Here is a 57,671-nt window from a genome sequence, read left to right as displayed (position 1 = left end):
AACGATGTTTTAAGTCCGTTTTTCACGCCTCAAGAGACAGCACCCAATATTGTTATTATTCTAGTTGAAGGTCTGGGTAGGGCATTTACGAACGATGGCGCATATCTTGGGAATTTTACACCATTCTTAAGCGATCTTGCCGAAGACAGTATGTACTGGAAAAACTTCCTGAGTCAAGGCGGACGGACTTTTGCCGTATTACCTTCGTTACTTGGTTCTTTGCCCTTTGCAGAAAACGGATATTTAGGGATGGGAAATAACATGCCCAAGCAATTATCTTTACTAAACTCGCTGAAATTCAATGGGTATAACACTTCGTTCTATTATGGAGGCGATGCCGATTTTGATAATATGGCGCTATATCTAAATGCAAATAAAATAGATGAATTGCACGATGAAAACACCTTCCCTTCAGGTTATAAAAAAATACCACCAACTAATGGATTTACTTGGGGGTATAATGATAAGGAACTTTATAGATACTTTCTCAATTCAAGAAAGGAGATTGAAGACAAACCTCAATTAAGTGTGCTATTAACAGTTACAACCCATGATCCTTTTATTATTGACGAAACTGAAAAATACAATGTTAGGTTTGAAGAGCGTATGGATTTTTTAAAGTTCAATGAGTCTGAAAAAGATGCCCATAGGAATTTCACCAAGCAATATCTTACTATTTTATATGCCGATGATGCTTTAAAAACTTTTTTCACGGAATACAAAAAAAGGGCAGATTATGATAATACCATCTTTCTTATAACAGGAGACCACAGGATTCCTGAGATTCCAATGAGCACAAAAATAGATAGATATCATGTGCCTTTAATAATTTATTCCCCGCTCTTAAAGAGAACGGCAGAAATTGAGTCTATTTCTGCCCATTTTAATATTGCGCCCAGTATTTTGGCATATCTAAAAACCAATCATGGTATAAAACTACCAAAATATACAAGTTGGGTAGGGCAGGGGTTGGATACTACAAGAAGTTTTCAGAATATTCACTATGTGCCCTTGATGCAAACAAAAACGAATTTAGATGATTTCATCATGGGGGAATATCATTTAAATGGTACCGATCTATTTAAACTGAATAGCGAACTTGGAGAGAATTTAGTTGAAGATGAAACCGAAAAGAATCGTTTAAGAGGTGCCTTCGAGCAATTTAAGCAACGTAACTCACAAATAATTAAGGGAAAACAAATTATTCCAGATTCTATTTATTCCAAGTATACACCGAAATAGAGCTTTTCCTATTCCTCAATATAATCCTCAAGAATAGTGTTTATTAACGGGCGGTAATACTTCCAGAAAAAACTGGTTCTTTCTGCAATATCGTCTTCATCGTAGAACATGCCTTTAAAATAACCTATTCCTTTAAAGTAAGAAGAGTTGATTTCGATAGGATTATCACTAAAATCCCCAGATAGGTAAAAGAAGCTATAGTCTTTATCCTTGTGCATGGTAATTGCCGGGAAGGCATTGGGGATACCATATTTATTAAGTTCTTTTAAGCCCTCTTTATTGGCACTTATGGTAAAGGATGATATTACTTGATTAACGCTGGTATCGGGCTTCATCACATCGAACCAAAAGGAGTATTTAATTTCCTCTGGCAAGCCATAATGATCTTGCGCAACCTTAGTGCTAACAATGTGGGGCATAGGATTGGTGAGGTGGCTATCATCTTCCAAGATCACCACTTGATCTTTATCATTTACAAATGCAATTCCCGATTTTTTAAAAGGCCATTTCCCGTTGTGCGCCTTTTTATAATTGTTGATCAACCATTTAGGCAATTCTTTGTTGATTTCCAGATCGAGGTTATCAAAATAACGAGCTGTCCAACCTGTCCATTTTAAGGCAAACATTTCTTCGAACAATGTCCTATTCCTAGACTGAGTGGGAGAGCCTATGGTATTGAATTCTGTAATTATCAGCTTTTTTTTCTCTTTCATTAAGGCGAGCAGTTCCAGATCTTTATCACTTAATCCTCCATATAACATTCCAGAACGTTCACTAAGATTGGTATGCTGAAACCATTCATTGTTATAAATTCCATAGGTGTCCGTAAAATACACCATATCTGCATCTTCACTAAGTTGGTTTAACTGTTTAGAAGTAAATCGCTCTAGCCCCTTAAGTTGGTATTCTTCATCTTCCAACGGAAAAAAGCCGAAATAATCATGGTCTATTTCATAAGGATCTTTAGAGGTTTTTGTGTACCTATTATAATTAAGGACCCAGTTAAAAGATATGTGTTCCTGGCCTTGTTTTGTTAATACTGTTTTATCGATAATAGCTGCCACAAATTTGGTTTTAGGCGTGAAAAGCCATGCAAGCCACATAAAAAAAGGTAAAAATAACAGTAGTAAGAGTATAGTGAAAATTATATTTTTTTTCATTCTTAAAACCTTTTGGTAAACCCTGCGCCTATAGTGAATTGGTAGCCTTTTTTGTCCAGGGCGTATTCTTGATTTTCGGCCCCTACCTCCATAAAAAAGATATTAGACTGTTTTATAGATTTTCTATACCCTAAAAAAATATTAGTCGATTTTAAATCCTCCTGGTCAAGAGACCCAATTATTTCATCGTCAATATTATAGAGGTAATAGTTTTCTGGCCTGTCTGGAGAAAGTCCTGTTCCTATCCTCAAACTTAAATAATCATCTGCCCCAGCTAAATAGTACCTCACCGTGAGCGAAATAGATTTAGAAAGTGAATTATTGGATGGCGTTAAATAAGTCCTTAAATTAAACCAGTAGTTGCTGTAATATTTACCTATAGAGGCTGTGTAGATCCATGTAGAGCTACTAAAGCTTAGAAATCTAAAACCTACATCGGCTTCAAAGGATTTTGGAAGGTTGGCATACAAGGAAAAACCAGCACGATATCTAGGGAAAATCCCTCCGTTTTCTGAAATCCCTCCACTTACATACGCATAGAACGTATCAGAAATTCTAGGATAGGCGTCTATTTCAAATTGTACCCCATTTGTTGTAAACCTATTCGCGTAATTAAGCCTTCCGGTAACGGAACCGAGAGGGGTTCGTCTTCCGTAACTTATACTTCCCAAATGCCATGGGTCACTAAAGCGTTCATCGAAATAGACAAAATCATAATCTACCCCAATTTGATTTTTTGAGGAAAGGTCCTTGATCGTCTGGCTAAAAGCTCTAGCTTCAGAATAATTGGGGTGAAAAACCAATAATTCTCCTAGCGTGGTATTTGCTTCTGTAAATTGTCCCAGGTTATTTTGAATTTTAGCCTTCAACATTAATAATCCTTTAGAGGCCGGATTTTTTTCGATTCCAGGCTGAATGACTTCCAATGCCTTTTCGGGGTTATCGTTCCAATATTCTAAATAACCATAAGCTAAATGGGCATCTTCATATCCAGGATTCGTCTTGATTACCCTGTCGAATTCTTTTCTTGCCAATTCCACTTCATCGGTCCACGTATAAAGTCTTCCAAGAAAGATCCTAATATCAGAGTAATCTGGGCTTATCTCCAGCGCTTGTTTGGTAATTCGTATAGCTTTAGGGTAATCATCTTCATCGAAGGCCGCAGTTCTTGCATTTATAAACAATTCATCGGACGATAAAGTTTCTTGAGCCATACTATTGGTAATGGATAGCACAAAAAACAAAAGAAAACTATAAAATTGAAATGATTTTAGGGTCGGGAATTTCAGGTTAAGTAGGGGTTTTATCACAAAATGGGTTTTAGGGCATTAAAATATAAAGGTAATAACTATCGCAATATATTACTAGATTGCTTATTGTCAATAAAAAACTAAAGATATATAATTAATAATCTTTCGAAAATTAGCAATGCATTATTTAAAATAAAAAATGCTTCAACCTCCATTTCAAAAATAGATTAAAATCGCAATTGTATATCCTTAAATAGTCATACTCCAAAATTTGGGAGTCACCCTGTCCCGACCGTTCGGGAGTTTCAGGGTCCAAGTTGAGTATATAGTACTATTCATGTTAGATGCTGAAACCAGTTCAGCATGACGATTTATTCATAATTTTGATTCTATGGGGAAAAACAAACATACATAAATGGCATTATCATAAAGAGGCATACAAAGTTGATAAATATGTAGAAAAAAGTGTAACTCATTATTATCTAGGCTACTGCTTTGACTTTGGTTATGTTTTTTTATATTTTTGGGAATTATTGAAACCTACCGGTATTTACTTCGAATATGTAAAGTGGACAAAATTTATATAATTTACTTATTTTTATAAAGGTCTAATAACAAAAGCTTTACATTTACCTTTAATTATAATTATTGCTTATAAAGAAAAAATACTGATTGCCCCATTAAAAGCCCTACGATGCCCCTATTAAATGACTTTAATTATTTAATAACCAAGCTTTCCTAATGCGAAAGGCGCTGGTTATACAAGAGGATATTATTATCCTTAAAATTTTAGAACGATTGGTAATGTTAAATCATTATGAGTGCAAGGCTATAGGCTCCATTAATGATTTAAACATCGAAGATCAATCTGAAAATTTTGATATTATAATATCTGATATTCTCTTTGATGGTATTGCACCACTGGATTTTGTTTTTCAAATTCAAGAAATTATCCTTCACCAATCCTTGATTATTGTTACGAATATGGGGCAAAAAAAGATCAAGAAAGAAATAATGGCTTCAGAAAATGTTAGCGGTTTTTTTGCCATTCCCCTGGATATGGACCATATTCAAACATTAATAGCATAATGGAGGCCGAGATTTTAAAATTACTGATAAAATTATTGTTGATAGTTCTCGTGATCGTTCATGGTTCTATTGCTTACACCATGTTTTATAGAAAATGGCGAACAAGGAGGTTGAAAATAATTGAAAATACTTTTGCCACGATCTGCTCCTTATATCTTTATCCTAAATCCAACCAGAAGCCCAATCTTATTGAGATCCAAAGAGAAATAAAAGGGGTGGGGATTAAAAAATCCAAAGCAAGAAATGTTCAGTATTTAATAGACCTCATGATTAGGACACAACGTTCCCTTCTTGGCCTGAACTATATTAAATTAAAAACGCTCTTTACTCAAATCCCGCCCTATGGTGCTTCTGCAAATAAATTGCAGAGCAGAAAATGGTATATCAAAGCGCGGGGTATAAGGGAGATTTATGAAATGGATCAAAGTCAATATACTGGAGAGCTAATTAAATTAAGAAACAACAAGAATATTTATGTGAGAAGGGAAGCTCAAATAGGTATTGTGATATTCCTTGGCTGGAAAAGTTTAAGATTTCTCCCTTACCTTAAGAGACAAATGACGCTTTGGCAACAAATAAAGATTGTAGAAAAGTTGAATGATCTTTACCCTGTGCCAGATCTAAAGCATTTGAGAAGGGCATATAACAGTGACAGGCCCTATGCAAATGAATTGATAATGAGAATAATAAGAAAATTCAATCTTACGGAAGATATAGCATATATAATTCGATTTATTGATAGTCCTAAATTTGAAATAAGGGAAGCGGCCATTTACTGTATTTCTTCTTTTATATTAAGCGAAACACAAATAAGGGAAATAAAGGAAAAATTTTATAATATCAACAATACAGAACAACAACTGTTGCTTCTTAAATACATCCAAAGAATATCCATGGAAATTGATCTCCGGTTTTATAAAGACCTTTTGTATAATGGCAATGATATTATAAAACTTAGTACTGCAGATATTTTATGGAATAATGGCTACAAAGAAGAAGTGCAAGCATACTACTACCACCAGTACACACAAAAAGCGGATAGTGAACCTATTTCTGTCTAAATGATTTTTTAATGGAGATCGATCTTTATTATTACATATACTGGATACTGAACTACTTTTTTTTGATCTATGGTTTGTGCTTAATAGCTCTCTATTTTTTTGCAATTCTACTTTCCAACAGGTCCATAACTAGAAATAAGAGAAAAGCAAGGTTTCTACAGGTCAATGATATTGTTAGTGCTAGCGATATTCCTTCCATAACGCTAATTGCCCCTGCCTATAACGAAAGCCAAACAATTGTTGAAAATGTAAAATCTTTATTGGCGTTGCAATACCCGTACTATGAATTGATAATAGTTAATGATGGCAGCACAGATAATACCCTAGACCTCTTAATAGCCAAATATGATCTCGAAGCATTCGATTCTACATTTATAACCCAACCAATTCCTACCTCTACGGTAAATAAGATCTACCGAAGTAGAAAACTACAATACAAACAGCTTACGGTAATAGATAAAAATAACGGTGGAAAATCTGATGCAAATAATGCGGGGATCAATTTTGCGGCTACAGAATTGGTGCTTTGTACAGATGCCGATTGTATTATAGAGCAGAATGCGCTACTTAAAATGGTAAGACCTTATCTAGAGGAATCAGAACAAGAGGTCATAGCTTGTGGTGGGGCAATTGGAATTATAAACGATTCTATAGTGAAAAATGGGGTTATTGAAAAATTGAGACTGCCAGAGAGGCTAATTCCAATGATTCAGGTTGTAGAGTATATTAGGGCTTTTCTACTGGGAAGAATGGCATGGAGCGAAATAAACGGTGTGATGCTGGTGTCTGGAGCCTTTGGGCTTTATGCAAGAAACAGGGTAATAGAGGTTAATGGATTCAATATAAATACCGTTGGAGAAGACCTTGAACTTGGCATCCGATTAAGGAAGCACATGGAGGAGATTAGAGTTCCGTACAAAATGGTCTATTTGCCCGAAACCCTTTGTTGGACCGAGGCACCAAACAATATAGAAATTCTTATTAAGCAAAGGGACAGATGGGCACGTGGTCTTTGGGAAACCATGGGGCTGCATAAAGATTTGTTCTTTAATAGAAAGTATGGAGATATGGGACTGTTCTATTATCCATATTGGATGTTCTTTGAATTAGGTGCTCCCATTGTAGAATTTATTGGATTATTAAGTCTTATAATATTTACAATTCTCGGGCTTATTAATCTAAATATTGCAATCCTTCTATTTACAAGTGTGTACCTATTGGGATGTATATTTTCAACTATTTCCATTTTTATTTATGTTAAGAATTTTAAACATTACAATACTGGTAAAGAAGTAGTAGAATTGCTACTTGCAGCCTATTTGGAACCTTTCGTTTACCATCCAGTTTTGGTTCTCGGACAGATTCAAGGATATTATAAAAAAATCTTTGGAGTAAAGTCTGGATGGGGGAATATGAATAGAAAAGGATTTAAAACCCTTTCAAAAGAAAAGGTGTAGTTAGGAAATTTTTTATTTCTAGAAATGCTTGCTTATTTTTGGAGAAACTTATTTTCTTAAAAATGCCATGATATTTAAGGGGTTTTAATATAATCGGGATGTGGTGCAGTCCGGTAGCATGCACGGCTGGGGGCCGTGTGGTCGCAGGTTCAAATCCTGTCATCCCGACGAACCACTTTTTAAGTGGTATCAAAACCCTGCCAATCTACTTATTGGCAGGGTTTCTCATTTTTATTGGTATCATCTGATATCATATAAAATCAGGTCAAATGTGTGCAAAGCGGTGTGCAACTTTTTGCATATTGAAGTAACATTTAGGTGATCTGGATGTGGTCTTTTAAGCAATTTTTGTTTAACCAAAAGACACATAACATGAGGACAGATGGTACATTCGAGGTCACATTCTACACTGTACTAAAAGGAACGACCGAGAAAGATTGGACCTCTATTGCCGTCTCACGGTCAATAAAAAGTGGGCAGAATTCAGTGTAAAACGCGACGTAGCGGTACGCGATTGGGATATTTTTAAATAAGGGCCAACGAAACGCATCCAAATCTCATTCTACTGAATACTTATCTGGATGATGTTTATGCCGAAGTCCTCAACGCCCATAAACAATTACACTCGGAACGCAAGACCCTCACCACAAAGGCAATCAAGCTACGATATCTTGGAGAGGACGAAGAACATATGCCCCTTATGGACCTGGTGCAATACCACAATACCCATATGGCACTTTCCCTAAAGCCCAGTACATAAAACTATTATTCCACCGGGGCCATAGTTTTTCAGATATAGCATATATGCTTGGTTGTAGCGGTATCAACCATTTGTCCCGTCAATTTAAAAAAGTAGCGGGATCAAGAATGACCGATTATAAAAATGCCGATGAATGGGTGTGGAATTTCTATGATGAGATTGTATAAAAGGAGAAATTGTATAAAAGGAAAAGAATATTATGTAGATAAAATACCCGAAAAACAGATAACTTTAGTAATAATAAATCATCTATGAATGAGTGAATTATACTTTTATCAGAATGGATTTTTATTTTCTTGTAAAGAAAGGAATTTGTCAAAGATAGTTTGTCGAGTCAGATGGAGCTCCTCGAAATCTTATTGAAATCCAAGATTTTAATAATTTCGATCTCCGTTTAAATACAGGCTCAGTTTGACTTTCAGAAATAAGAAAAATAAACATTTTCAAGATGGTAGCAATAATTCTATAAACAAACCTAAATAAACAAATATTATGAAAAATCATTGGTTATGGATGGTAGTGGGATGTGCAATACCCTTATTGCTAATTTTCCTCGCACCAAGCCTTGGGATTACCGGGTACAACACCTTTTTCATTTTTATCCTTGCAATGTTTGCCATTCACTTGCTCATGCCCATGCACGGTGGGCATGGGCGAGGTGGGCATGATCATTCCGGTCATAATGATAAGGAACCCGGGAATGGGAAAGAAGGTCCGGCAGCAGCGCCCGATAAAAAAACCGAAGGGCACCAACACCATTAATTATACCCATTAAATCAAGCATGATGATAGCAAAATATCACATAGATGGAGTAGGCTGTGGCGGTTGTGTGGCCAGGATAAAAAAAATTATGGAATCCCACCCTGCCATTGAAGAAATCAAGCTTTCCCTACACCCAAAAGGAGCAACACTTATCAGTATGAAAGAAGGACTCCCAATAGAAGAACTGCAAAAGCAGCTGGACCTGCTTGAAGGTTATACGATCACGGAAATGAATTAGAACAAAAATCAATAGTAATAATAACTTAAAAATATGGAATTCTATAATGGACACTTTTGGGGGATGCATTTTATATGGTGGATTATCTGGATCATATTCCTTATCTGGATCTTCTTTATCCCATTTGGCCGCCCAGGGCAAAACCTGAAAAAAGAAGGCCCATTGGATATTTTGAAAAAGCGCTTTGCAAAAGGGGAGATATCCAGGGAAGAATATGAGGAATCCAGGAAACTACTAAATTCAGATAACCAACCTTAAAACAAACAAATTATGTATCGATTAAATGTAAAAAAATTCGGTTTTGCAGCTGGGTTAACAGGGGCCTTGATTTATCTGGGCTGTATGATCGTAATGGCCACCGCTGGTCGGGAAGCCAGTATAAAATTCTTCAACAGCCTGATACATGGCCTTGATACTACCAGTATTATCAGGATGGATGTACCCTTATGGGAGGCACTCTTAGGGATTGTACAAATATTCATCCTCGGCTGGTTGATAGGGGCATGCATCGCAGCATTTTATAATGCACAGGTTAAGACCAGGTAATAAAGATAAGATCAGGAAAATCACGAAATCCAAGACGGTATAAACAATAAAAAACTATGGCCTTTAAAAAAGGAACACAAGATCTCAATGTTATCCTTATTCATTTGATAATCGGATCCGGAATATTTTATTTCCTGGTACACCCTTTTACCATGGTGCTCTATGGGTTTGAGTTGAGCAATACGCCGTTTTCCTTTCCTGTTTTTTGGGAAACGCTCCGCCCCCGGTTACTGGAATCCTTTAGCTTTCATATGGCGGGTATGGGTGGGTTAATGACCATTCTAGGGGCGCTTTTGGGACTGGTGGTGGGCTTGTTCTGGATCAACATAAAAGAAAAGGAGCGGGTGATCCATTCGCAGGAACGCCTTTTAAAACAGGATATCCTGAAGCTGGTGGAAATGGGGGAACATGAATGGGTGGAATTCAAATCCACCATGCGCTACGACACTTTTAAAAAAAATACCAACCGCGCGCTGGAAGTGGTCATTGCCAAGACCATTGCGGGTTTTATGAACGCAAAAGGCGGAAGGCTCATTATAGGGGTGGATGATGACGGAAACATCCTGGGGCTGGAAAATGATTTCAAGACATTAAAGCACAAAAACAAAGATGGCCTGGAACGTGAAATATTCCGGATAATCAGGGATTATCTGGGACGCGAGGCTTGTTTTAAAAGCCAGGTATCCTTTTATGAACTGGAAGGAAAGGAAATTTGCCTGGTAGATGCGGAAGCCTCGCCGGGACCGGTTTATGTGACCGATGGCAAAATCACCACCTTTTATGTGAGGACGGGAAACGCCACCTATCCGCTTTCAGTAGAAGAAACGGTGAATTATCTCAAAATCCCAAAACCCTAATTTATATGCAAAATGTTTGGTTTATATGGTCGCTTATCCTCCTTGCCTTTTGGGCAGGGGTCTATCTCTTTAAAAAAGGTTTCAGGAAAGAAATGCTAAAAATGAGCCTCATCACGATGCCTTTTGGGCTAACCGAACCCTTTTTTGTGCCGGAATATTGGTCCCCGCCCTCACTGTTTGGCCTGGCAGAGCAGACCGGGTTCGATATAGAAAGCCTTATTTTCTCTTTTGCCTTAGGAGGGCTGGGGGTTGTATTGTACAGGCTTATTTACAGAAGGGATTATGTGGTGATTCCTTCTGAAGAACGTGCCCATATGCAACATAAATTGCACACATACCTGTTATTTGTCCCGGTATTTGTTTTTTTGCCTTTAAGCTTGTTCACCAACCTCAACCATATTTACTGCGGTATTATCGCGATGTTCACGGGAGGCCTGGCCACCCTTTATTGCCGTCCCGATTTAAAGGGCAAGATATGGATTGGGGGGATTTTGTTCACGCTACTCTATTTTGTCTATTTCGGAAGTATCCTTTTGTTTTACCCAAAGTATGTGGAACTGTACTGGAACCTGGACAACCTTTCCCACATCCTTGTTTTCGGAGTGCCTATAGAGGAACTGCTGTTTGCATTTACCTTCGGGATGTACTGGTCCGGGCTTTATGAACATTTGTACTGGAGGAAATTGGTTAAACCCTAGGTCATAAGTTGAATGGGCAGGATGTAAATTACATAGTAGGATTTACAAACAAATAAATTTAAAAATATGAAAATAGTATTGGCAATAGATGGTTCTGGCTTTAGTAAGGTCGCCATAGAAGGACTTGCGGGGATGTCATTGCCTTTAGGTACCGAGGTATGTATTATAAATGTGTTTGAGGATCCTATGTTGACCGTTCCCGGAGCCGTCCCATTGGGTGGCACGCTTGGCAACTATTATGAAGAGGCCCTATCCAATTCAAGGAAATCGGCACATGCTATTGTAAGCGAAGCTGCAAAAGCATTAAAAGAAAAAAGTAACGTCTTGTCGATAACAACAGATGTGATCGACGGGTTTCCCAAAAGCGCAATTTTGGAAAAGGCGGAAACCTTTGGCGCCCATTTGATCGTAGTCGGGTCACAAGGCCATAATGCATTTTCACGCTTTTTGCTCGGCTCGGTTTCCCAGTCCATTGCTTTGCATGCCCACTGTTCGGTCATGATTGTACGAAAACGTGGCATGAAAGGGAAAAACAATAAGAATGAATAACCATATTATATTTAAAAAAAAAATCAAATACTATAAAAATCAAGATCATGGAACAGAAAATGAAAATCGAAGGAATGACCTGCGATGGCTGCAGGAAAAATGTAGAAAATGCTTTGCTTGGGATAGGGGGGGTAAAAGCGGCAACAGTAAGCCTGGTCCCGCCACAGGCCGTTATACAAACGGACCACGTAATCGGCAAGGCACAATTGCAGTCCGCTTTGTCAAAAGCGGGAAATTATAAGGTGGCCGGGAACGTCGCAGACAACGAACCAAAAAAATCGGGTGGTTCCTGTTGTCACTGATCAAAATCCCATATAGATTCAGAGAAAATGAATATAGCGGACATAGAGATGGAAAAATATGATGTTATCATCGTTGGGGCGGGGCCTGCAGGCCTGAATTGTGCCAAACAGCTTGGCGGTACCCAATTAAGGGTATTGGTCGCCGAAAGGAACGACGTGGTCGGCCCCAAGGTATGCGCGGGTGGGTTAACGGGCAAAAGCATAGAAAGTTTAAACCTCCCCGACGGATTGATAGAATTCCATTTTAACAAAATCCACCTGCACCACAAAGATAAATTGTTCTATCTGAAAGATGACGGGGACTTTACATATACCATAGACCGCAAGGAATTGGGGCAATGGCAACTGAAACAACTGGAAAAATTCCCCAATATCGAGGTAAGGACAGCCTGTGCCGTGTCAAAGATCACAAAGGAATACATAGTCCTGAACGGTCATAAAATAGGATATAAACATTTGGTCGGGGCCGATGGGGCCAGTTCGCTAGTAAGAAGGTACCTAAAATTGCCTTCAGGGAAAGCTGAAATTGCCATGCAGTATATTATTCCCGAAACCAAATATAAGGACCTGGAAGTATATTTTGATTCCCAGTTGTTTTCGGCTTGGTATGCTTGGATTTTTCCGCACAACAATTATGTATCCGTTGGCTGTATGGGCAACCCAAAAGTAATTTCAGCAAAACAGTTGACAAATAATTTTTCCGCTTGGCTCAAAACCCACAATATAGACATAAGCCACGGGAAATATGAGGCATTCCCAATAAACGGGGATTTTAAGGCTTATCAATTTCCAGGGAATATTTACCTGGCCGGCGACGCTGGCGGGTTTGCTTCAAGGTTGACGGGCGAGGGCATTTATCAGGCCCTTGTTAGCGGCACGGAAATAGGAAAAATGATCCTGGACAAAAATTATCACAGCAAAAAAATCGATGAATTGATCAGGTTACAAAACAGGCATAACAAAATCCTGGGCACCCTGGTGGGTGCCGGAAAATTCAGGCCACTATTGGTAGAGGTGGGCAAATATTTTTTAAGGGCCAAATCCATCAGCAAAAAAGTAATCAGAACAATAGCTTAATGTATAACAAACATTTAATGCTAAAATGAAGCGGAAGGGCTATCTTTAGGTGTAGCGGATTTAAACAGTTACCAAAACAAAAAAGTGTATTTATTTATTTATTAAAAATGAAAAAAATGAAAAACGTAGGATTAGTAGGATACGGGGTCATCGGGAAAAGGGTGGCCGATGCCATTAACGTACAAGATGATATGGACCTTGTTGGGGTTTGCGATGTCATCAACGATTGGCGCATACAGAACGCCGTGAGAAAAGAGTATGATATCTATGCGGCAACCGCTGAAGCCGAAAAACAAATGAAGGCTTCCGGCATTTCGGTAAAGGGCAGCTTGCAGGACCTGTTGGATAAAGTGGACCTGGTGGTAGATTGTACCCCGAAGAACATCGCAGCAAAAAATGTTGAAATATATAAAAAACAAGGTATAAAGTTCATTGTCCAGGGTGGGGAAAAACACCAGACCACGGGACATTCCTTTAGTGCAGAAAACAATTATAAATCAGCTGTAAACCTTGATGCCACAAGGGTTGTTTCCTGTAACACCACTTCTATATTAAGAACATTGACCGCCTTAAAAAGGGCCGATTTATTGGATTATGCACGGGGCACCCTGTTAAGAAGGGCCACAGATCCCTGGGAAAGCCATTTGGGCGGTATTATGAACACCATGGTACCCGAAAAAGACATCCCGAGTCATCAGGGACCCGACGCACAAAGCGTAGATCCAGACTTGGATGTTATCACCGCAGCGGTAAAAGTGCCAGAAACCCTGAGCCATATGCACTACTGGAATGTAAAATTGAAAAAACAAGCCACGAAGGAAGAAGTGCTCAACGCCTTTAAAACTTCAACGCGAATTAAACTGATCCATTATGATCAGGGGCTGGTTTCCAACAATACCATTAAGGAAATGTACCTGGATATGGGAAGGCCCTGGGGCGATATGTACGAGGTAGCCCTGTGGGAAGATATGCTGAAGGTAGTGGGCGACGAACTATTTTATGCCTATGTAGTAGATAATCAAGCCATTGTGATCCCTGAGACCATAGACGCCATTCGTGCCCTTACCGGAATCGAGACCGACGGGGCAAAATCCATCTCTAAAACCAATAAAAGTTTAGGAATCAACTAAAAAATACCGTTATGGATAGCTTTAAAAATATAACTGAACAGTTAGGGAGCAAAGCTTCCTTTTATCTGGACCACGTTTGTGAAAAAATCACAAAAGACGAATTGCAGCTACCTGATAATAACTTTATCGAGAATGTATTTACAAACAGCAACCGCAATCCGCAGGTGCTGCGCAGCCTCGCGCAATTGTACAATCACGGGAACCTTGGCGGGACGGGGTACCTGAGCATCCTTCCCGTGGACCAGGGCATTGAACACAGTGCGGCATTTTCATTTTACAAAAACCCGGATTATTTCGATCCGGAAAATATTGTAAAACTGGCAATGGAAGCCGGGTGCAACGGTGTGGCTTCAACCTTTGGTGTTTTGGGGCTAAACGCCCGGAAATATGCCCACAAAATCCCGTTTATTGTTAAGATCAACCACAATGAACTACTGTCTTATCCCAATACCTACGACCAAATCCTCTTTGGAAAAGTAAAAAGCGCCTGGGATATGGGGGCAATTGCTGTGGGTGCAACTATCTATTTTGGTTCAGAAGAAAGCAACAGGCAACTCAAGGAAATAGCCGAAGCTTTTGAAGAAGCCCACAATTTGGGAATGGCAACCATTTTATGGTGCTATACACGGAATGAGGCATTCAAAACAGAGAAAGAAGATTATCACTCGGCCGCCGATTTGACCGGGCAGGCAAATCATTTGGGCGTGACCATTCAGGCAGACATCATCAAACAGAAATTACCAACCAATAATTTCGGTTTTAAAAATATCGGATTTGGAAAATATGACGATGCGATGTACGAAGCCTTAACGACTGATCACCCAATCGACCTCTGCAGGTTGCAGGTGGCCAACTGCTATATGGGCAAAATAGGATTGATCAATTCAGGTGGAGGTTCCAAAGGCAAATCTGATTTGACCGAAGCGGTAACCACTGCGGTCATTAATAAAAGGGCCGGGGGTACAGGTTTGATAATGGGAAGAAAAGCGTTTCAAAGGCCTTTTAAAGATGGCGTGTCCCTAATACAGGCTATACAAGGGGTTTATCTGGAAAATAAAATTACAGTAGCATAATTGTAGGAATCAAAGTTGGGGTCTGCTCCGGAAAGTCCTGGAATTGTTAAAGAAGCCCCTGGATTTAGGGCCTGCCTGCCAGCGAGGCAGGGTTTCCTAGTTTTCAGAGTAGGCTCAATTTCGGACAAAGAAATGCAACATATTGGCAATTTGATTTGTAAAGGTGTAAACAGTATAGAAGGTAAAAGCATATCGTTTTAAACAGCAGTTAGCCATAAATTCAAAAATATAAAATTTTTAAAATGACATCAATCGTCTTATTATTGGCTCTTTTTATCCTTCCGGCAGCTTTGGTTGCAGGCTATCAAAATTACAAAATTGCCCAACAGCCTGCCTATGATCCCGGTACAATGCTTTTGAACTATGAAATAGTGGGGACCGGGGAAAGGAAACTTGTTTTGCTTCACGGCTTGACAGGATCGTTGAATTATTGGAAACGAAATTTGGAAAAAATCACCAAAACACATTCCCTGCTTTTAATAGATCTTCTTGGGTTTGGTGATTCGCCAAAACCTAATTGTACGTATTCCCTTTCCTTACAGTTGGAATCCCTTGAAAAAATACTCGAAAAAGAAGGTTTCAATGATGGGAAAACCATTATTGGCGGGCATTCTATGGGCGCCATAATTTCATTGGCACTATTGGAAAAACAACCAACTTGGTTCAAGGCAGGAATTTTTATTGGTATCCCTGTTTACAAAAATGCAGAGGGATTTAAACAAATTATGTCCACTCATTCCTTTTTCGATAGAATTTTAGCAAGCAAGCTGGGCAAATACATCTGTATGGTACATCCTATTTCCATGACGCACGTATTTAAACCGTTTAAACCGGATAATTTTACGGATGATGTTTTTGAAGATTCAAAAAAACACAATTGGCAAAGCTTTTACTATTCCCTTAATGAGATAATCCTTAATACAGATCTATTTGACATTGCAAATGGTGTTAAAGACAAAGAAGTGCTCTTCCTTCACGGAAAAAAAGACACCACAGCACCTATCGAAAATGCCATAAGCTTATCAGAAGTATTTACCAATGTCCATTTCGTGATTTCCCCCGAAGGCGACCATCAGTTCTTTCTGCAAGGATCTGATTTTATATGGCAGACTATCCAACATTTTAAAATAAATAACAAATGAAAACACTGGAATATTATAAAGCCATCCTGAAAAAGGTGGAATTTGACGAGATACTGTTAAAAAAAGAACTGGAGAAAGCCATAAGGCACACCACCTGTTCGCAACAGCCGGAACTACTGCAATGGTGCAAGGAAGAACTGGGGTTCAAATTCGGAAATATCGCCTCCATTTACATGGAAGCCAAAAATTGCGCCCTTCCAAATCCAAAAAACATAAACCCTGGATGATGAAGAAAAAGATAGATACCATTTTATGCGATCTCGATGGGGTGCTCACCCAAACCGCCAGTTTGCATGGCAGGGCTTGGAAACTTTTATTTGACGGGTTGCCCGGCTCTGAAGCTAAAAATGCCGGTGCTGTTTTCAGGGAATTTGACATTGCGACAAGCACGCGCTGGGACGACTATCGTGAAAAACCTGAACGAACTGACCGATACAAGTCAAAACCCGCTCTATCCCGTCAATTATGAAAAACTCCAGGAGATTTCGCCAAGTCCTTTTAATGGGATATTACGATTAAAAAAGCCGGTTTTCTTCTGGGATCATGACGACGCCCTTGGGCCTAATGTAACACATCATGAAGAACAAGCAGCTGAAACAAAAATACACGACAGGTTCGATATAAGATAATATAGTACGCAATGACGAAAATAGTAAAAAGGATTTTTTTGGCAGTATTGGTGGTTTTGGTATTGTTAATCTCGGTAGCGGGATATCAATACCTAACGGTCGCTTTAGCTCCGGAATATGAACCGGAAACCATGCCGTTGAACTATGAAATAGTGGGCTCGGGAGAAAGGAACATAGTCCTGATCCATGGTTTGGCAGGCACCAAAAACTATTGGAAAAAGGATTTAGGGCAAGTTACCGGAAAGTACAGGCTTCTGTTAGTTGATTTATTGGGCTTCGGCGATTCTCCCAAACCCCAAAGCGACTATTCGCTACAAACCCAGTTGCAGGCACTTGAAACCATTATTGCCAAAGAAGGGTTTAACGATGGAAATACCTTAATTGCAGGGCACTCCATGGGCGCCGTAATTTCCCTGGCACTCTTTGCAAATTACCCCGACTGGTTTGCCGGGGCTACTGTCATAGGCCTTCCTGTTTTTGAAAGCAGGGACCAATTTTCGGAACAGATGTCCGGCGATCCTTTTTTTGAGAAGTTTGCCGTAGGCCCCCATGGAAGACTGCTCTGTATGCTCCACCCATTATATATTGTCCAATGGTTCAAGCCTAAAAATTTGACCAATGATGTTTTTAGGGACTCGAGAAAGCATACCTGGCAGAGCTATTATAATTCGTTGGACGAGGTAATTCTGAAATCGGATCTCTATACCCTTACCAGGAACATACGCGACCGAAAAATCCTCTTTATCCAGGGTACAAACGATAAAGTGGCGCCCTTCGTAAACGTGGAAAAATTTGCAAGGCCCTTTACCCGGGCAAAACTAATACGAGTGCAGGATGGCGACCACCAGCTCTTTCTAAAAGAACCGTTTGAGGTTTGGAAAGCGGTAGGGGATTTTTTTGATGAAGGATCGCGATAAACAGGATTGGATAAACAGGATTGAAAAACGACAGAAAAATGAATAGATATATAGCTAACATACCAATCATATTCCTGCTTAGGGCAGCGACCATATCCTTTGGGTTAATTCTGTCCCGACTGCTCTTGTACCTCCCTGGTCACAGGTTTGTTTTCCTGCTTGGCTTGTTCGGATACGGTTTAGTGACAGTGCCGGCATACATATTAAAAACCCTTAAAATTGAACAGACATGAAAAAATGGTCATTATATATGGGAAGTTATGACAATATCAAGGTCTTTATCCATTGGACTTTCTGGATCATCATCGGGTGGATATTCATGTTACACTTCCAAAAGGGGCATGGATGGACAGAAGGGCTGGCAGGTGCCCTCTTTATTCTGGCTTTGTTTGCCTGCGTGGTCCTGCATGAGTTCGGCCATGCATTGGCAGCCAAAAAATATGGCATTCCCACCCGCGATATTACGCTCTATCCAATTGGGGGCGTGGCCAGCCTGGATAAAATGCCAGACAAACCTGCCCAGGAACTGGCCGTGGCCCTGGCAGGCCCGGCGGTAAATGTGGTCATAGCAGGGGTCCTTTACTTTTTTCTGGCTTCTTCCGGTAAGCTCATACCCATTTCAGAAATAGACCATATGGAGGGGGGCGATTTTTGGTTTAACCTTATGGCCGCCAATGTAATCCTTGCGGCTTTTAACCTTATTCCTGCTTTCCCTATGGATGGCGGGAGGGTACTGCGTGCATCATTGGCTTTTTACATGGACAAGCTACGGGCTACCAAGATAGCCGCGGGGATAGGTCAGTTTTTGGCGATCGTATTTGTGTTCCTGGGGTTCTTTACCAACTTCTGGCTGGTCTTCATCGGCCTTTTTATCTATCTGGGGGCCGGGGCCGAAGCGATGCAGGAAAGCACCAAATCTATACTCCTTGGGTATTCGGCAAGGGATGTTTTGATTCAACAATATACCCGTTTATTGCCCTCGGAAAGCCTGGAAATGGCAATGAAACTGTTTCAAAACACCCTGGAACAAGGCTTTGTGGTCATGCAAAACGACCAGGCACAAGGTATCCTGACACGGAAGGAACTTATTAAGGGCTTGTCCGAATATGAAAAGTATTCCCCCGTATCAAACGTGATGCGAAAAGATTACATCATACTTCCTCCCGATATGCCTTTACAGGAAGTATATCAAAAGCTACTGGCCAACAACTTTTCACTTGCCCCGGTATTGGAGGACGGGGAGGTTATAGGCATTGTGGACATAAAAGGGATCAATGAACTGATCACGGTAAAAAAAGCATTAAAATCGCAACAGTTTTCATAGATCAAAATCAACATTAAAAAATTTCAGCAAATTAAAATAATCTTAAAATTATGGAACGGAAATATAAAGATATAACCTCGCCCGCCAACCTTAAGGACCATGGAATGGGCACCGGGCCCGATAGGCAGCAGCGCCCGGTTTATGTAGATTTGCTCCCACCATGTAACCATGCCTGCCCTGCCGGCGAAAACATACAGTCATGGCTGGCACTGGCGCAGGACAAAAAATTTGAAGAAGCCTGGCGGGTAATTATGGAAGATAACCCCATGCCCGCCGTAATGGGGCGTGCATGTTACCACCCGTGTGAAGATAGCTGTAACCGCACCTTCATAGACAGTCCGGTAAGTATCCATGCCATAGAACGTTTTGTGGGCGATGAGGCCATCAGGAAAAACTGGAAAGTTGAATTTGATAAAAACCCGGGGGGCAAACGGGTGCTGGTGGTGGGGGCCGGGCCAAGCGGACTGTCTACGGCCTACCATCTTACCCGGTTGGGGCATAGTGTTGAAATCCATGAAGCCGGGCCCATGGCGGGCGGTATGATGCATTTTGGGATCCCCGCATACCGGCTTCCGCGAAATATTCTGGACCATGAAGTAGAGCGTATCAAGAATATGGGGCTAAAGATTGTGCTCAACCATAAAGTTGAAAATGTACTGGAAGAAAAAAAGGCCGGTGATTTTGATGCCGTCTTCATCGCTGTGGGTGCCCATCTTTCAAAAAAAATCGATATCCCTGGCATGGATGCTGGAAAATTTTTGGATGCTATCGCCTTTTTAAAACAGGTGGAAGAGGGTGAAAAACCAAAAATAGGACGAAGGGTCGCTATTTATGGCGGGGGCAACACGGCCATGGATGCCGCCCGTACGGCAAAGCGGATGGGGGCCACCGAAGCTATTATTATCTATAGGCGGGACCGGGGACATATGGCGGCCCACGAATTTGAAGCGGAAGAAGCCCTGGAAGAAGGAGTAAAGATCAACTGGCTTCGCACTATAAAGGCGATGGACGAAGAAACATTCACCGTTGAGGTCATGCGCTTGGAAGAAGGACGGCCCGTACCTACCGGGCAGTTTGAAACCCTGGAAGCCGATACCCTCATATTGGCCGTGGGACAGGATACCGATACAGGGTTTTTAAAAAACATCCCCGGGATTGAATTCAATAAGGATGGAACCGTGATCGTTGGGCCCGATATGATGACCGGCCATGAAGGCATTTTTGCCGGGGGGGATATGGTGCCCAGCCAGCGCAGTGTAACGGTGGCGATAGGGCACGGGAAAAAAGCGGCACGTTATATAGACGGGTTTTTACGGGCCACTCCATACCATAAACCGCCCAAACATCCAATCGTGGGCCATGAACGGCTGCAACTTTGGTATAAAACAAGCGCCCCACAAAAGGAGCAGGCTTCCCTTGCCGCCCAAAAGCGTTTGAAAGGCTTTGATGAAATAAAGGCCGGGTTAAGCGAAGAAGAAGCGCTTTTTGAATCACAACGCTGCCTCTCCTGTGGCAATTGCTTTGAATGTGATGGTTGTTATGCCGCCTGTCCTGAAGACGCCATCATAAAACTGGGGCCCGGCAAGAGATATGAGTATGACTTTGATAAGTGCACCGGCTGCGCGATATGTTATGAGCAATGCCCCTGCCATGCCATAGAAATGATTCCCGAACCTAAAAACTTAAGACTATGACCATAAAGGATCGAACAACAAAAATGGTAACCATTGACGGCAATGAAGCCGTAGCTTATGTCGCTTACCGGGTTAATGAAGTATGTGGGATCTATCCCATCACGCCTGCCTCCCCTATGGCCGAGCATGCCGATGAATGGTCCAATGCCGGGATCAAGAATATTTGGGGCAACATACCCGATGTGATCGAGATGCAAAGCGAGGGAGGGGCAGCAGGCACCATTCACGGGGCATTGCAGACGGGGGCGTTGGCCACGACCTTTACCGCCTCCCAGGGGTTGATGCTCATGTTGCCCAATATGTACAAGATAGCGGGGGAACTCACGGCAACGGTCTTCCATGTGGCGGCACGGTCGCTTGCTGCACAGGCATTGTCTATTTTTGGCGACCACAGCGACGTGATGGCCGCCAGGACCACCGGTTTTGCCATGGTCGCTTCGGCATCTGTGCAGGAAGCCCATGACATGGCCCTTATCTGCCAGGCGGCGACATTGAAATCGAGGGTGCCCTTTATGCATTTTTTCGATGGGTTCCGTACTTCGCATGAAGTGAACAAGATCAGCCTTTTAACAGATGGGCAGATAAAGGACATGATCGATGACAAGCTTATATATGCACACCGGAAACGCAGCTTAAACCCCGATAACCCCTTTATAAGGGGGACCGCCCAAAATCCCGATGTGTACTTTCAGGCGAGGGAAACCGTTAATCCTTACTATTCGGATATTCCGGGAATCGTTCAAAAAGCTATGGGCGATTTTGGCAGACTTACCGGCCGGCATTATAACCTATATGAATACTATGGCGATATGGATGCCGAAAGGATGATCGTAATCATGGCTTCAGGCGCCGAAGTGGTACGTGAAACGGTCAAAGCCATAGCCCCGTCCGGGGAAAAAGTGGGAGTGCTGCAAGTACGGCTTTACCATCCTTTATCCCTAAAACATTTTCTGGAGGTCCTCCCAGCTTCAGTAAAAAAAATAGCAGTACTGGACCGGACAAAGGAACCTGGTGCTGCCGGGGAACCCCTTTATCAGGATGTAGTTACGATTTTGGCAGAGGCTTACCGCCTGGGGCAGATCACTACTTTCCCCAATATTGTAGGTGGGCGGTACGGGCTTTCTTCCAAAGAATTTACCCCGGCTATGGCCAAAGGTGTTTTCGGGGAACTTAAAAAGCCTGTCCCAAAAAATAGTTTTACGGTAGGCATTAGGGATGATGTCTCACACACCAGTATTGATTTTGATCCTGAATATGATATTATTCCCAAAGGTACGATAAGTGCGCTCTTCTTTGGGCTGGGGTCTGACGGGACGGTAGGCGCCAATAAAAACAGTATTAAGATCATCGGGGAGGGAACCGATTTATATGCCCAGGGCTATTTTGTGTACGACTCCAAAAAATCCGGAACTCAGACGGTTTCCCATCTGCGCTTTGGCAAGGAGCCTGTTAACGCCCCTTACCTTATTCGGGAGGCCGGTTTTATTGCCTGCCATAAATTCAACTATATCGAAAAAGTGCAAATGCTCCGTTTTGCGGGGCAGGGAGCCACTTTCTTATTGAACAGCCCCTATAGTGTTGATGAAGTTTGGAATCGCCTTCCCCGCCCTGTTCAGGAACAGATCGTAGAAAAAGAACTCAAATTTTATGTTATCAATGGGTCTGGGGTGGCACAATCTGCCGGGCTGGGAGAGAAAATAAATACCGTTATGCAGGCTTGCTTTTTTGCGCTTTCGGGTGTACTGCCAAAGGAGGAAGCTATAGGCAGGATTAAAGAATCAATAAAAAAGACCTACTCCAAAAAAGGAAAAGCTGTCGTCGAGCAGAATTTCCGTGTGGTGGATGCGGCCCTGGAAAATTTGTTTGAGGTAAAGGTGCCTGCCAAAGCTTCGGGCGATCTTCCACTCCCTCCAACGGTACCTGCAGAAGCACCCGAATTTGTGCAGCAGGTTACGGCCATGATGATGCGTGGCGACGGTGATGAACTTACTGTTGGCCAACTGCCTGCCGATGGCACCTACCCGAGTGCGACCACACGCTGGGAAAAGCGAAATCTATCTGATATGGTAGCCCAATGGGAAAAAGATATATGTATTCAATGCGGCAATTGCAGTTTTGTATGCCCGCATAGCGTTATCCGGTCCAAATTCTATAATGAGGCCTATCTGGAACCGGCCCCCGGGGAATTCCCGTCCGCGCCCATCAATGCCCGCGGATTTCCAGAGACACGCTATACGCTGCAGGTATATGTGGAAGATTGTACCGGCTGCAACCTCTGTGTGGAAGTTTGCCCTGTTACCGATCCCGAGGATGAAAGCACCAAAGCGATCAACCTGAGGCCCAGGGTACCTGTACTGGAAAAGGAAAGGGAAAACATCCGCTTCTATGAAAGCCTTCCTATGAACGACCGTGCAGAAATGGATTTTTCATCGGTACGGGGCGCGCAATTCCTGGAGCCTTTGTTCGAGTTTTCGGGGGCCTGTGCCGGCTGTGGCGAAACCCCCTACATCAAAGTGCTTACCCAGTTGTTCGGGGAGCACCTCATTGTGGCCAATGCTACCGGCTGCTCCTCTATTTATGGAGGCAACCAGCCCACAACGCCCTGGGCGGTAAATAAGAAAGGCCGGGGACCGGCCTGGTCGAATTCGTTGTTTGAGGACAATGCCGAATTTGGCCTGGGCATGCGGATTGCGGCTGATAACCATCTGGCCATGGCAAGGGGGTTATTGCAGCATTTAAGCCCTGAGATAGGCGGATCCCTAACGGAGAGCCTGCTGGACAATGATCAGCTATATGAATCTGAAATAAGCAGGCAAAGGGAAGCGGTAGCCGAACTGAAGAAAAAATTGGCCCAAATGGATCGGGACGAAGCTGAAAAACTGTTGTCGGTGGCAGACCACCTGGTGAGGCGAAGTGTTTGGCTGGTTGGCGGTGACGGTTGGGCCTACGATATAGGCTCCGGGGGGCTGGATCATGTCCTTTCAACGGGCAAAAATGTAAATGTGCTGGTATTGGATACCGAAGTATATTCCAATACGGGCGGACAGATGTCTAAAGCCACCCCAACTGCAGCCACTGCAAAATTTGCTGCCGGAGGAAAAAAAGTGGGCAAAAAAGACCTTGCCCTTCAGGCAATTTCTTACGGTAATGTTTACGTGGCACAGGTGGCCATGGGAGCCAACCCGCAACAAACCCTGCTCGCCATGCGCGAGGCCGAAGCCTATCCCGGCCCCTCAATTATATTGGCATACAGCCAATGTATAGCCCATGGAATTGATATGCAGAAAGGGATGACCCAACAAAAACTGGCCGTGGATTGTGGGCATTGGCCTCTGATCCGTTATAACCCCACTTTGAGAAAAGCAGGTAAAAACCCGTTTGTGCTTGACTCCCCCAGGCCCACAATACAGTTAAAGGACTATGCCTATAATGAATTGCGCTACCGTATTTTGGCACGTACCAACCCTGAAGAAGCAGAACGCCTGCTGGATGTGGCCCAGGAACTGATAAATTTGCGCTGGAAAACATACGAGGACATGTCGGGATGGGGGGCAAAGAAATTTTGTCCGGTGGTATGACCAAATCCCTTAAAAAAAGATCTTAATAAAAAACATCTATAATTATTAAAACAAAATGAAAACATATAAAGAAGAAAGGCCCTGGGGAAACTTTGAACGCTTTACCCATAATGAGGTAAGCACCGTAAAGATACTTACGGTCAATCCAAACGAAGAGCTAAGCCTCCAGTTTCACCATAACAGGGAAGAATTCTGGAGGGTACTGGACGGAAGGGGAAGTTTCGTAATTGGCGACAAAACAACAATTGGCCGGCAAGGGGACGAGTTTTTTATCCCAAAGGAAACCGTACATCAAATAAAAACAGCCGATTCTTCGGTAAGCATCCTTGAAATAGCCTTTGGCAATTTTGATGAAAACGATATTGTTAGGCTAAAGGACAAATACAAGAGGAAAGACCCAAAATAATGTAGTAATATGGAACATATACATCAGATTAATACCAGAATATCAATAGAAAAACTAGGGATCATACTTAGTCCCACTAAATTGAAATTTGAAAACAACGGCGTGCTCAACCCGGGAATATTTCAGGAGGGGGAAGAGGTGCATATCTTTTACCGTGCGGTGGAAGATGGCAACTATTCCACCATTGGATATGCCAAAACCAATGAGCATTTAGATCTTATAGAAAGGAAAACGAGCCCATTCATAGCACGGGATTTCGACTATGAAAAGCACGGCGTGGAAGATGCGCGTATCGTTAAAATTGAAGACACCTTTTATTTAACATATACAGCATACGATGGCATTAATGCCATGGGGGCTTTGGCGACTTCCAAAGACATGAAACATTTCGAGAAAAAAGGGATCATTACCCCACCTTTAAATTACAAGGAATATAAATTTCATTTAGAGCATTGCAATCAGGGTAAGCTCAATCCAAAATATTATCACTATTATAACCTTTTTGCGAGCATAGGACTTGTAGAGGAAAAACATAGGTTGTTGCGGGACAAGGATATTGTACTCTTCCCCAAAAAAATCAACGGGAAATTTGTCATGCTCCACCGTATATGGCCGGGAATACAAATAGCACAATTTGAAAAGTGGGAAGACCTTACCAAGGAATTCTGGGAAGATCATATAAAGAACCTTACCGATCATATCCTTATGGATCCGCTCTACGATTTTGAAGTAAATTATCTGGGAGCGGGATGCCCACCCATGGAAACAGAAGATGGCTGGCTGGTGATCTACCACGGCGTTTGTGAAACCAACATCGGAAAAACATATCATGCGGCCGCTGCGCTCCTGGATATCAACGACCCTAGAAAAGTAATTGGGCGTTTGCCCTATCCCTTATTCTCCCCTTCAAAAGAATGGGAACTAAAAGGAGTGGTGAACCACGTGGTATTTCCAACGGGAAACGCTTTGTTTGGCGATGACCTCCATATCTATTACGGGGCGGCAGATAAATATATTTCTGTGGCCAAGGTAAGCCTCAAACAATTATTGGATGAAATCAAAAAGACAATGAAACCATGAAAAAACTGAAGATTTTATTTATCTGTTCCTATCCACCCCGGCAATGCGGTATCGCAACCTTTTCAAAGGATCTTGTAACATCCCTTAAAAACTGCTTCGGCACTTCAGTGGACATCGAGGTGTGCGCACTGGAAAATGAATGTTGCGACATTGATGAATATCCACCAGAAGTCTCATACAGGATAGAGGCTCAAAGACTGAATTCTTTTCTCAACGTGGCCGATAGGCTAAATGAAAGGGAGGATATTGGGATGGTCTGCGTGCAACACGAGTTCGGACTGTTTGGAGGGGAATACGGTAGCCATTTGGTAGCATTCCTGCTTCGCCTTAATATCCCCATCTCCTGTGTGTTCCATACTGTGCTGCCCAACCCGGAATTAAAGCGAATAAAAGTAGTACATGCACTGGATGACCTCAGCGAGAAGCTTATTGTACTCACCAATAGGTCTGCCGAGATACTGGAAAAAGATTATTTTGTAGAAAAAAGCAAACTAAGGGTTATCCCACACGGCACACACATCGTCCTGTGGAAAGAAAAGCAGGCCCTTAAAAGCAAGTACGGGTTACAGGATAAAATGGTACTCTCCACTTTTGGCCTGCTCAGTAAAAATAAAGGAATAGAAACAGCGCTTCACGCCCTTCCCAAAGTGATCGACAAATTCCCGGATACCCTCTATCTTGTATTGGGCAAGACCCACCCCGAGGTAGTTAAAAACCGCGGCGAAACATATAGGGAATCGCTGGTGGAGCTAGTTGATCAATTGGGGCTCAATAACAATGTCATCTTTATCAATGAGTATTTGGAACTCCAAATATTGTTGGAATACTTGACCCTTTCAGATATTTATATATTTTCATCACAGGATCCCAACCAAGCCGTAAGTGGCACTTTTGCTTACGCTATGAGTTGTGGAAACCCTGTGATATCAACCCCGATACCCCACTCGAGGGAGTGTTTGGATCCCGGTACCGGCATTTTGTTGAAGGGTTTTGAGGATTCTATGGAATTAAGCAATGCCATCGTTGACTTACTACAACAACCTGTTTTAAGGGCCTCCATGGGCAAAAATGCCTTTACCCAAATGCGTGCCTTTAGTTGGGAAAATATCGCCATATCTTATTCGGATGTCTTTCAGGAATATTTAAATAACCAAAATTCACTAGAATTTGTGTTGCCTTCCATTAAAACAGACCATATTGAAAATATGACCACTGGCTTTGGTATCCTCCAGTTTTCAAATTTTGATGAACCAGATACATCCTCCGGTTATACGATTGATGATAATGCGAGGGCCCTGATCACGATGCTAATGTATTATGAACAAGATGCTTCGGAAAAAACTTTTCGGCTAATAGAAATTTATTTGAACTTCATTGCTTTTTGCCAGCAAGAAAATGGGGAATTCTACAACTACGTGGATTACAACGAAAATTTCACAAACCAAAATACCGAAGTAAACCTTCAAGACTCCAACGGTAGAACTGTATGGGCACTTGGCTATTTATTGTCCAACACAGCACAGCTTCCTTCATATTTAGTAATACTAGCAGAAAACTGCTTTAAAAAAGCCATCCCAAACGTAACAAATTTTGAATCGCCAAGGGCGCTGGGCTTTGTGTTAAAAGGCCTTTACTTTTATCAAAAAAACAATAAAGATACAACCTATACCGCCACAGCTCGTAAATTGGCCGATGAGCTTTTGCGCATTTACGATATAAGTACAGATAACCAATGGGAATGGTTTGAGGATTACCTTACCTATGCAAACAGTGTCTTGCCCGATGCCCTTTTATACGCTTGGTTAATTACCAATAACAACAGGTATAGGGAAGTTGCTGAAATTACTTTCGACTTTTTGCTGTCACAGTATTTTATGAAAGGCCAGATTAAGGTCATCTCCAATAATGGCTGGTTCCATAAAAGGAACCAACGTGTTTTCCATGGCGAACAACCTATAGAGGTTGCCTACACCATTCTTTCATTGGACCTCTTCTACAAGGTTACCAAAAAAAAGAAATATGCCCAACAACTGCATACGGCGTTCAGTTGGTTTTTAGGCAATAACCACCTTAAACAAATTATGTACAACCCGGTAAACGGCGGGTGTTACGATGGCCTTGAGAGGGAAAACGTAAATATTAATCAGGGGGCAGAGTCCAGCATTTGCTATCTAATGGCCCGCCTTATTGTTGAAAAATATCCATTGGAGACAAAGCATGCCATAATGCCACCCAATATCAAAACCTCGAAGAGGTTAGATTCACTTAAAAAAAGGAAGAAAAGCTCAACACATAAAGTGAAGCAGTATTTGGAAGATAGAACAGGAAAACCTTTTAAAAAAGATTCTTTCTATAAACAGTAGGTTTAAACAATGGTGGAAGCATTAAAAAATATCAACCCATTTATCCTCGGATTACTCATTAGTCTGGGCATTGGCCTTATCCTTGGCCTGGAACGTGAATACGACAAGCTAAAGGAGGAACAAGGATTTGCAGGCATAAGGACCTTCCCGATTGTCGCCATTATTGGTTTTATTTTGGGGAGTCTATCCATCATTTACACCCCGTGGTTGGTCATTATCAGTGCGGCGGCATTCCTTTTGTTCTTGTCTTTCACGCATTTTTCCGTAGTGCAAAAACACATAATGACCAGCATTACCACCAATATGGCATTGTTTGCCACGTTGATCTTGGGTGTTATGGTTGCCAACCATTTGCATAAGAAAGCAGTTGCTACCGCAGTAATCGTGGTTACTTTATTGTCGCTTAAAACTACTTTTAATACGTTTATAAAGAACATTACTTCCGAAGAACTTTTTGCTTTCATCAAATTTTCGATTATCGCACTTCTTATTTTGCCTTTCTTGCCAAATCAGGACTATGGTCCAGAAAGTTTGTTAAACCCATTTGAGATTGGGGCCATTATAGTGATCGTATCTTTTCTGAATTTTATTGGTTACTTCCTTGTAAAATATGTAGGTTCCAAGCGGGGTATATTGCTCACGGCAATTTTGGGCGGATTGATTTCCAGCACCGCGGTTGCCTGGATTTATGCTTCCCGAAGTAAGGAATCGCCAGAACTTTCAAAAAAATATGCTGCGGGAATAATCATAGCTTCGGCCATAATGTTCCCACGCCTTGCGGTATTGGTTTATATTTTCAATAGTGCCCTACTCTCCTTTATAGCGGTTCCCTTTACCATCCTTACGATTATCTGTTTGATAAGCGCGCTCATATTTATTAAAAAGGATACCGATGTCGCAAAGACAGCTATCAACCTTGGCAATCCGCTCAATATCTGGAATGCCCTTGGTTTCGGGGGCATTTATGTAGTTATTCTATTTGCCGTTTTTTATGGAAATAGGTTTTTTGGCGAAAGTGGCTTATACTATTCAGCCCTGATTGCAGGATTGGCAGATACGGATGCCATAACCATAAGTATGGCAAAATTCGGGTCTTTAGAAGAAAAACTCGCGCTCGCAGCCAATGTCATTATTACCGCAACCATAAGCAATATGATTGTGAAATTGGCCATTACTTATTTTAAAGGTTCCAAAAAAGCAGGCAAACTCGTGATGCTGATTTTTGGAACTGTTATCATCGTGGGCATAGGGTATATTTTAATACAGTTAGGAAATTAAAAAAAAAGTGAAATGAAAACAACGGTATTCAGCACCCACAAATTTGAAGAGCCCCATTTGCTATCCGCAAATAAAGGCAGGCACGAGCTTAAGCTACTTGAAGTACGGTTGGCCCAAAACACCGCTTCTTTGGCACAGGGTACCGAGGCCATAAGTTTGTTCACGAGCGACGATGCCTCGGCCGAAGTACTGGAAAAGTTAAGTGCCCTGGGCGTTAAGTACATCGCCCTTCGTACGGCGGGGTATAACAATGTAGCAACTGAAAAGGCTGCCGAACTGGGCATCAAAATTTCGCGGGTCCCTGCCTATTCACCTTATGCCATTGCCGAACATACAATGGCCTTGATACTCGCATTGAACAGAAAATTAATAAGGGCCAATAATAGGGTTCGGGATATGAATTTCTCATTGAACGGACTCACAGGATTTGACCTGAACGGGAAGACCGTAGGGGTTATTGGAACAGGAAAAATCGGTGCCATCCTCGTTAAAATACTATATGGTTTTGGCTGCAAAATCCTTGCTCAGGATATAATTGAAGATAAAAATCTAATAAGCTCTTACGGTGTAAAATATACAGATTATAAAACCATTTGCCGGCAAGCAGATATTATAAGCCTGCATGTACCTTTAATATCTTCTACCAGGCATTTGATTGATTCCAAACATATTTCACTTATGAAACCCGGCATAATGCTCATCAATACCAGCCGTGGGGGATTGGTGGATACCAAAGCGGTCATTGAAGGATTGAAAACAGGTAAAATAGGATATTTTGGGATAGATGTTTATGAAGAGGAAGAAGGCTTGTTCTTTGAAGACCATTCCGAAGACATTTTACAGGACGATGTAATCGCCCGTTTAATGACCTTTAACAATGTTTTGATAACCAGCCATCAGGCTTTTTTGACTGAAACAGCCCTGACCAATATAGCAGATACCACCATTTATAACCTGGATTGTTTTGAAAAAGGGACAGTTTCAGGAAATGAAGTTGCTTAAAATAAAAATAATAAAAAACCAAAAATCAATACATTATGAAAACAGGAGAATTGCAAAAACAGGACCGCATGGATTTTGAACCATTTTACCAGGCATTGGAAGATGACCCAAAACTACTTGAAGAAGCATTGGAAATATTATTGGAAATGGTAAACTCCGAGCCAAAATCCATAAAGAAACTGGCCCTTCTTATAAAAAAGGATTCCCGCAATCTATACAATGGAATAGTGGAGGTATACAAATCTAACCAGGATAAAGGAAACACCCCTTCCTGCTGTGGTGGGCACTAAACAGATACGATAAAGAAGAACAATAAAATTGATGCGTCATATATGAGAAAAAAAGGCTTCATACTACTATTTATCTTATTCAGAATCACAATGAATGGACAAACTGAAATGCTCATTGGGCAGATTTCAGGAAGAGTGGTAATTCGTGAAAATTATGATGAAAAAGGTGCTTTTCTCAACAAACAAACTTTTAAAGCCGGTGAAACAATAAAGAAAAATGGCTATTATGAAATTAAGGTGGTCACGGAACTTTTTGACAAAGACAAAAAACCTACCGATAAATACACCACCACCTATCGCTGTAAGCCAGATGAAGCCAGTATAATGGTTATGGCATTTTCGTTTTCAAACCCAAAATCAAAGGAAACCGAAATCAATACCACTTCAAAAAATTTTAAAGAGTTATATGATTTGGAGAACCTGAAAGATATTGAACTGGAAATGAGTTTTGATTCGGGCCTGCTGAATTTCTTTGGTTCGAAAAGCACCATAAAAATTTTTGATAGAAAGTTGAAATCTTCTGGAAACAATATGAACATTCAATCCAAAATCAATGTAAAGGCCTATGCCTTGGGAATTCGTATTAAGCAACTCAACTATACCGTTAACGAGAAATTAAATGGAAGCGGTTTATTAACCTTTCAGAAGTTTAGCGAAGAATACGGCGGTTATTTTACAATGACCTATAAAGAATGAAAAGATGAAAAATTATGATACACTTTCAGAAGCCGTAAACGATTTACAGGCAACCGAGTATCCTTATGACTTCAACTTAAAGCCCGAATGCCTGGAATGTCCGTCCCTGAAAATTGAGATCCGTCCAGAAGATTTCAAAATAGATAAAACCTATCGCTTTGAAGGCATGAGCAGTACTGATGACAACAGCATCCTCTATGCCATTTCTTCCAAAAATGAAATTAAGGGGCTGTTGGTGGATGCCTACGGCGTTTATGCCGAAAATATCTCCGAAGCAATGCGAAAAAAATTACGATAACATTTAATTAGATCATTATGAAAATCAGATCATTTATCCCACTAGCTTTTATAGCCATTATTTCCCTGTTCCTGGTAAGCGGCACGGCCCCCGTTCAGGACAGTGCAAAAAGTATTATTGAAAAAGCCGACAACAAAAGGCTTGGCAAGACCAGTTCCGCCACAATGACCTTAAATATCATCCGGCCCAAATGGACACGTGAAATAGATTTGAAATTATGGACCAAAGGCAATGACCTTATGATGATTTTAATTACCGGTCCGGCCAGGGACCAGGGAACGGCCTTCCTGAAAAGGGGGGACGAGATCTACAACTGGGTGCCCCGTATTGACCGCAGTATAAAGCTCCCGCCATCCAGTATGCTGCAAAGTTGGATGGGTTCCGATTTTACCAATGACGATCTGGTAAAACAATCTTCCATGGTCAATGATTACGAGCATACACTCATTGGAAAGGAAGAAATAAGCGGCAGGGAAGCCTACAAGATCCTTTTAAAACCCAAAGAGGAAGCCTCGGTGGTCTGGGGAAAGGTGGAAGCCTGGGTAGATGTGGAAGAATCCCTTTTCCTGAAACTGGCCTATTATGACGAAGAAGGCAAGTTGGTGAACACCCTGTTGGGCAAGAATATTAAAACAATGGGAGGCCGCACCGTAACAAGCCTGCTGGAGATAACCCCGGCCAGGGATCCCGGCAATAGAACTGTTTTGAAATATAAATCCATTGAGTTTGACAAACCAATGGAGGATACATTTTTCTCTTTAAGAAACCTAAAAAACATTAAATAAAATGATCATTAAACTATCCTGGCGAAATTTGTGGAGAAACAGGCGAAGAACCCTGATCACGGTGGCTTCCATTGTTTTTGCGATTGTATTTGCCATTTTTATGGACAGCCTGCTGCTGGGCCTGAACAAACAGATGGCGGACAGCTTGGTGGGAGTGTACAGCGGGCATTTTCAAATTCAGCAAGAGGGGTATTGGGAGGATAAATCCCTCCACAATTCCTTTGTGCCGGATAAAAACCTGAATACGGAACTTGCAGGCATGGAAGGGATAAAGGGTTTTTCGTACCGTCTGGAATCGGTGGCGCTGTTGGCTTCCAACGAGCTTACCAGGGGCACTTTGGTAATGGGCATAGATCCCGATAAAGAGAAAAATATAACAGGATTTGATAAAAAGATCATCCAAGGAAAATATCTTGGCGAAGCCAACAATCAGGCTTTGGTGGGCAAAGGGCTGGCCGAAAAAATGAATATATTGGTCGGGGACAGCCTGGTACTGGTGGGCGAAGGCTATCACGGGGCCAGCGCTGCCGATAAGTATATGGTTTCTGGGATCATAAGGCTGGGTTCCCCGGACCTGGACAACAATATCGTGATCCTAAAACTGGAAGACGCCCAATTTTTATATGGTGCCTACGACAGGCTTACTTCCATTCCGGTTTTTTTAAAGCCAAACCAATCCCAGGAGCAGGCTTTGGCGGCTTTGGAGACTAAACTAGAGGCCGGTTTTACCGCCAAACCCTGGCAGGAAATGTTGCCAATGCTCACCCAGTCCATCGGTCTTATTGATGCAATGCGCGTAATAACCATAGTTCTACTCTACATACTCATAAGTTTTAGTATTCTTGGAACCATTATAATGATGGTCCATGAAAGATTGAATGAACTACGCATAGTATTGTCCATTGGCATGCGAAAAACGAAAATGCAACTAATGATATTGATCGAAACATTCTTTATGGCATTGCTGGGCGCGGTCCTTGGGTTTTTGTCCAGCTACCCCCTTGTAAGCTATTTTAAGGCAAGGCCCATTGAATTCAGGGGAAAGACGGCTGCTGGTTGGGAGGCTTATGGGATAGATCCCATTTTGCCAACACTTGTAGATTTCGGTGTTTTTACCAAGCATACCCTTATTATACTGGTGGTTTCGATACTATTGTCAATATATGCCATACGGCAGGTTTCAATTTTAAAGCCCGTGGCATCAAAAAAATAAATATGAACAAATGAAAACGCTTTTAAAAATAGCATGGAGAAATATCTGGAGGAACAGGACCCGAAGCCTGGTCGTGGTCATTTCATTGGCAATCGGGATTTGGGCAACGGTTATTATCCTGGCCGTATCGGACACCCTGCACATTGAATCGCTGAAAGACGCCATCGAACATAAATACGGGCATGTACAGATTGAGAACCCCGATTTTGTAAAAAACGAAAAATTGGTCACTACCATCTCCAATGGAGAAAGGATATTGGAGGAAATTAGAACGGATGAGGAAGTAAAAGCCGCTACGGCCAGGACCCAAGTGTATGGTATCATCGCCTCTGCCGGCTATTCATCCAATATCGTCCTTATAGGCGTATTGCCCGGGGCGGAAGAGAAAACCACGATGCTAAAATCAAGGCTCTCTTCGGGGGATTACCTTGCCCCAGAGGTGAGGAACCCCATTATACTTGGGGAAAAGCTGGCCAAAAAACTCAATATAAAACCAGGCAATAAAGTGGTATTGGGCTTTGAGGGCAAAGAGGGGACCTTGATATCCTCAACGTTCAGGGTTACGGGCCTGTACAATGCCACCCAGGCCAGGGACGAAGAAATGTTGGTCTATGCCGACCTTGCAGATGTTACCAGACTGGCCGGCATTGAAGGGCAATACAACAAGATAGTCATTAAGCTCAACGATCCGGATCAACTGGCACCTTATCTCGCTTCCCTAAAAGCAAGGTTCAGCGGGCCCGATGTACAGATACGGGATTGGCGCGAAGCCAATGCAGATCTGGAGCTGCTCAGTAACTGGATAGACCAAATGGATTTTATCGTTACCATCATTGTGCTGATCGCCCTGGCCTTTGGGATATTAAATACCATGTTGATGTCGATCTTGGAACGTTACAAGGAACTGGGCATATTAATGGCCATCGGAATGAACAGGCTGCGCGTATTCACGATGATCGTGATGGAAACCGCCTACCTTTCTATTTTAGGTGGTGCCGTAGGGATGGGGATCGGCTTTATTACCGTCTCGGCCCTAAATTATAAAGGAATTAGTTTAAGCCTGTTTTCCGAAGGATTGGCGGGTTGGGGGTTTACTAATATTGTTTATCCAACGCTGGAACCCAGGGTATATATAATTATTACAGTTTTGGTCATCCTTACCGCAGTGATAACCTCTATATACCCGGCAATAAAAGCCTTGATGTTAAAACCTAACGAAGCTATTAGCAAACAAAATTAATACAAGAAGTCATGAATGTTATTGAAACCAAGGAAGTGAGCAAAATATATAACCCCGATACCATTCCGGTATATGCCCTGAACAAGGTAAGCCTGAATATTGAAAAAGGGGAATTTACCGCTATCGTGGGGCCATCGGGTTCCGGTAAGACCACATTGCTTAATGTTATTGGTGGCCTCGATGATGCCAGTGATGGTTCGGTGATGATCGATGGCAGCGACATCCTGAAATTATCCGGGGGCAAACTGATCGATTTCAGGCTCAGGCACATCGGCTTTGTCTTTCAGGCCTATAACCTGATTCCTGTGCTCTCCGCCAAGGAGAATATCGAGTTCATCATGCTGCTGCAAAACTGGCCTACCAAGAAACGTGAGGATCGAACAAAAGAAATGTTGGAAGCCGTTGGCCTAAAAGATAAATCTGGCTCAAAGCCATCACAACTTTCGGGCGGGCAGCAACAAAGGGTTGCCGTGGCAAGGGCCCTGGCTTCAAAACCCCGTTTTGTGCTGGCCGATGAGCCCACGGCAAACCTCGATTCCAAATCGGCAGAAAATTTATTGGATATTATGCTGAAATTAAATGTGGAGGAACATATCACCTTTATTTTTTCGACCCACGACCCACGGGTCATAAAAAGGGCAAGGCGGGTCATAACGCTCGAAGACGGCAAAGTAGTGTCGGATATACAACAAAATACTAAACAGGTTTTAGCAAGAAAATGAAGTTTTACTTCTACACCATATTATTGATACTAATTTATAACAGCAAGGCAATGGCCCAGACTGAAGAAAAGAAATGGGAACTGAATGGTTATGTAAAGGGGATCCAGGCGACTTCCTTTACAGATTTGGATTCCGTCTCTACCAATTCCCTGCTCCATAACCGCCTCAACTTCCGGTGGTACCCTTCCGATAGTTGGAAAGTGGGTATTGAAGTAAGGAACAGGCTGTTTGTTGGGGACCAAATTACAGTTAATCCATTATTGACCGATATTGATGACGATGGGATAATTGACCTTTCAACTAATTTAATTGAACGAAATGATGCACTTCTGAATGTAACCATGGATCGTTTATGGGTACAATGGCAAAATACCAGCTGGCAGGTTACCCTGGGGAGGCAAAGGGTGAATTGGGGGGTGGACCGGATATTTAACCCCAACGACATTTTTAACGCCTATTCGTTCATCGATTTTGACTATGAGGAACGGCCGGGAAGCGATGCCCTGCGGGTACAGTATTTTAAGGATACGGACTATACCTTGGATATGGCGGTAAAGATAACCGATGACCCGGACGAACTGATTGCGGCGGCGCTGTACAAATTCAACAAATGGAATTACGATATACAATTGCTTGGCGGGGTTTACAAACGCGATATTGTGATAGGCACGGGATGGGCAGGGAATATAAGAAATGCCGGTCTAAAAACCGAACTCTCTTATTTTAGGAATTACCAAAACTTTTCCGAAGGTTCCGGGACATTTATTTCTTCGTTTTCGGTGGACTATGCCTTCAAAAATTCCCTATATGTTTATGGATCCTATTTTTATAATTCATCCGGGAAAAGCAAAAATGCCATTGGGGATTTGGTAGAAACAGAAATAGGGGTAAAAAACCTGTCCCCGTTTCCCCATAATATTTTTACACAGTTATCTTATGAATTCAGTGCCATAACAAACCTATCCATGAACATTTTGTATTCCCCTACAGATAATGCGGTTTTTATAAATCCAGCCCTCAATGTACTGATGGGGAAACAGTTTGACCTATCGATTATTTCGCAAAATTTACTAGGAAACACAAATAGTTATGAGTTGTTATTTAATACAGTTTACACGAGGATTAAATGGAATTTTTAACTTTTAAAAACAATATATATCAATAATATGGAAAATCACGACGATCACAAAAATGTAAAAACTTTATCACTGGGATTACTTAAACCTCCACTATGAACCTTAGACCATACTCAACACCCATCCTTGCATTGGGAGGATCACTCCTTGCTGCCATGGGGATGTACTTTGTTTTTTTACGACCACCTTTACTGCCGGAAGACCTCCGCTACATTGGTTCTACATTACAAAATACAAAGGAAAATATTCCTGGTCTTTTAAATTGGTTGCAAAAGGTTTTCTGGGTAATGGGAGGTTACATTTTCACAACAGGATTGCTGATTATTGTTATTGCATTCACGTCTTTTCGGAAACGCTTAAGAGGGGCATTTAGTATCGTTATATTTACAGGAATAAGTTCAATAGGTTTAATGACAGTTGTTAACTTTATGATCGGTTCAGATTTCAAGTGGGTGTTGTTAACTTTTACATTGCCATGGATAATTGCGTTAAGAGCATGTTTAAAAACAAATTTGGGTGAAAGTTTGTAAAAAAAGTTGGGCAGTATAAACTTTGTAGTTCACAAATAAAACAGAGTTTATGAAATCGAGATACACCCGATCGACTGCCCAACAGTGGGAAATTATGAAAAAATTCCTTCCCGTTAAAATCAAGGGCCACTATAAGTTGCGCGACATTGCCGACGCCATCCTTTGGATATTGCGCACCGGCTGCCAATGGCGGAACCTACCGGAATGCTTTCCCAAATGGGAGAGCGTCTACTACCATTTCAGGAAGTGGGGCCGGGACGGCACCCTTTCAAGGCTGAACGCAGGGCTGAACATGATGGAGAGGAAGCGGCAGGGAAAGGGGGCAACGCCCAGTATGCTGTCGATCGACAGCCAGTCCGTCAAGGCGGGGCCGATGACCTCCGAGTCGAAGGGCATCGACGGGAACAAGAAGATAAACGGACGGAAACGGCACGCGATCACCGATACCCTCGGCCTGGTATGGGGCGTTGTGGTAGGCGCGGCGAACCAGGCCGACGGGGCGGTGGCCGAGAGGGTGGTGGAGCCCCTGTTGGGCTATCTGGACCGGATGGAAAAGATACTGGCCGACCATGCCTACAAGAAGGTGTTCATGGAGTGGGTCGAGAGGACGGTAATAGGGCTGGAAGTGGAGATCTCGTCATGCCCGCCATCCTCGAAAGGCTTTGTCCCGGTAAAGTGGAGATGGGTCACCGAAAGGACCTTCGGGATCTTCAATTTCTTCAGGCGACTGGACAAGGATTATGAAAAAACACCGGAAAGTCAGGAATATTGGGTATTGTGGCAGAATTGTCAGATTATCCTCAATAGAATCGAATGATTCTTGTGAATCGTTTTTAAACATGCTCTAATTCTTCACAGGCTTCATAAATAAAAAATACAAAAATGGCACATCAGCAGCATCCTGAAATTCTGGTAAATGGAGATATCCGGAAAGCTCCAACCAATCAGGCTTTCTTCCCCATAACCAACTTCCATCATTTTCACAATGATGCAAACATTAATTTTCAGCTTAACCGATTCCTTATACCTGGTTTGGAAGATATGTTTGCTGAGATTGGACGCCACGTCGAAAATTTTGATGATTGGAAGAATCTGTTTTTTGCTAAAGCTGTGGCTTTTGAAAAAGAGGGCAATACGGATTATGCAATGGAACTATACCGTGCTGCGGAATTTTTTAAGGATCCTGCCGACCCCAATAAGAAGATGGCGTTTGAAAAGTATTTGCGTTTTTTCTACCACTCGAAAGAGGGAAAAAATCTTGAACGGATGTCGGTGCCTTATGGCAATAATCATCTGCATGGTTTTAGGTTAACGCCAACCATACCAACTAAGGGCATCATCCTCATACATGGCGGATTTGATTCTCACAGTGAAGAATTTTATACACTTGGTGCAGCTATGTGTGAAAATGGTTATGAAGTAATAATGTTTGATGGACCTGGTCAAGGCTCAACGCTCATGTTTGAGAAAGTACCTATGACACACGAATGGGAAAAACCAGTTGCAGCCGTTCTGGATTATATCGAAGCCCAAAATGTAACGTTGATTGGCATGAGCCTTGGCGGCTACCTTGCTATCAGGGCTGCATCCCGGGAGAAACGTGTACAGAGAGTAATTGCCTATGATGTAATGCTGGACTTTTTTGCATGTGTTACATCAAGAAGAGGTAAGGTTGCAGGGTATCTCATTAAAGGGCTTGTAAGCATGAGATTGTCTTTTGTTCTTAATGCTTTTGCAAAACTAATGATGAAAAGGGATATGTACTCACAGTGGGGTATTGCCCAGGGTATGCATGTTATGGGGTGTAAAACGCCTTATGAATTCTTTTTTAAATTGAAAGAATATAACGGATACGCAGCTTCCGTTAATGTGGCGGCGGATGTCTTGATCATGGCTGGAGCGGAGGATCATTTCGTGCCATTAGTGCAATTTTTTGAGCAATTGAAATTATTGACCGCTGCCCGGTCTGTCACAGGTCGAATCTTCACAAGAAAGGAACAGGCTCAATCGCATTGTCAGGTCGGCAACCTTGGGTTGGCTGCTGCAAATATGATAAGCTGGATTGAAGAACATTCCTTTACCACCTCAACAAATCCAACAGAATAATATCAGGCAAAATACCTTCAAATGACAAAACTAAAAAACATTCCCACTTTCCCAGCTGAAACATTTTTTAAAAAAGAGTGTGAAAAAGAATTGAAGAAAATAAAAAAAGGACTCTTTTCATTGCAAAATAAATTTTATGCAGATGGACGTTACGGGCTGCTTATTATTTTACAAGGTATAGATACTTCGGGAAAAGATGGTACTGCGCACCACGCATTTTCCAGCATGATCCCTAAGGGAGTGCATGTAACTTCGTTTAAAGCGCCGATTGGCCGGGAACCAGAGCACGATTTTTTATGGAGGATATATCCGTATATTCCGGGGAAGAGCAGGATTGGAGTGTTTAATCGTTCTTATTATGAAAACATACTTGTTCCTGCATTAAACGAATCGCTAAGAAAGGAGGACATTCAGCACCGCTGCCAATTAATAAATGAACTCGAAGACCACCTGATTAGAAATAATATTCACGTATTGAAATCCTTTCTTCATATTTATGAAGAAGAACAAAAGAAAAAACCGGAAGAGCGGAAAACCAACCCGAGCAAGAAATGGAAATATTCGGTAGCGGATAGCAAAGCACCCGCTGAGTTGAAAGAGAATACATATACATGGTGATAGAGAGCTGTAGCCAGCATCCTTGGCATATCATTCCGACAGATAAACGATGGTATTGCAATTATAGCATTGCCAAAATACTTTCGGGACACCTAAAAAAAACATAATTTAACATACCCTAACCTTTAAAAAACAGAGAACTATGGAAAATCACGAAGATCACAAACATCATGGCCACAAACACGGCAAAAATGGAAACGCAAAGGATTCCGCAAAAGAAGAAGCGAAGAAAAAAGAAGAACAGTTAAAAGATTATTTGGTCGAAAAAACCAAACACGGGCATGATGATGCTATGGCCAAAGAAGACCGTTCCAAGATGGACCACTCTAAAATGGATCATTCCGATCATGGAGGCAATGTACCAATGGGGATGGCAGGGCACGACCACCACAAAATGATGGTCGCCGATTTCAGAAAGCGATTCTGGATATCAACAATATTTACCATTCCAATCCTGTTCTTCTCACCAATGATACAGGAATTTTTTGGATATACATTTTTATTGCCTGGCAATCCCTATATCTTGTTTATACTCTCTTCTTTTGTTTATTTCTGGGGCGGCTGGCCCTTCTTAAAAGGATTTTACAACGAAATAAAATCAAAAGGTCCGGGAATGATGACACTCATCTCGATGGCCATCAGTGTTGCCTATTTTTACAGTACGGCGACCGTATTTGGCTTGAAAGGCGAAGATTTCTTTTGGGAATTGAGTACGCTTATTGTCATTATGCTCTTGGGGCACTGGTTAGAAATGAAATCGGTTTTGGGTGCCTCGAAAGCCTTGCAATTGTTGGTAAGCATGCTCCCCTCAGAAGCGCACAAAGTTGTTGGGGATACCATTGAAGACGTGAAACTGGATGAGCTTACAAAAGGGGACATAATCCTTATTAAACCGGGGGAAAAAGTACCGGCAGATGGTATTATTACCGAAGGTTCCAGTTACCTTAACGAATCTATGCTAACGGGGGAATCAAAACCTGTAAAAAAAGAATTGGACAATACAGTTATTGGAGGTTCCATTAATGGCAACAGCACTTTAAGGGTCAGGGTCAAGCATACAGGCAAGGACAGCTACCTCAACAAGGTCATTAAAATGGTCGATGAGGCACAACGCACCAAATCAAAAATGCAAAACCTATCGGATAGGGCAGCAAAATGGCTTACCTACATTGCACTGGCCATTGGTTTTGGTACATTGGCAGTTTGGCTAATCCTAGGGTTTCCATTTGTATATGCATTGGAAAGAATGGTTACGGTTATGGTCATTGCCTGTCCCCACGCCCTTGGTTTGGCCATTCCATTGGTAGTGGCGATTTCAACCGCGGTTTCCGCGCAGAATGGCTTATTGATCCGTAACCGGACCGCATTTGAAGAATCCCGTAAAATTTCGGCATTATTATTCGACAAGACCGGAACCCTTACCAAAGGTGATTTTGGGGTGACCCGTATTGAATCTGTAAATGAAAAATTCTCAAAAGGTGAAATATTACGGCTGGCAAGTGCTTTGGAACAAAGCTCTGAACATCCCATCGCTGTTGGGATCATTAAAAAAGTGAAGGCAGATAACGTGGCCATCCCAAAACCGGAAAATTTCAATGCCATTACGGGCAAAGGCGTGGAAGCGGATGTGGAAGGGAAACAAATAAAAGTGGTAAGCCCAGGATATTTAAGGGACGAGAAAATAAGCATTCCCGAGGATGCTTACAGCGATGCCGCCGAAACGGTGGTATTTGTTTTGATTGAAGGAAAACTGGCAGGATACATAGCCCTTTCGGATGAAATCAGGCCAGAATCTGCAGAAGCTATAAAAACCTTTAAAAAGAACAATATTAGAGTATACATGGCTACCGGGGATAATGAAAAAACCGCCAAAGCCGTAAGTGATAAACTTGGTTTGGACGGTTATTATGCCGAAGTATTGCCACATCAAAAAGTAGAGATTGTTAAAGAACTTCAAGGGAAAGGGGAATTTGTTGCGATGACGGGAGATGGGGTAAACGATGCTCCAGCCCTGGCACAGGCAAATGTTGGTGTTGCCGTAGGTTCCGGTTCTGATATTGCCGCAGAGACTGCCGATATTATTTTGGTGAACAGCAACCCAAAAGATATTGCCAATTTAATATTATTTGGTAAGGCCACCTATAACAAGATGATCCAAAACCTCATTTGGGCTACCGGCTATAATATTGTCGCCATTCCTTTGGCCGCCGGGGTTTTATACTCTACCGGATTTGTACTGGGACCTGCGGTAGCCGCCGTATTTATGAGTTTAAGTACCATTATAGTTGCTATTAACGCCCAATTATTGAAAAATAAAATCGGAAAGAAATAATGGATAAAAAAAGAAAGCTCGGCAGGATATTTTTAATCCTGCTGAGCTTATTTTTGGTCATGCTGGGATATGGCATTTTATTGCCCACCCTTCCCTACTATACCGAAAGGCTTGCTTTAGAAGATAACCTGGATCGTGATTCGATCAACTTTCATATTGGCCTACTCACCAGTATATATCCTCTCTTTCAGCTTCTTTTCGTGGTACTTTGGGGCAGGCTGTCCGATAAATACGGCCGTAAACCCATTATCATCACGGGGCTGATCGGTTTTATTATAATGCAATTGCTCACCGGGCTGGCGACCTCCCTTGCCATGCTCTATATAGCCCGTATCCTTGGGGGGATATTCACATCGGCTGTTATTCCTGTGAGCAACGCTTACCTTAGTGATATCACTTCCGAAGAACGAAGGACAAAGATAATGGCCTGGTCTGGGGTTGCGCTGAGTTCGGGAATTATCTTTGGTCCAGTTCTTGGCGGCTTTTTATCCCAGACAAACATGCATTGGAAGTTTTCATGGGGACTACTGCATTTGGATCGTTTTTCCGTCCCATTTCTTTTGGTTGCTTTTTTTGGTTTTATTGTCTTACTAATGACCGCCAAATGGTTGAAGAATACAACAAGGCTCAATAGGTTGGTATCAAAGAAAATAATTGTCAGGTTTTCTTTCAGCAGGTATTTTCTTGTTCTTTTATTGCTGTCCTTTGTTTTACAATTTGTGGTCACCTTGTTCGAAACGGTTTTTTCGATTTACGGAAAAGATGAGTTGTTATTTTCGGTTAATCAGATAGGCATGGCTTTTATGCTTTGTGGAGGTGTAATGGCGGTATTACAACCTGTATTTGCGACTTATGGTAAGAAATTTATAACGGTAAAACAACAAATTGGAGCCGGATTATTGCTTTCAGGAATTTCTATGATTGCATTTCCCTTTTTTAACAATGAATTTTATGTCTATGGGTTAATCATCATATTTGCCGTAGGGGGCGCTATGGTGACCCCGAACCTGCTTTCAGCTGTTTCCTTGCTTTCAAAAGAAAATGCCGGCAGCAATATTTCTATTCAGACATCGGCAAATAGTGTGGGACAGATTTTGGGCCCGCTTCTCGGAACGTGGATGATAGCAGGGGGCTTTTCTCTACCCTTTTTTATCGCGGGGATAGTTGTTTTGGCTGCAATGGGATTACTTTTAATAGAAAACGTCAAATAAAAGAAGGAAAAACGCACTGATCATAGTAAAATATTCATTATCCTATAGGCTTCTTTTAAAAATATGGTTAATTTTTTTAACCATAAATAATGGTTTCAATACTCCGTTCAATTATAATTTAAACACTTCTAAATTAGCAAAATATATTAAGAACAATAATTCCACAAATAGGGTAACATTTTGATTATAAGCATATTGAAAGTTGCTTTCGAATGGCTGCCAATTTTGCTTCACCAGGGAAATCCCGTTATATAGGTCTAACAAAAATTATATCTGGTGACCGATGCCTATTTCTCCAAACTCGGTTTTGTGGCGAAATTGCAGGACAGCGGCTTCCGGTTGGTGAGCCGGTTGCGCGATGATGCCGACCTTTTGTACAAATCTACTGGGAAGCAGAAAAAAGGCAGGGGCCGGTCATGGAAATATGACAGCAAAATAGACTTTGGCCAGTTGAGGGGGCAATGAACATAGAAGCCGGGAACGTAGAACAATTCAAAAATGTAAAAACCTGTACTAAAAGAGGCCTTTGCACACAAGGGGCCGGCCCTCATCCATGTTTTTTCTGATCTGGAAGCCCTGGCCACAAAGCACATTCAGAAAAAATGGACAAGCCCGATCCAAAATTGGAGTTTGACCATCCAACAATTATACATTAAATTTGAAGGACGGATCAAGCTTGATTTGGCGACCATTCCTTTGGGGGTACCCCCGAAAGAATGGAACAAAGAATAGAGTTTAAATCACACACCCAAGTACAATAAAATAAATTAACGCTATTCTAATACCTCAATGACTCTGCCGTGGGGTAGCTCATTAAAAAACGGAACAAATGCTTAAAATCATCCAAATTGTTGCCTTGCTGCAAGGCCTTTTTATTTTATTTATTTTTTATAGAACCAAAAAGAAATATAAGAAAGCAACTTTTTGGCTGTTTTTTGGAAGTATTGTATCTATACTGTTATACATAATTGGTAGTGATGATAACAACCTTTTTATAGATGGCGCAGATTGGTTTCTGTTTGACAGTTCGCTATTCCTGACGTTCCTTTTTTTGTATTTTAAATATTTTAGATCGGACAATGAGGTTTTTTTAAAAAGGGATTATTTATTTTTCTTGCCCAGTTTATTTTCATTTTTAATTGAAACATTGGAAATTGTCTCAGATCGGGAAAACGATTTTTTAGAAATAATAGAGACGTTAATTGAGTTTGTGTTTTTGGGTTACTTAATATATGTTTTATACAACTTACTTAAAACTAAAAGGGCAAATTGGATTCTGTACTTTGTTGTCCCTATTGTTTTAATAATGAGCATTTCATATATAAATGGTGTTCTTGATTTGGTTGAGTTGGCACCCATTGTATTTTCTGATGATGACGATTTTAATACCTATTTGCTCCTTGTTGTTGCATTCTTGTTTTATTTTATCACATTTTATTTCATAAGCAAACCAAAGGAACTTATACCAAATGCCAAGATTAACAAGTACAAATCCTCTAACCTAAAGCCTGAATTGATTGAAAAATATAAAAACGCTTTAATACAGGCAATGGAAAAAGAAAAATTGTTTGTGGATTCTAGATTATCGATTCATGAGGTCTCAAAAAAATTAAATATTCCCAGACAGTATATTTCTGAAGTTCTAAACTTACATTTAGAGAAAAGTTTTCAAGATTTTGTAAATGAATATAGGGTTGAAGCGTTTGTAAAAAACCTGAAAAACGACCAATATGACCATTTTACCCTTTTTGGGATGGCAACAGAAGTTGGTTTTAGCTCCAAGTCCACTTTTAATGCTACATTCAAGAAAGTCAAAGGAATAACTCCTACGCAATTCAAGAATTCTATTGCTAAAAAAAAGATAATTGGTGCAGAATAAGCATTCTGGACAACCTGCAAATAATCTTGTACATCTACATGTCGTTCTTTAAGGGAATTTAAATCATTAAAGTATGGCACTACAAGAAGAATTGAAAACACAAGGCGACTTTTTATTTAAAAATAGAAGTTATTTGCCATTGATTATTTTAGTTATCGGTCTATCGGTATTTATCCATTCAGAATATCACAAAAATGAGATAACAGACAATTCGATACCGCAATTATTCAACTACATCTGGCTTGGCATTAGTTTATTTGGCTTGTATATAAGGGTGGTCACGGTGGCTCATACGCCAATAAACACTTCTGGAAGAAATACAAAAGAAGGGCAAATTGCTGAAGAGCTGAACACAACAGGCATCTATTCAATAGTTAGGCATCCTTTATATTTGGGTAATTTCTTTATATGGCTTGGCGTGGCATTGCTCACTAATAACACTTGGTTTGTGATAGCCTTCATTTTGTTATATGCATTTTATTATGAACGTATAATGTATACCGAAGAAAGTTTTTTAAGACAAAAATTTGGAAACACTTATCTGGATTGGGCAAAAAAAACACCTGCGTTTATACCCTCATTTAAATATTATCAAAAAGCCAAATATCCATTTAGTATAAAAAAGGCATTAAAAAAAGAGAAAAACGGTTTAGCAGCCGTGTTTCTAATATTTTGGGCTTTTGGTTTTTTAGGCAAAACGGTAAAAGGAAAGGCTATTGGATTTGAATATGACTTCTGGTTTTATGGCGCTTTGGCTTCATCGATGATTTACATAGTATTAAAGATTATGAAAAAACAAAAATTATTGGATGAGGTAAATCGCTAATAAATTTACAACGCCGCATCCAATAATATGGCAATTATAACCTTCATAATATAGTATATAAGGCTGGCTTGCATCACAGCCAAGCGTAAACCTTTAGACATTACCGACAAAGCAAAATAATCTATTTTAAAACAATCAAATTATATATGCAATATTCAAATCAATTGTTCAAAAAATCTTTTTCATCATTATTTTTTATTTTAATTAACAGCATGATATTTGCCCAAGAAGAATACACCTTGCGAGGAACTATTAGCGATGAAACAAATGGCGAAACAATGTTTGCCACAACGGTTTATTTAAAAGGTACAACAATAGGCACAACCACAAATGAATATGGCTTTTACTCAATAACGGCGCCAGAAGGAAAATACATATTGGTTGTTTCGTATTTAGGATACAAAGAAATACAAAAAGAGGTATTTCTTAATAAAGATACAAAACTCAACATTGAAATTAAAGATGATCCAAGCACACTTGATGAGGTAGTGATTACAGCAGCTGAAAATTCAGGGAGATTAAACATTCGGAAGCCTCAAATGGGCGTTGTTATTTTAAAAGCGGAAACAATTAAACTGGCACCTGCCGTATTAGGTGAAGTCGATCTTATAAAGACCATTCAGCTTCTGCCAGGAGTGTCCAATAATGGAGAAGGTTCTGCGGGTTTTAACGTCAGGGGAGGAGCCGTAGATCAAAATTTAGTGCTTTTAGACGAAGCGATTATTTATAATACGTCTCACTTTTTTGGACTTTTTTCGGTTTTTAATAATGATGCCATTAAAGATGTAAAGCTATATAAAGGTGATATTCCTGCTAAATTCGGTGGTAGAACAGCTTCGGTCTTAGATGTAAGGCAAAAAGACGGTAACAATAAAAGGCTAGAGCTTAATGGAGGTATTGGGTTAATTTCAAGTAGGCTTGCCGTAGAAGCCCCTTTGTTTAAAAAGAAGGGCTCTTTTCTTTTGGCAGGGAGAACAACATATGCACAGCTTTTTATGGGGCTTGCAGACGATTTAGGTAATAGTAAAATTAGTTTTTACGATCTAAACCTAAAAACCAATTATGAAATTAACGAAAACAATAAAATATATTTATCAAGCTATTTCGGTAGAGATGTTTTTAATATATCAAGCCTTTTGGATAGTAACTACGGTAACATCACTGGTAACCTACGCTGGAACCATATTTTTAACGATAAACTATTCTCTAACTTATCGCTTATATATAGTAAATACGACTATCAAATAGTACTCGATTTTGTTAAATTGGATTGGATATCAGATATAGAAAATTTCAACCTAAAATACGATTTTGGCTATTATGCAAGCGATAAATTGAAAATAGACTTTGGGCTAAGTGGTATTTCATACGGTTTAAATCCTGGAGAAATCACACCATCTACGCCCACCTCACCCATTAACCCATTAAAATTAGACCAAAAAAGGGCTTTTGAAGCAGGAGCTTATGCTAGTGTAGAACATACTATTACGGATAAGCTTACCGCAAGATATGGTTTGCGCTACAGCACATTCAACAGATTGGGCGGACAGGCCATCACAAATTATGCAAATAATCAGCCAGTAGTTTATAACCAAGGACTAGGCATCTACCAAAGTGGTGAAGCTATTGGAGAAACAGAATATTCTAGAGGCCAAACCATTAAACAATTCGGAAATTTAGAACCACGCTTAGGATTGTCGTACAAATTATCTGACCATTCTTCAATAAAGGGAAGTTACACACGTACAGCACAATATCTGCAATTGCTATCTAATACGGCATCAGTAACACCTTTAGACGTTTGGACAACGAGCGGAACTTATGTAAAACCGCAACTGTCTAACCAATATGCTTTAGGGTATTATAAAAAATTCAATGACAATACATATTCCTTTGAAGCAGAAACCTATTATAAAACTACCGACAACCGAATTGACTATATTGATGGTGCAGATTTAATAGGTAATAACACCATCGAAACCGAAATTTTAAATGGCGAAGCAAGAGCCTATGGTTTGGAATTGATGTTTAGAAAAAACAAAGGGCGCTTTACGGGCTGGTTTTCATATACTTTGGCCAAAACAGAGCAACGCTCTTTTGGTGGAATTGCAGGAGGTCCGGGAATTAATAATGGCAATTGGTATAATGCGCCTTTTGATCGCACACACGATATTTCCATCACAGGAATGTATAAATTTACAGATAATTGGACATTTAGCGCAAATGCAGTCTATCAAACCGGTCGCCCAGTTACGTATCCAACCGGTCAATTTGAATACGACGGATCTTCTGTTGTGATCTACAACAATAGAAATGCCAATAGATTACCTGCTTACCATAGGATAGATGTTTCGGCAACCTACAAACCCAATCGCAAACCAGATAAGCAATGGAAAGGCGAATGGGTTTTTAGCATTTATAATATGTACAATAGAAGAAATGCCGCCTCTATAACATTCGGTCAAAATTATAATACAGGAGCAAACGAAGCAACAAGGACTTCCATATTTGGTATTATCCCTTCAATAACCTATAACTTCAAATTTTAATAAAATGAACACTTTAATAGAAATAATACGCAAAAACATATTAAAATCAAAACACGCACTAAAAATGGCTTTACTTGGTTTAATTGCTTTTTCCTGCACAGATGTGGTAGATATAAGCGTACCAACCGAAGCCCCACGTTTGGTTATTGAAGCATCTCTAGGTTGGGAAAAAGGCTCGTTAGGAAATAACCAAACCATAAAATTAAGCCTATCCACCCCATTTTACGATCTAACACCAAGCCCTGTAACAGGCGCATCTGTAAGGGTTGCAAACGTTACAAACGGCGATGTGTTTATTTTCGAAGACCAACAGGATGGTCGTTATACAACCGCAGATTTTGAACCAATAATCAACAACACCTATAACTTAGAGGTGATTTATAATAATGAGGCCTATACCGCTCAAGAAACACTAATACCTGTTCCTGAAATAGATAGAATAGAGCAATCCCGTATAGGTGGTTCAGACGAAGAAGAGCTAGACCTAACCATCTATTTTAATGATCCAGAAGATAAGATGAATTTTTATTATGCCACATTTTTGGAAGGTAATGATTTGCTGCCTCTAAGGGTAGTCTTATCTGACGAATTTACAAATGGCAACGAAATGTCTGTTTTTTATGAAGAAAACGAGGCCGACCAAGCAGATGAGATACTACCCGGAGATATGGTAGATATATACCTGTTTGGCATATCCGAACAATATTATGATTTTTTGGATACATTAATTGAGCAAGGCGATAATGCAGGAGACCCCTTTGCAACCGTACCAACACGGCTAAAAGGTAATTACATAAATCCAGAAAATCCCGATGATTATGCTTTTGGGTATTTTAGGGTTACAGAATTTGTAAATGAGGTTTATACGTTCGTCGAGTAGAGGAAGTTTTAATATTTCCAAAGATAATTACAACAAAAGGCAAAAAGCAAATAACCTGGTAAAGGCATCATTTAAATATCAAATATTGAAGATTGCCTTTCAAATTAATACGGAATATTCCTTAAAACACTATAAATTTATAGCAACATGGTAGTTTTAGAGTAAATATTGGAGACTAATAACGTAAAACCAACTACAATGCACTTGTTGGTTTTACAATTTCTCTTGAATAAAAAAATGGTTGTCAGTTTAACCAAAAAATTGAGCACATAAAAGAACTCATTGTTTATGATGAGTTAACCTTGAGTGAGATAGCTTTTAAACTTAACTATAGTAGTGTTGCCTATTTGAGCAATCAGTTTAAAAAGATGACAGGAATGACACCTACACAGTTTAAAAAGTCTGGGGATAAAAATCGAAAATATTTGGATAAAATATAATGAACTTTATATAATACCGTGGCTAGTATGAAAGTATTATTATCATTTATTGGTCTTGGTATTATGTTATGTTTATAGATAATATAATTATTGACTTAGGCACTTTGTTATTAGTAATAAAGTCATTATATTAGGGCAAACAACTGTTGAAATTATGGAGCAAAGATTTAAAAGCCTATCTCTTTTCGAGTTTCAGGAACGGTATTCCTCGAAAGGAGACTGCCTCGCCTATTTGGCAGAGCTAAAATGGGGCAACGGTTTTTTATGCCGTAAATGCGGGCATGGGAAATCCTGTAAGGGCGTGCCAGCTGCTTCGCGGCAGTGCACCAGTTGCAATTATACGGAGTCCCCGACTGCCAACACACTTTTTCATATGGTCAAGTTCGATCTTGTCAAGGCGTTCTACATAGTCTATTTCGTGGCCACAAACAAAAAGGGCATCACCTCTACCGAACTCAGCCGAAAATTGGAGCTTAGGCAAAAGACCTGCTGGTCTTTCAAGCGCAAGGTCATGAAGGCCATGAAAAGCTCTGGAGACCACCCCATAACCGGAACCGCCGAAGTGGACGAAACAGTCTTTGGTGGACAGGAAGAGGGGGTGCGTGGAAGAAAAAATGGGAGCAAAAAGCTCGTGGTAGTTGGTATTCAGAAAAAGAAAAAGGGCGTTTCAAGGCTCTACGCCCGAGAGATATCCCATGCCGATGCAGCATCGTTGGGTGATTTCATGAAGCATCATATCGCTGTAGATGCCAATGTGACCACTGACCAATGGTCAGGTTATGGCCCCTTGGCCAAGGTCTTCGAGAATCTAGTGCAGATCCCGTCGGGAAAGAAAGGAGCCAATTTCCCCGATCTCCATAGGGCTATAATGAACCTCAAGGGATGGCTCAGGGGAATGCACCACCACGTCTGGGACCTTCAGGACTATTTGGATGAGTACTGCTATAGGTTCAACCGAAGCTTCATGAAGGAAGGAATATTCGAAAATCTTATGATACGAATGGTAAACGCATCGCCATGTCTTATAAAAAATATTAGTAATTAAGTGCCTAAGTCAATATAATGAATTAATTGATTACACACTTTTATACCAGTATTGAAAACTTACCGCTAAAACCAGCCTGTCAAATAAACGTTCACCAAAATATCTTCTGTTTAGTTTATAGCAAAATTCATGGAGGTAATTCTGTAGATATTTACCTTTTATTTTATGGTAAATACCTAACAGGGTGCGCTTTGCGTTGCTAATTGCTATATGCACCCATTTAAGGGTTGTGACCGTGGTTTCCCTGCTCGATTTTTCGGTCACATGCATTTCAACATAGTCTGATATATCCACGTAGGATGTGCTCTTATCGCTGAATACGATCGACATTTCATCAAAGCTATTGGCAATAGTGGTGTTTACCTCTTCTGCTCTGTGCGTGTCCAATACCTTCATCTTAAAGTATCGGCAATGACTTGACTTTTTGCCCGTTTGCAAATCTTCCAAAGGTGTGGACTCTGCCATTACAGCCACATTGGATTGTCTCTGGCTTCCGCGACCCCTCTTTAGTTGCTGCTTGTCCTTTTCTTTGGTGGCAACTTCAAAATAGCCCTCGTCGAACTCTACCATGTCCTCCAGTTTGTACAGGTCGTCGCGCTTGCCCACGGCGGTTCTTATCTTGTGCATCAAGGACCATATCGTGGTGTAACGTGAGTGGTTAAGCTGGCGCTGGAGTTCGGTGGCAGATATCCCTTTCTTGCTATAGGTCATAAACGCCATGGCCAGGTACCATGTCCGGACCGGTAGGTTGGAATGCTCCATCATCGTACCGCTGCGTAGAGTTGTCCTAAAGCGGCAGTCGCTGCACTGCCACATCCACTTTGCCTTAAGCCAATAATGTTTCGTGCCATTGCACTTTTTACATATTAGGCCATCCCTTTCCCTTACATCTCGCAGATGAACCTTACAGGAGGTTTCATCAGGAAATTGTTCTATAAAATGTAGTAAATTCATAACTTTAACCTGTGTTTAAAGATAAAGAAATTATAGTTTAGTGGCATAATCAAGTGTAATCAAAATTTAATCCCTCATTGAGGGTTTAATTCCCCGAGGCTTGCCTCGAATTTTTAAAAATATTTTCCAATGCATACCTCGTGGGCTTGCCCCGAGGTTCTTGATTGATTGGTCTCAGATTAGGGTTCAAACCCTGCAATTTCATTGCAGAACTTTAGTGATGCGAAAAAATCTATACATTCGCATCTATGAGTACAAATATAAGAAAAGGTTCACATACAGTTAGTCGTCTGACGTGTCATATTGTTTGGTCTATAAAATATAGATACAAGGTTCTACAGGGGGATATCCAAGCTCGTTGTCGCGAACTTTTAATACAGGTTTGTGAAGCTCAGGAAATCGAGATACTAAAAGGTGTTGTTAGTCCAGATCACGTTCATATGCATATAGAGTATGCTCCAAAACTAAACGTGAGCTCTATAGTTAAAAGTTTGAAAGGTCGTTCCTCCCGCAAACTTCAGCAAGAGTTTCCAGTCCTAAAAAAGCGTTATTGGGGCAATCATTTTTGGTCGAGCGGTTATGGTGCTTGGAGCAGCGGGAATATAACAGACAAAATGGTAAATGAATATTTAGAACATCATAGAAGGAAGGATAGTAATGATAATTCAGATTTTATACTTGAGTAAGAAAAAGAAGGACTTTCAGTCCTGATAGTAAAAAATCCCTGCACTTCTAGTGCAGGGTGGTTTAATTTTTTATTGCTTGAATGTAACTTTAGTTACAACGCGTAGAAATTATACAGAGAAACAGCTTGGAATTCAGGGTTCTTTAAGTAAGTACAAAAAAATACCCCTTGTGTACTCTATGTTACAGAATTTCCGGTTTATTGGCCTTACATTTGTTTCAGATCGCCCAAATTTTAAATAATCCGAAAATCACGAACTATTACATAAGGACAACATTAAAAAACACCACTTTCAGCGAAGCCGCAACTGGCCTATCCTTGCCACTATGACAACCAATTTGTTGCCGGGCGGGCGCTAATGTTGTAAATTTGGATATCACTGAATAGTAATCAAAAACAGATAAATTATGAAAAGAACAGTAAAATTTTTATTCGCGATAAGCTTGTTCAGCTTGCTGCTCGGGTGTAAAGCCACCTTTGATGCACCCACTGCTATGGAAACCCAACAAAACCGGCAACAGGTTTACCGGGAAATCGTTTCCAACCCCGCACATTTGGACGAGTTTATGGAAAGCGTGCAAAACAACCCGGAAGCCAAAATGATGCTGATGGAAAACCATATGAAAATGATGGAAAGCGATGGGATGAAAGCAATGATGCAAAATCCGCAGATGAAGGAAAAAATGATGGCTCACAGGGAAAAAATGATAAAGGACAACCCAGAAATGCAGGAAATGATGATGAATAAAATGATGGATAAGCCGGAAATGCTGCAGAAGATGATGGCCCAGATGCAGGAAAACCCGCAAATGCGCAAGCAAATGATGGAAAAAATGCAGGGAATGATGCAAAAAAACCCAGAAATGCGCGAACAGATGATGCAAAGGATGCAAAAAATGATGCAGGAAAACCCCGAAATGCGGGAAATGATGATGGAACGCATGGCCAAGATGATGGAAGGGGATCCAGAGATGAAAAAGAAGATGAAGGATAAAATGGAGCAAAAGCACAAGCATTAATAGGATGAACTTTCCAAAAAAATAAAAAAAATAATTTTTAATCAGTAGTGTTCGATAAAAGTATTGATTAATTCTGAAAAGTTCTATATCATATGCCGTTCCTGCGGAACGGAACTTTTGAGCGATTGTGTTTGATTACCAAATATTAAATACCTAACGGCATTGCGCCCCAGCGGGGCAAAATAGTGGTAATACATAAACCACCAATAAATAAATGTCCCGGAGGGACATCATATAGTTTTTAACTGGAAACTACTGATTTTTAACGCTAAATAGAAGATTTTTATGGAGATTATAATAGCAGCTACCAAAACGTGCAATCACCGGCCTTTACTTGAAAAGATATTTCAGGATGCATGGCTGCCCTATAAGGTATTTTATTTTGAAAGTCATCCAGAATTAATGAAAAAATATAAATTAAAGCGATCACCATTGTTAATTGTAGATGAAAAAGTGGAAGCTATAGGGATGCCCGAAATGGATCAGATAGCCGAATTGATAGAAAGAAATAAGGACATATCTGATATCAGAACCCCAAAAAGGGCCAAAAATCATATGGTTCCCATCAGTATAAATAAAAACCCCGGTTTGGTGGAAGTTGATACTACATGGGGAAGTATTCAACCCATGGAAGCTGCAAAAGGGGTCCCTACCGTTGGGGAATTGGAAGTGTTTCATCACAAAAAAATGAACCTGTCCATTATTGATGCAAGAAAATCCGATACTTTTGAAGAAGTAAGTATTCCTGGCTCAAAAAATATTCCTTATGATAAGATCGTGGAAAGGATGGGTGAGTTGGATAAAAATCATCCCAGTATATTTTTTTGTAATGGACCACAATGCCCGCAGTCATCAACAGCAATAAAGAAACTTATAGATGCCGGTTATCCGGCCAACAAAATTTTATATTATAGAGGAGGAATGCATGACTGGATAACATTGGGGCTTCCAGTGCAAAGAGCCTAAAAAATAGGCATATTCAACAATTGGGCGTTTGCCCAAAAAAACTTTTTAAAGAATTAAAAAAATAAATTCATAGTTTACTGTTTCTCAAAATTACTCATAAATAAAAGAATTTTGGTTGAGCCATTCAGAAAGTAGCGGAACACCTAAAAAAAAAGGCTTGGGTATTTTAACCGAGATCAATGTGACCGAAACTTTAAAGAAGAAATTGGATATTGATTGGTCTCAGATTAGGGTTCAAACCCTGCAATTTCATTGCAGAACTTTAGTGATGCGAAAAAATCTATACATTCGCATCTATGAGTACAAATATAAGAAAAGGTTCACATACAGTTATTCGTCTGACGTGTCATATTGTTTGGTCTACAAAATATAGATACAAGGTTCTACAGGGGGATATCCAAGCTCGTTGTCGCGAACTTTTAATACAGGTTTGTGAAGCTCAGGAAATCGAGATACTAAAAGGTGTTGTTAGTCCAGATCACGTTCATATGCATATAGAGTATGCTCCAAAACTAAACGTGAGCTCTATAGTTAAAAGTTTGAAAGGTCGTTCCTCCCGCAAACTTCAGCAAGAGTTTCCAGTCCTAAAAAAGCGTTATTGGGGCAATCATTTTTGGTCGAGCGGTTATGGTGCTTGGAGCAGCGGGAATATAACAGACAAAATGGTAAATGAATATTTAGAACATCATAGAAGGAAAGATAGTAATGATAATTCAGATTTTATACTTGAGTAAGAAAAAGAAGGACTTTCAGTCCTGATAGTAAAAAATCCCTGCACTTCTAGTGCAGGGTGGTTTAATTCTTTATTTCTTTATGGAGGGAATGCAATGGACCATCAACGGAAAAACTTTTGAATTTAATGAAGCTACCGATCATGAAACGGTAAAATTGGGCAGCACGCAAGTTTGGGAATGATCCAATACCGGTGGCGGTATGATGAACAGAAATACTGATGATTGCGGTGGTATGGGCCAGATGATGCAGATGCCCCATCCCATTCACCTCCATCTGGTCCAGTTTAATATCTTGGAGCGAGACAGTTCGGGAATGGACCGGGCTATCTGGGATTCCATAAAAGACGGCCTGATAGACGGGGGCTGGCAGGACACAGTGCTGCTTATGCCGGGAATGAAGATCAGGATCATTATGCATTTTGAAAATTATAAAGGCCTGTTTCTGTACCACTGCCATAACCTGTAACATGAAGATATGGGCATGGTGCGGAATTTTAAGATCAGTTGATACCCATTTAAGCTGTATGTACTTTAATAAAAACCAAGTTTCGTACAGGAATGAATAGACGATTGAATGTACCAGGACCCCTAAAAGCAGTTTCGGTTCCCACCATAAAAAGCGATCCAGTTTTGCCAACATGTGAGGATGGAGTTCTAAGAATTTAATAGCTTAATATTAGGATAATGACCAAACCCGATCAGATAAAAAATCGTTACAATCGTGTAGCCAGATGCTACGATTGGATGGAAAGCCCTATGGAAACCGCCAAATTTTCAAAATGGCGACGGGAACTTACCCGCCAGGTTACCGGTAATACACTTGAAGTTGGTATTGGCACGGGAAAAAATATTCCCTATTATCCTGAAGAGGTGAAGCTTACCGCTATTGACTTTAGCAAAAACATGTTGAAAAGAGCGAAATTGAAATATCAGGATGATCCACGCAAAATCAGTTTTATCGAAATGGATGCCCAGGACATGATTTTTGAAGACAACACTTTTGACACGGTGGTAACCAGCTGCGTTTTTTGTTCGGTACCCGATCCGGTAAAAGGATTACAGGAAATAAGGCGGGTTTTAAAACCGGGCGGCCAGCTCCTCATGTTGGAACACGTGCGAAGCAAACAAAAATTCCTAGGTAGATTAATGGACTGGTTCAATTTTGTCCCCCTGAATATTTGGGGGGCCAACATTAACCGTCAGACCATAGATAACCTGAAAAAAGCAGGGTTTACAAAGATGGAGGTTAATAACTTATGGAGGGATATTGTGAAATTGATCAAGGTCAGGAATATAAAGTAGATATCCGTAGGGCTCCTGCGGGCAAATTTAGGCCCCATTGAGGTCAAAGACCTGCTCACGAATACGGTGTTGGTAGCCGTTTTCATTAATCCGTATTTTTATTTATTTTAAAAATTCCACGTCAGATTTAGTAAAAAATATCTTGGCAGTAAGTTACTTCTAAATATTGTTGTTGAAATGTCAGAAGTTTGAACTTGCTCAAAATTATTCTCATTCGTAATGTTTCGCATTGTGAAACTTGCTCCCCATTTTTTGTTGTTTGGTCTATGTCTTAAAGTTGCATCTAAAAAGAAAAATTGCTCATCTGATTGTTCGGTATTGGGTAAATAATAATCCGATGATAATATTGCAAACCATTTTTTATTCGGTTTTACAATCACTTTAAAGGTGTTTTGCCAAGATCTATTAATGAAAGCTGATTGGTTTTCACTTTTAGAATTGGAATATTGATAGGTAAATGTATTTTCAAAATTTACAGGTATTTCAAAAGCTGTTTTCCAAAAAAATGAGTTACTTAGATATTGGTTTTTATTTTGTCGTAAATCTGAAT

58 protein-coding genes, 1 tRNA gene and 1 pseudogene (2 of these 60 running past the window's edge) are annotated in these 57,671 nt (G+C 40.8%); 56 read left to right on the top strand and 4 right to left on the bottom strand.

Features of this window, described 5'->3' with window-relative positions:
* A protein-coding gene (locus JM83_RS18550) for an LTA synthase family protein (protein ID WP_144963566.1) crosses the window boundary here: on the top strand, positions 1-1,242 show its 3' portion. The gene continues 798 nt to the left of window position 1, outside the view; the window shows 1,242 of its 2,040 coding nt (coding positions 799-2,040); its start codon lies beyond the left edge, outside the window; its stop codon occupies positions 1,240-1,242.
* Between the two features lie 8 nt (positions 1,243-1,250).
* Here the strand turns inward: JM83_RS18550 and JM83_RS18545 are convergent, their stop codons facing one another.
* Both JM83_RS18545 and JM83_RS18540 read right to left on the bottom strand, forming a co-directional pair.
* Positions 1,251-2,402 (bottom strand): hypothetical protein, encoded by a 1,152-nt coding sequence (locus JM83_RS18545; RefSeq protein WP_144963565.1) that lies wholly within the window; start codon positions 2,400-2,402, stop codon positions 1,251-1,253.
* A 2-nt stretch (positions 2,403-2,404) separates the two neighbouring features.
* Positions 2,405-3,712 carry a YaiO family outer membrane beta-barrel protein gene (locus tag JM83_RS18540; protein ID WP_261376868.1) on the bottom strand — a complete coding sequence of 436 codons (1,308 nt, stop codon included), beginning with the start codon at positions 3,710-3,712 and terminating at the stop codon, positions 2,405-2,407.
* Between the two features lie 681 nt (positions 3,713-4,393).
* Between JM83_RS18540 and JM83_RS18535 the strand changes: the two genes are divergently transcribed.
* The 48 genes and pseudogenes from JM83_RS18535 to JM83_RS18300 all read left to right on the top strand — a co-directional run bounded on the left by JM83_RS18535 (position 4,394) and on the right by JM83_RS18300 (position 51,461).
* On the top strand, positions 4,394-4,741 hold the full coding sequence (locus JM83_RS18535) for a response regulator (RefSeq protein WP_144963564.1): 348 nt from the start codon (positions 4,394-4,396) through the stop codon (positions 4,739-4,741).
* Entirely contained in the window at positions 4,741-5,802 is a 1,062-nt protein-coding gene (locus tag JM83_RS18530) for a hypothetical protein (RefSeq protein ID WP_144963563.1), read from the top strand. The genes JM83_RS18535 and JM83_RS18530 overlap by 1 nt, the downstream gene beginning before the upstream one ends.
* An 11-nt stretch (positions 5,803-5,813) precedes the next feature.
* Positions 5,814-7,259 carry a glycosyltransferase family 2 protein gene (locus tag JM83_RS18525; RefSeq protein WP_144963562.1) on the top strand — a complete coding sequence of 482 codons (1,446 nt, stop codon included), beginning with the start codon at positions 5,814-5,816 and terminating at the stop codon, positions 7,257-7,259.
* A 94-nt stretch (positions 7,260-7,353) separates the two neighbouring features.
* Positions 7,354-7,427 (top strand) — tRNA-Pro (locus JM83_RS18520).
* A 1,084-nt stretch (positions 7,428-8,511) separates the two neighbouring features.
* Positions 8,512-8,781 (top strand): hypothetical protein, encoded by a 270-nt coding sequence (locus JM83_RS18515; RefSeq protein ID WP_261376867.1) that lies wholly within the window; start codon positions 8,512-8,514, stop codon positions 8,779-8,781.
* 20 nt (positions 8,782-8,801) lie between these two features.
* Complete coding sequence (locus JM83_RS18510; protein WP_144963560.1) at positions 8,802-9,020, top strand: heavy-metal-associated domain-containing protein; 219 nt, start codon at positions 8,802-8,804, stop codon at positions 9,018-9,020.
* Positions 9,021-9,053: 33 nt separating this feature from the next.
* Positions 9,054-9,278, top strand: a complete 225-nt coding sequence (locus JM83_RS18505) for an SHOCT domain-containing protein (RefSeq protein ID WP_144963559.1) — start codon at positions 9,054-9,056, stop codon at positions 9,276-9,278.
* 12 nt (positions 9,279-9,290) lie between these two features.
* Entirely contained in the window at positions 9,291-9,566 is a 276-nt protein-coding gene (locus JM83_RS18500; protein WP_144963558.1) for a DUF5676 family membrane protein, read from the top strand.
* Positions 9,567-9,622: 56 nt separating this feature from the next.
* Positions 9,623-10,423: a helix-turn-helix domain-containing protein gene (locus JM83_RS18495; RefSeq protein ID WP_144963557.1), complete on the top strand. Its 801-nt coding sequence runs from the start codon at positions 9,623-9,625 to the stop codon at positions 10,421-10,423.
* A gap of 5 nt (positions 10,424-10,428) precedes the next feature.
* Entirely contained in the window at positions 10,429-11,121 is a 693-nt protein-coding gene (locus JM83_RS18490; RefSeq protein ID WP_144963556.1) for a lycopene cyclase domain-containing protein, read from the top strand.
* 66 nt (positions 11,122-11,187) lie between these two features.
* Positions 11,188-11,670 (top strand): universal stress protein, encoded by a 483-nt coding sequence (locus JM83_RS18485; RefSeq protein WP_144963555.1) that lies wholly within the window; start codon positions 11,188-11,190, stop codon positions 11,668-11,670.
* A 47-nt stretch (positions 11,671-11,717) separates the two neighbouring features.
* Positions 11,718-11,972, top strand: a complete 255-nt coding sequence (locus tag JM83_RS18480; protein WP_144963554.1) for a heavy-metal-associated domain-containing protein — start codon at positions 11,718-11,720, stop codon at positions 11,970-11,972.
* 27 nt (positions 11,973-11,999) lie between these two features.
* Complete coding sequence (locus JM83_RS18475; protein WP_144963553.1) at positions 12,000-13,049, top strand: NAD(P)/FAD-dependent oxidoreductase; 1,050 nt, start codon at positions 12,000-12,002, stop codon at positions 13,047-13,049.
* Between the two features lie 116 nt (positions 13,050-13,165).
* On the top strand, positions 13,166-14,179 hold the full coding sequence (locus tag JM83_RS18470; RefSeq protein ID WP_144963552.1) for a type II glyceraldehyde-3-phosphate dehydrogenase: 1,014 nt from the start codon (positions 13,166-13,168) through the stop codon (positions 14,177-14,179).
* An 11-nt stretch (positions 14,180-14,190) separates the two neighbouring features.
* The gene (locus tag JM83_RS18465; protein ID WP_144963551.1) at positions 14,191-15,252 is read left to right on the top strand and encodes a class I fructose-bisphosphate aldolase; all 1,062 of its coding nucleotides are present in this window, start codon (positions 14,191-14,193) and stop codon (positions 15,250-15,252) included.
* A gap of 242 nt (positions 15,253-15,494) precedes the next feature.
* Positions 15,495-16,394 carry an alpha/beta fold hydrolase gene (locus JM83_RS18460; protein WP_144963550.1) on the top strand — a complete coding sequence of 300 codons (900 nt, stop codon included), beginning with the start codon at positions 15,495-15,497 and terminating at the stop codon, positions 16,392-16,394.
* Positions 16,391-16,621 (top strand): hypothetical protein, encoded by a 231-nt coding sequence (locus JM83_RS18455; protein WP_144963549.1) that lies wholly within the window; start codon positions 16,391-16,393, stop codon positions 16,619-16,621. The genes JM83_RS18460 and JM83_RS18455 overlap by 4 nt, the downstream gene beginning before the upstream one ends.
* A gap of 66 nt (positions 16,622-16,687) precedes the next feature.
* Entirely contained in the window at positions 16,688-17,023 is a 336-nt protein-coding gene (locus tag JM83_RS18450) for a hypothetical protein (protein WP_144963548.1), read from the top strand.
* Between the two features lie 11 nt (positions 17,024-17,034).
* Complete coding sequence (locus JM83_RS18445) at positions 17,035-17,940, top strand: alpha/beta fold hydrolase (RefSeq protein ID WP_144963547.1); 906 nt, start codon at positions 17,035-17,037, stop codon at positions 17,938-17,940.
* A gap of 229 nt (positions 17,941-18,169) precedes the next feature.
* Positions 18,170-19,264 (top strand): site-2 protease family protein, encoded by a 1,095-nt coding sequence (locus tag JM83_RS18440; RefSeq protein WP_144963546.1) that lies wholly within the window; start codon positions 18,170-18,172, stop codon positions 19,262-19,264.
* 50 nt (positions 19,265-19,314) lie between these two features.
* Positions 19,315-20,958 carry an NAD(P)-binding protein gene (locus JM83_RS18435; RefSeq protein WP_144963545.1) on the top strand — a complete coding sequence of 548 codons (1,644 nt, stop codon included), beginning with the start codon at positions 19,315-19,317 and terminating at the stop codon, positions 20,956-20,958.
* Positions 20,955-24,536, top strand: a complete 3,582-nt coding sequence (nifJ, locus tag JM83_RS18430; protein ID WP_144963544.1) for a pyruvate:ferredoxin (flavodoxin) oxidoreductase — start codon at positions 20,955-20,957, stop codon at positions 24,534-24,536. The genes JM83_RS18435 and nifJ overlap by 4 nt, the downstream gene beginning before the upstream one ends.
* 55 nt (positions 24,537-24,591) lie before the next feature.
* Positions 24,592-24,942, top strand: a complete 351-nt coding sequence (locus tag JM83_RS18425) for a phosphomannose isomerase type II C-terminal cupin domain (RefSeq protein ID WP_144963543.1) — start codon at positions 24,592-24,594, stop codon at positions 24,940-24,942.
* Positions 24,943-24,951: 9 nt separating this feature from the next.
* Complete coding sequence (locus tag JM83_RS18420; protein ID WP_144963542.1) at positions 24,952-26,022, top strand: pesticidal protein Cry7Aa; 1,071 nt, start codon at positions 24,952-24,954, stop codon at positions 26,020-26,022.
* Complete coding sequence (locus tag JM83_RS18415) at positions 26,019-28,385, top strand: glycosyltransferase (RefSeq protein ID WP_144963541.1); 2,367 nt, start codon at positions 26,019-26,021, stop codon at positions 28,383-28,385. The genes JM83_RS18420 and JM83_RS18415 overlap by 4 nt, the downstream gene beginning before the upstream one ends.
* Before the next feature lie 9 nt (positions 28,386-28,394).
* On the top strand, positions 28,395-29,663 hold the full coding sequence (locus JM83_RS18410; protein WP_144963540.1) for an MgtC/SapB family protein: 1,269 nt from the start codon (positions 28,395-28,397) through the stop codon (positions 29,661-29,663).
* 12 nt (positions 29,664-29,675) lie between these two features.
* Positions 29,676-30,665, top strand: a complete 990-nt coding sequence (locus tag JM83_RS18405) for a 2-hydroxyacid dehydrogenase (RefSeq protein ID WP_144963539.1) — start codon at positions 29,676-29,678, stop codon at positions 30,663-30,665.
* 35 nt (positions 30,666-30,700) lie between these two features.
* Entirely contained in the window at positions 30,701-30,955 is a 255-nt protein-coding gene (locus JM83_RS18400) for a hypothetical protein (RefSeq protein WP_144963538.1), read from the top strand.
* Between the two features lie 90 nt (positions 30,956-31,045).
* The gene (locus tag JM83_RS18395) at positions 31,046-31,651 is read left to right on the top strand and encodes a hypothetical protein (protein ID WP_261376866.1); all 606 of its coding nucleotides are present in this window, start codon (positions 31,046-31,048) and stop codon (positions 31,649-31,651) included.
* Between the two features lie 4 nt (positions 31,652-31,655).
* Entirely contained in the window at positions 31,656-31,949 is a 294-nt protein-coding gene (locus tag JM83_RS18390) for a phosphoribosylpyrophosphate synthetase (protein ID WP_144963536.1), read from the top strand.
* Positions 31,950-31,966: 17 nt separating this feature from the next.
* Positions 31,967-32,734: an outer membrane lipoprotein-sorting protein gene (locus JM83_RS18385; RefSeq protein ID WP_144963535.1), complete on the top strand. Its 768-nt coding sequence runs from the start codon at positions 31,967-31,969 to the stop codon at positions 32,732-32,734.
* A gap of 1 nt (position 32,735) precedes the next feature.
* Positions 32,736-33,947 carry an ABC transporter permease gene (locus tag JM83_RS18380; protein WP_144963534.1) on the top strand — a complete coding sequence of 404 codons (1,212 nt, stop codon included), beginning with the start codon at positions 32,736-32,738 and terminating at the stop codon, positions 33,945-33,947.
* Positions 33,948-33,957: 10 nt separating this feature from the next.
* Positions 33,958-35,187 (top strand): ABC transporter permease, encoded by a 1,230-nt coding sequence (locus JM83_RS18375; protein WP_144963533.1) that lies wholly within the window; start codon positions 33,958-33,960, stop codon positions 35,185-35,187.
* An 11-nt stretch (positions 35,188-35,198) separates the two neighbouring features.
* On the top strand, positions 35,199-35,909 hold the full coding sequence (locus tag JM83_RS18370) for an ABC transporter ATP-binding protein (protein WP_144963532.1): 711 nt from the start codon (positions 35,199-35,201) through the stop codon (positions 35,907-35,909).
* A complete protein-coding gene (locus JM83_RS18365) occupies positions 35,906-37,048 on the top strand; it encodes a hypothetical protein (protein WP_144963531.1) in 1,143 nt (380 codons plus the stop codon). Before JM83_RS18370 ends, JM83_RS18365 begins: the two co-directional genes overlap by 4 nt.
* A gap of 92 nt (positions 37,049-37,140) precedes the next feature.
* Positions 37,141-37,575: a hypothetical protein gene (locus tag JM83_RS18360; RefSeq protein WP_144963530.1), complete on the top strand. Its 435-nt coding sequence runs from the start codon at positions 37,141-37,143 to the stop codon at positions 37,573-37,575.
* Between the two features lie 49 nt (positions 37,576-37,624).
* Positions 37,625-38,392, top strand: a complete 768-nt coding sequence (locus JM83_RS18355) for an IS5 family transposase (RefSeq protein ID WP_144959460.1) — start codon at positions 37,625-37,627, stop codon at positions 38,390-38,392.
* A gap of 65 nt (positions 38,393-38,457) precedes the next feature.
* Entirely contained in the window at positions 38,458-39,681 is a 1,224-nt protein-coding gene (locus tag JM83_RS18350) for an alpha/beta fold hydrolase (RefSeq protein ID WP_144963529.1), read from the top strand.
* Between the two features lie 21 nt (positions 39,682-39,702).
* Entirely contained in the window at positions 39,703-40,299 is a 597-nt protein-coding gene (locus JM83_RS18345) for a polyphosphate kinase (RefSeq protein ID WP_222430243.1), read from the top strand.
* Positions 40,300-40,441: 142 nt separating this feature from the next.
* The gene (locus JM83_RS18340) at positions 40,442-42,631 is read left to right on the top strand and encodes a copper-translocating P-type ATPase (RefSeq protein ID WP_186435041.1); all 2,190 of its coding nucleotides are present in this window, start codon (positions 40,442-40,444) and stop codon (positions 42,629-42,631) included.
* Positions 42,631-43,842 carry an MFS transporter gene (locus JM83_RS18335; RefSeq protein WP_144963528.1) on the top strand — a complete coding sequence of 404 codons (1,212 nt, stop codon included), beginning with the start codon at positions 42,631-42,633 and terminating at the stop codon, positions 43,840-43,842. Before JM83_RS18340 ends, JM83_RS18335 begins: the two co-directional genes overlap by 1 nt.
* A 276-nt stretch (positions 43,843-44,118) precedes the next feature.
* A complete protein-coding gene (locus JM83_RS18330; protein ID WP_144963527.1) occupies positions 44,119-44,307 on the top strand; it encodes a hypothetical protein in 189 nt (62 codons plus the stop codon).
* 364 nt (positions 44,308-44,671) lie between these two features.
* A complete protein-coding gene (locus tag JM83_RS18325) occupies positions 44,672-45,721 on the top strand; it encodes a helix-turn-helix domain-containing protein (RefSeq protein ID WP_144963526.1) in 1,050 nt (349 codons plus the stop codon).
* A gap of 73 nt (positions 45,722-45,794) precedes the next feature.
* A complete protein-coding gene (locus tag JM83_RS18320; RefSeq protein ID WP_144963525.1) occupies positions 45,795-46,547 on the top strand; it encodes a methyltransferase family protein in 753 nt (250 codons plus the stop codon).
* Between the two features lie 212 nt (positions 46,548-46,759).
* Positions 46,760-49,096, top strand: coding sequence for a TonB-dependent receptor (locus JM83_RS18315; RefSeq protein WP_261376865.1), 2,337 nt, complete (start codon positions 46,760-46,762; stop codon positions 49,094-49,096).
* A 4-nt stretch (positions 49,097-49,100) separates the two neighbouring features.
* Positions 49,101-49,976, top strand: coding sequence for a DUF4249 domain-containing protein (locus JM83_RS18310; RefSeq protein ID WP_144963523.1), 876 nt, complete (start codon positions 49,101-49,103; stop codon positions 49,974-49,976).
* A gap of 254 nt (positions 49,977-50,230) precedes the next feature.
* Positions 50,231-50,416, top strand: a pseudogene (locus tag JM83_RS18305) (helix-turn-helix domain-containing protein); the annotation flags it as partial.
* Positions 50,417-50,570: 154 nt separating this feature from the next.
* Complete coding sequence (locus JM83_RS18300) at positions 50,571-51,461, top strand: IS1595 family transposase (protein ID WP_144959948.1); 891 nt, start codon at positions 50,571-50,573, stop codon at positions 51,459-51,461.
* A 30-nt stretch (positions 51,462-51,491) separates the two neighbouring features.
* On the opposite strand, the gene JM83_RS18295 is transcribed toward JM83_RS18300, so the two are convergent.
* Entirely contained in the window at positions 51,492-52,415 is a 924-nt protein-coding gene (locus JM83_RS18295) for an IS1595 family transposase (RefSeq protein ID WP_144963522.1), read from the bottom strand.
* A 248-nt stretch (positions 52,416-52,663) separates the two neighbouring features.
* On the opposite strand from JM83_RS18295, the gene tnpA (JM83_RS18290) reads away from it, so the two are divergent.
* The 7 genes from tnpA (JM83_RS18290) (at position 52,664) to JM83_RS18260 (ending at position 57,121) form a co-directional block, all read left to right on the top strand.
* Complete coding sequence (gene tnpA, locus JM83_RS18290) at positions 52,664-53,101, top strand: IS200/IS605 family transposase (RefSeq protein WP_144963521.1); 438 nt, start codon at positions 52,664-52,666, stop codon at positions 53,099-53,101.
* A gap of 406 nt (positions 53,102-53,507) precedes the next feature.
* Positions 53,508-54,119 carry a hypothetical protein gene (locus JM83_RS18285; RefSeq protein ID WP_261376864.1) on the top strand — a complete coding sequence of 204 codons (612 nt, stop codon included), beginning with the start codon at positions 53,508-53,510 and terminating at the stop codon, positions 54,117-54,119.
* Between the two features lie 285 nt (positions 54,120-54,404).
* Positions 54,405-55,085, top strand: a complete 681-nt coding sequence (locus JM83_RS18280; RefSeq protein WP_144963520.1) for a rhodanese-like domain-containing protein — start codon at positions 54,405-54,407, stop codon at positions 55,083-55,085.
* Positions 55,086-55,381: 296 nt separating this feature from the next.
* Entirely contained in the window at positions 55,382-55,819 is a 438-nt protein-coding gene (gene tnpA / locus JM83_RS18270; protein ID WP_144963518.1) for an IS200/IS605 family transposase, read from the top strand.
* Between the two features lie 49 nt (positions 55,820-55,868).
* Positions 55,869-56,000: a hypothetical protein gene (locus tag JM83_RS19690; protein ID WP_261376863.1), complete on the top strand. Its 132-nt coding sequence runs from the start codon at positions 55,869-55,871 to the stop codon at positions 55,998-56,000.
* Positions 56,001-56,018: 18 nt separating this feature from the next.
* On the top strand, positions 56,019-56,285 hold the full coding sequence (locus tag JM83_RS19685) for a multicopper oxidase domain-containing protein (protein ID WP_315897854.1): 267 nt from the start codon (positions 56,019-56,021) through the stop codon (positions 56,283-56,285).
* A 218-nt stretch (positions 56,286-56,503) separates the two neighbouring features.
* A complete protein-coding gene (locus JM83_RS18260) occupies positions 56,504-57,121 on the top strand; it encodes a class I SAM-dependent methyltransferase (protein WP_186435040.1) in 618 nt (205 codons plus the stop codon).
* 107 nt (positions 57,122-57,228) lie between these two features.
* On the opposite strand, the gene JM83_RS18255 is transcribed toward JM83_RS18260, so the two are convergent.
* Positions 57,229-57,671, bottom strand: partial view of a hypothetical protein gene (locus JM83_RS18255; protein ID WP_144963516.1) — the 3' portion only. The gene runs 2,239 nt beyond the window's last position; 443 of the gene's 2,682 nt are visible here — the last part of the coding sequence; its start codon lies off the right edge, out of view — the gene reads right to left on this strand; it ends in the stop codon at positions 57,229-57,231.

This window comes from Gillisia sp. Hel_I_86, from assembly GCF_007827275.1.
Lineage (GTDB): Bacteria > Bacteroidota > Bacteroidia > Flavobacteriales > Flavobacteriaceae > Gillisia.
The sequence above is the reverse complement of the archived record's forward strand: the minus strand, read 5'-3'. Positions and strand labels throughout refer to the sequence as shown.

Bases quoted from the DNA above. Each gene is read 5' to 3' on its own strand.
- JM83_RS18370 (WP_144963532.1), top strand. From the start codon at position 35,199: ATGAATGTTATTGAAACCAAGGAAGTGAGCAAAATATATAACCCCGAT.
- tnpA (WP_144963521.1), top strand. From the start codon at position 52,664: ATGAGTACAAATATAAGAAAAGGTTCACATACAGTTAGTCGTCTGACG.
- JM83_RS18395 (WP_261376866.1), top strand. From the start codon at position 31,046: ATGAATGGACAAACTGAAATGCTCATTGGGCAGATTTCAGGAAGAGTG.
- JM83_RS18440 (WP_144963546.1), top strand. From the start codon at position 18,170: ATGAAAAAATGGTCATTATATATGGGAAGTTATGACAATATCAAGGTC.
- JM83_RS18445 (WP_144963547.1), top strand. From the start codon at position 17,035: ATGACGAAAATAGTAAAAAGGATTTTTTTGGCAGTATTGGTGGTTTTG.
- JM83_RS18350 (WP_144963529.1), top strand. From the start codon at position 38,458: ATGGCACATCAGCAGCATCCTGAAATTCTGGTAAATGGAGATATCCGG.
- JM83_RS18315 (WP_261376865.1), top strand. From the start codon at position 46,760: ATGATATTTGCCCAAGAAGAATACACCTTGCGAGGAACTATTAGCGAT.
- nifJ (WP_144963544.1), top strand. From the start codon at position 20,955: ATGACCATAAAGGATCGAACAACAAAAATGGTAACCATTGACGGCAAT.
- JM83_RS18345 (WP_222430243.1), top strand. From the start codon at position 39,703: ATGACAAAACTAAAAAACATTCCCACTTTCCCAGCTGAAACATTTTTT.
- JM83_RS18420 (WP_144963542.1), top strand. From the start codon at position 24,952: ATGGAACATATACATCAGATTAATACCAGAATATCAATAGAAAAACTA.
- JM83_RS18480 (WP_144963554.1), top strand. From the start codon at position 11,718: ATGGAACAGAAAATGAAAATCGAAGGAATGACCTGCGATGGCTGCAGG.
- JM83_RS18405 (WP_144963539.1), top strand. From the start codon at position 29,676: ATGAAAACAACGGTATTCAGCACCCACAAATTTGAAGAGCCCCATTTG.
- JM83_RS18530 (WP_144963563.1), top strand. From the start codon at position 4,741: ATGGAGGCCGAGATTTTAAAATTACTGATAAAATTATTGTTGATAGTT.
- JM83_RS18535 (WP_144963564.1), top strand. From the start codon at position 4,394: ATGCGAAAGGCGCTGGTTATACAAGAGGATATTATTATCCTTAAAATT.
- JM83_RS18310 (WP_144963523.1), top strand. From the start codon at position 49,101: ATGAACACTTTAATAGAAATAATACGCAAAAACATATTAAAATCAAAA.
- JM83_RS18425 (WP_144963543.1), top strand. From the start codon at position 24,592: ATGAAAACATATAAAGAAGAAAGGCCCTGGGGAAACTTTGAACGCTTT.
- JM83_RS18385 (WP_144963535.1), top strand. From the start codon at position 31,967: ATGAAAATCAGATCATTTATCCCACTAGCTTTTATAGCCATTATTTCC.
- JM83_RS18365 (WP_144963531.1), top strand. From the start codon at position 35,906: ATGAAGTTTTACTTCTACACCATATTATTGATACTAATTTATAACAGC.
- JM83_RS18435 (WP_144963545.1), top strand. From the start codon at position 19,315: ATGGAACGGAAATATAAAGATATAACCTCGCCCGCCAACCTTAAGGAC.
- tnpA (WP_144963518.1), top strand. From the start codon at position 55,382: ATGAGTACAAATATAAGAAAAGGTTCACATACAGTTATTCGTCTGACG.
- JM83_RS18485 (WP_144963555.1), top strand. From the start codon at position 11,188: ATGAAAATAGTATTGGCAATAGATGGTTCTGGCTTTAGTAAGGTCGCC.
- JM83_RS18490 (WP_144963556.1), top strand. From the start codon at position 10,429: ATGCAAAATGTTTGGTTTATATGGTCGCTTATCCTCCTTGCCTTTTGG.
- JM83_RS18510 (WP_144963560.1), top strand. From the start codon at position 8,802: ATGATGATAGCAAAATATCACATAGATGGAGTAGGCTGTGGCGGTTGT.
- JM83_RS18340 (WP_186435041.1), top strand. From the start codon at position 40,442: ATGGAAAATCACGAAGATCACAAACATCATGGCCACAAACACGGCAAA.
- JM83_RS18515 (WP_261376867.1), top strand. From the start codon at position 8,512: ATGAAAAATCATTGGTTATGGATGGTAGTGGGATGTGCAATACCCTTA.
- JM83_RS18505 (WP_144963559.1), top strand. From the start codon at position 9,054: ATGGAATTCTATAATGGACACTTTTGGGGGATGCATTTTATATGGTGG.
- JM83_RS19685 (WP_315897854.1), top strand. From the start codon at position 56,019: ATGATGAACAGAAATACTGATGATTGCGGTGGTATGGGCCAGATGATG.
- JM83_RS18475 (WP_144963553.1), top strand. From the start codon at position 12,000: ATGAATATAGCGGACATAGAGATGGAAAAATATGATGTTATCATCGTT.
- JM83_RS18500 (WP_144963558.1), top strand. From the start codon at position 9,291: ATGTATCGATTAAATGTAAAAAAATTCGGTTTTGCAGCTGGGTTAACA.
- JM83_RS18525 (WP_144963562.1), top strand. From the start codon at position 5,814: ATGGAGATCGATCTTTATTATTACATATACTGGATACTGAACTACTTT.
- JM83_RS18325 (WP_144963526.1), top strand. From the start codon at position 44,672: ATGCTTAAAATCATCCAAATTGTTGCCTTGCTGCAAGGCCTTTTTATT.
- JM83_RS18260 (WP_186435040.1), top strand. From the start codon at position 56,504: ATGACCAAACCCGATCAGATAAAAAATCGTTACAATCGTGTAGCCAGA.
- JM83_RS18335 (WP_144963528.1), top strand. From the start codon at position 42,631: ATGGATAAAAAAAGAAAGCTCGGCAGGATATTTTTAATCCTGCTGAGC.
- JM83_RS18455 (WP_144963549.1), top strand. From the start codon at position 16,391: ATGAAAACACTGGAATATTATAAAGCCATCCTGAAAAAGGTGGAATTT.
- JM83_RS18545 (WP_144963565.1), bottom strand. From the start codon at position 2,402: ATGAAAAAAAATATAATTTTCACTATACTCTTACTACTGTTATTTTTA.
- JM83_RS18380 (WP_144963534.1), top strand. From the start codon at position 32,736: ATGATCATTAAACTATCCTGGCGAAATTTGTGGAGAAACAGGCGAAGA.
- JM83_RS18460 (WP_144963550.1), top strand. From the start codon at position 15,495: ATGACATCAATCGTCTTATTATTGGCTCTTTTTATCCTTCCGGCAGCT.
- JM83_RS18375 (WP_144963533.1), top strand. From the start codon at position 33,958: ATGAAAACGCTTTTAAAAATAGCATGGAGAAATATCTGGAGGAACAGG.
- JM83_RS18360 (WP_144963530.1), top strand. From the start codon at position 37,141: ATGAACCTTAGACCATACTCAACACCCATCCTTGCATTGGGAGGATCA.
- JM83_RS18285 (WP_261376864.1), top strand. From the start codon at position 53,508: ATGAAAAGAACAGTAAAATTTTTATTCGCGATAAGCTTGTTCAGCTTG.
- JM83_RS18295 (WP_144963522.1), bottom strand. From the start codon at position 52,415: ATGAATTTACTACATTTTATAGAACAATTTCCTGATGAAACCTCCTGT.
- JM83_RS18355 (WP_144959460.1), top strand. From the start codon at position 37,625: ATGAAATCGAGATACACCCGATCGACTGCCCAACAGTGGGAAATTATG.
- JM83_RS18390 (WP_144963536.1), top strand. From the start codon at position 31,656: ATGAAAAATTATGATACACTTTCAGAAGCCGTAAACGATTTACAGGCA.
- JM83_RS18465 (WP_144963551.1), top strand. From the start codon at position 14,191: ATGGATAGCTTTAAAAATATAACTGAACAGTTAGGGAGCAAAGCTTCC.
- JM83_RS18300 (WP_144959948.1), top strand. From the start codon at position 50,571: ATGGAGCAAAGATTTAAAAGCCTATCTCTTTTCGAGTTTCAGGAACGG.
- JM83_RS18400 (WP_144963538.1), top strand. From the start codon at position 30,701: ATGAAAACAGGAGAATTGCAAAAACAGGACCGCATGGATTTTGAACCA.
- JM83_RS18470 (WP_144963552.1), top strand. From the start codon at position 13,166: ATGAAAAACGTAGGATTAGTAGGATACGGGGTCATCGGGAAAAGGGTG.
- JM83_RS18320 (WP_144963525.1), top strand. From the start codon at position 45,795: ATGGCACTACAAGAAGAATTGAAAACACAAGGCGACTTTTTATTTAAA.
- JM83_RS18450 (WP_144963548.1), top strand. From the start codon at position 16,688: ATGGCAGGGCTTGGAAACTTTTATTTGACGGGTTGCCCGGCTCTGAAG.
- JM83_RS18410 (WP_144963540.1), top strand. From the start codon at position 28,395: ATGGTGGAAGCATTAAAAAATATCAACCCATTTATCCTCGGATTACTC.
- JM83_RS18280 (WP_144963520.1), top strand. From the start codon at position 54,405: ATGGAGATTATAATAGCAGCTACCAAAACGTGCAATCACCGGCCTTTA.
- JM83_RS18415 (WP_144963541.1), top strand. From the start codon at position 26,019: ATGAAAAAACTGAAGATTTTATTTATCTGTTCCTATCCACCCCGGCAA.
- JM83_RS18495 (WP_144963557.1), top strand. From the start codon at position 9,623: ATGGCCTTTAAAAAAGGAACACAAGATCTCAATGTTATCCTTATTCAT.